The sequence below is a fragment of the Sphingopyxis sp. genome (assembly GCF_036261875.1).
Taxonomy (GTDB): Bacteria; Pseudomonadota; Alphaproteobacteria; order Sphingomonadales; family Sphingomonadaceae; genus Sphingopyxis.
Genome location: NZ_DATAJZ010000034.1, coordinates 169,676 through 226,647, shown reverse-complemented (window position 1 = coordinate 226,647; position 56,972 = coordinate 169,676). Strand labels below are relative to the sequence as shown.

Sequence of the window (56,972 nt, the reverse complement as noted above, 5' to 3'; positions counted from 1 at the left end):
CCTCCCCCACAGGGGGAGGGGGACCGCCCGCGAAGCGGGGGGTGGAGGGGCGCGTGCGGCGTCATCCATCCTCAAGACGTCGCCCGACTCCGCTTGTGCCCCTCCACCATGCTTCGCATGGTCCCCCTCCCCGTTCCCGGGAGGATCGGTGTGAAAGCCAAGGTCGCCGTTCTCATCTCCGGCACCGGCACCAATATGGCGGCCTTGCTCTATGCCGCGAAGGCTGCCGATTGCCCCTATGAACTCGTGCTCGTCGCCAGCAACAAACCCGATGCAGAAGGGCTGGCGCTCGCCAAGGCCGAGGGCATCGCGACGTGGGCACACACACACAAGGGCATGGACCGCGAAGCCTTTGACGCGCTGGTCGACGAACAGCTCCGCGCGGCGGGCGCCGACTATGTCGCGCTGGCGGGCTATATGCGCATCCTGAGCGACGATTTCGTCGCGCGCTGGGCCGGACGGATGCTCAACATCCACCCGAGCCTGCTTCCCAGATACAAGGGGCTGAACACGCATCAGCAGGCGATCAACGCGGGCGACTCCCACGGCGGATGCAGCATCCATATCGTCACCCCGGCGCTCGACGATGGCCCGGTGCTCGCGCAGACGCCGGTCGCGATCGCGCCGGGCGACACCGCCGAAAGCCTCGCGCGGCGGGTCCGCTTCGCCGAGCATCAGCTCTATCCCGCCACCCTCGCCGCCTTCGTGTCGCGCGAGCGCTCGCCCGACTGGCTGCTCGGCCGCGTCCGCGAGTTGGCGATGGCGCTGCCCGAGGCCGACGAGACGACCTCGCACGGCATGCCCTGCTTCGGCATCGTCAAGGGCAAGAAGTTCGCCTGGTTCACCCACGACCATCACCGCGACGGCAAGACCGCGCTGCTCGTCAAGATCAGCGGCGCCGACGAGCAGGCACAGCTCATCGAACTCGACGAAGCGCGCTATTATCGCCCCGCCTATTTCGGCGACGGCTGGATCGGCATCCGCCTCGACCTCGGCGATACCGACTGGGACGCGATCGGCGAATGGCTCCGCAAGAGCTGGCTTACGATTGCGCCGAGGAAGCTGGCGGGCCTGATGGCGGTGGCGGAGGATTTCTAGAGCGCGGCTGGACTTAACCACTCCGTCATTGCGAGGAGCCGAAGGCGACGCGGCAATCTAGAGCAGGCGTAAACCGCTCTGGATTGCTTCGCTCCGTTCGCAATGACGAGGATTCCCGAGCTGGGAACCCCCATGCCTGCCTCCCAAAAATTCGCGCTGGCCTTTTCCGCCGAAGCGCGGTGAATTGCAGGCAATGGAATTCGATTTCGCCCTGATCCTGTCTGCGGCCTATATCGCCGCTTTCATCGTCATCATGGGGCGGATCATCCTGCGGCCGCAGCGCGAGCCCGCGTCGCGGCTCGCCTGGCTGATCGCGACGATCGCGGTGCCGGTGGTCGGCATCCTCGCATACCTGCTGCTCGGCGAAGCGCGGATCAGCGCCAAGCGCCGTGCGCGCTATGCCGCGATCGAGGCGCATCTGCCGCACCCACACGAGCGCGCCGAGGTGCGCCGCGCGCTCGCACGCAGCGCCTGGGCTGCGCCCTTCGCGCTCGCCGAGACGGTCAATGCGCTGCCCCCGACCGCCGGGAACCGCGCGCGCCTCGCGGCGGACAGCAACGCTGCGATCCGCGAGATGGTCGACGATATCGACAAGGCCAAATCGACCGTCCACCTCTGCTTCTATATCTGGCTCGCCGACCACAACGGCTTCCGGATCAAGGACGCGCTGGTCCGCGCGGCGAAGCGCGGCGTGAAGGTGCGCGTGCTCGCCGATGCGCTCGGCTCGCGCGGCTTCATCCGCTCGGCCTATTGGATCGAAATGCAAAATGCGGGGATCGACGCGCGGATCGCGCTGCCGATCGGCGGCCTGATCTGGACGCTGATCCGCGGCCGCTTCGACCTGCGCAACCACCGCAAGCAGTTGATCGTCGACAATCGCATCGCCTGGTGTGGCAGCCAGAATCTCGCCGATCCCGAATTTCGGATAAAGTCGAAATACGCCCCGTGGGTCGACATCATGACGCGCTGGGAAGGGCCCGTCGTCCGCGATTGCCAGTTCGTCTTCGCCGCCGACTGGGAAAGCGAGCGCGGCGACGACATCGGCGACCTGCTCCGCGACGGCGCCGAGCCCGAACCGGCGCAGACACCCGGAATCGCGGCGCCCGGAATCGCGGCACAGGTGATCGGCACCGGCCCGAACCTCCGCTATGCCGCGATGACCGCCTGCTTCACCTCGCTCATCCATTCGGCGCGGCGCGAGCTCATCGTCACCACGCCCTATTTCGTGCCCGACGAGCAATTGCTCTTCGCGCTGCTCGACTGCGCCCGGCGCGGGGTCGAGACGGTGCTGGTTCTCCCCAAGCGCAACGACAGTCGCATCGTCGCGGGCGCGAGCCGCAGCTATTACGCCGATCTCGTCGCGGCGGGAGTGAAGCTTTACGAATATCGCCCCGGCCTGCTCCATGCCAAGACGATGGTCGTCGACGACGAGGTCGCGCTGATCGGATCGGCGAACCTCGACCGGCGAAGCTTCGAGCTCAATTTCGAGAATAATATCCTGCTGCGTGACAAGGCCTTCGCCGCCGAACTCCGCGTGCGGCAGACCGAGTATATCGCCGCATCCGACCGCGTGACGGCTCAGGACGTCGCGGGCTTTGGGATCGCCCGGCAGCTGTGGCAGAATCTCGTCGCGACGGTCAGTCCGCTACTCTGACGCACTTCCGCAAGCCAAGGCCGTATAATGGGCGTCCTTGCGGACGGTCTGCCCCGGCACGTTACAGAAACGCGGGACACGCATCCGCTGGCGCTCTTCGTTGCCGTTCAGGAAACCACCCTTGTCGATGGGGTCGCTCGCTTGCGGCACCGCGACCTCGAAATGCACATGGTCGAGCATCGCCACCGCTGCTTCGTCGCCCACATATTGCCCCGCCCGGACATGATCGCCGACCTTGAGCCCCGCCTTACCGCTCGTCGAGCCGGTCGCCATGTGTCCGTAGAGAGTCCATTCGCCGTTCGGGTGCGCGAGCCACAGGAGATTGTTGCGGCATTCCGACGCCGCCCGGCCACTCTGCTGCTCCGAATAGCCATCCTGAATCGCCATGACCGTACCGTCCGCCGCCGCGACGATGCGATGGAGTTTGCCTTCGCGCGGTTCGCCGACAAGATCGACGGCGCCGACCGGCCGGTGCGACGCGGCGGCGTCGAACACCGAAACCTCGGTCCCGTCGGCGAAAGGCAGACGGTACAGCCCCGACGATGCAGGAATAGCAGGCGCCTCGGTCGCGATCGCGCCGGAGGCCAGCGCCGCACCCATCAGGACAAAAACCGACTTCATCGTCATTTCCTCTCGCAAAAGGGGAAAACAAAAAGGCCGCCGGAATGTTCCGGCGGCCCCTTTTACCCTGCTGGGATCGGTCGGCTCAGCCGACGATCTCTTCGGGCTTGAAGAAATAGGCGATCTCGATCGCGGCATTTTCGTCGCTGTCCGAACCGTGGACCGTGTTCGCCTCGATGCTCTCGGCCAGTTCCTTGCGGATCGTGCCGGGCGCGGCGTCCTTGGGGTTGGTCGCGCCCATGACGTCGCGGTTGCGCTGCATCGCATTTTCGCCTTCCAGAACCTGGACGACGACCGGACCCGAGGTCATGAATTCGACGAGCTCGCCGAAGAAGGGGCGCTCCTTGTGGACCGCGTAAAAGCCTTCGGCCTGTTCCTTGGTCATGTGGATACGCTTGGAAGCGACGACGCGGAGGCCAGCGTCTTCCAGCATCTTGGTGACGGCGCCGGTGATGTTGCGACGCGTCGCGTCGGGCTTGATGATCGAAAAGGTGCGGGTGACCGCCATGGGAAAGCTCCTAGGTTGGTATTTTCTGCAATGCGCGCGCCTCTAGCCGCGCTTTTGCTGCACTGCAAGGTCGGAGCGCAGTCGGCCCCTACCCGCCCGAGCCATAGGTGATCGCGCCATTGACCATGTCGCCTTCCTGCGCCGCGGTGACCTGGATCGTCGTCTTTTCATCGCCGGGCTTTTCGGCGCCGATGATCATCGTGTCGTCGGCGGTCATCTCGGATTTGACCTTGAGTCCCGCCGCCTCGATCTGGCTGCGGTAATGGGCGACGACGTCGGCGACCTTCGCCTTGACCTCGAACCCCGCCATGCCGCCCTGCTTGCCTTCCGACGATCCCGTGAAACCCCCGGTCATCTTCGACCCCGGATAGGGGGTGAGGCCAGCGGGCAGCCTGGCATCGGTGCCGAAGCGCATCTCGCCATCCTCGGTCTTGACGGTGACATTGCCCTCTTCGCCGTCCTTGCTGCCGCTGACCTTATATTCGGTCGTCTTGCCGGTTGCGGGATCGGTATAGGTGCCGCTGGCGACCTCGCTCTCCGACTTCGAGCCGCAGCCCGCGACGAGCAATGCCATGGCGGCGGCAAGGGCGAGATTCGTGCGTATCGTCATATCCAAGCTCCTGAAAAATCACGGCCCCCGTCTGCAACGCGGCGTGCCTCTTGTCGGTGACCCATATCACAAGCGACGGGTCAGGGTCCTTCGGACCAGCGTCCGCGATCATCCTGCTTCCAGAAGCGATTGTCGACATCCTCGCGCACCGCCAGCGCACGCCATGTCGCGCGGGCGTCGTCGATGCGGCTATTGTCGAAAAGCAGGAAGGCCCGCGCGAAACCGAGCGCCTCCTCGCGCCACTCGCCATCGGCAAGCGCGACGTGCGTCGCGCCGTTGGGCGCCCCGGCGGCGATCGCGCCCGCGAGCAGGATCGGCTCGATCGCCTCGTCGGGCGAGCCGGCAGGACCGTGCGGCAGGAAGCCGGCGGGCTGCAACGTCCAGAGCGCGCCGTCGATCGCCTGCCGCTGCATCGCCGAGGCCGCGACCACCAGCAGGCGGTCGCCATTGCCGAGGATTCGCGTAGCGATAGCAGGGAGCACCCGCTCGACGGGGTCGCGGGTCAGCCGGTAGAAATCGACGCGGGGCATGCCTTATCTCACCATCGTCATTGCGACCCCGGCGAAAGCCGGGGGAAGCAATCTCCAGCCATCAGCCTCGCGCAAGGCCGATGGCTGGAGATTGCCGCGTCGCTACGCTCCTCGCAATGACGGGTATAGTGGATCACCCTTCGTGATAATCCGCGATGAAGCGGTCGAGCAGGCGCACGCCGTAACCCGTCGCGCCTTTGCCATAGACCGGGCCGTCCTTGTCGGCCCACGCCATGCCCGCAATGTCGAGATGCGCCCAGGCGACGCCCTCGTTCACATAGCGCTTGAGGAACTGCGCCGCGGTGATCGAGCCGCCTTCGCGCGGGCCGATATTCTTCATGTCGGCGATCGGGCTGTCGATCAGCTTGTCGTAAGCGGGCGACAGCGGGAAGCGCCACAGCTTGTTACCGCTCGCCTCGCCCGCCTCGAGCAGGTTCGCCGCGAGCGCTTCGTCGTTCGCGAACATCCCCGCATATTCGTGGCCGAGCGAGATCACCATCGCCCCGGTCAAGGTCGCAAGATCGACGATGACCTTGGGATCATAGGCTTTCTGCGCCCAAGCGATTGCATCGCAGAGGACAAGCCGGCCCTCGGCGTCGGTGTTGAGCACTTCGACCGTCTGCCCCGACATCGTCGTGACGATGTCGCCGGGACGCATCGCATTGCCGTCGGGCATATTCTCGACGAGGCCGACGACGCCGACGACATTCGCCTTCGCCTTGCGCCCGGCGATCGCCTTGATCGCGCCCGCGACCGCGCCCGCGCCGCCCATGTCCCATTTCATCATGTCCATGCCCGGCCCGGGCTTCAAGCTGATGCCGCCGGTGTCGAAGGTGACGCCCTTGCCGACGAACACCACCGGCGCCTCGCCCGGATTGCCGCCGTTCCAGCGCATCGCGAGCAGGCGCGGCGGGCGGGTCGAGCCCTGCGCGACGCCGAGCAGCGCGCCCATGCCGAGCGCCTTCATCTGCCGCTCGTCGAGTACTTCCAGTTCGACGCCGAGGTCGGTCAGATGCTGGCAGCGCTCCACGAACGTCTCGGGATAGAGGATGTTCGGCGGCTCGGCGACGAGCGTCTGGGTCAGCGCGACGCCGTCGGCAACCGCCGAATAGCGGCCCCAGCGCGCCGACAGGTCGCCCGCGGGCGACGCGATCACGATCGTCTTCAGGCTGGGCTTGGCCGTGTCGGCCAGCCGGGTGCGATAGGTATCGAGGCGCCAGTCGCGCAGCCGCGCGCCCATCGCAAAGGCCAGGACGTCATCCTCGTCGCTCTGCCCGGCGCTCGCGAAATCGACATGGACTGCTGCGACGCCGCTCGTCTGGAGCTTCGCGGTCAGTGCCGCGCCGCCGCGTTCGAGGTCGTGCGCGGTGCCGTCGCCGATCCCGACGAGCAGCAGCCGCTTCGCCTGCTCGCCGTCGAGCGCCGCGGTCTCCGCGACCGCGCCCGCCGCGCCCTCGAACCGCGCCTGCGCCGCCGCCGCGCCGAGCAGCGCGCCGAGCCTGGCGGCCTCGCCCTTGCGGACCGGAAAAGCGACGACGTCGGCAGACGCATCGATTTGCGCGACAAACTGGATGTCCATGCCTTAACTTTCTCATGCGATGATTGATTGGAACGTGCCGGACCGATAGGGGTTTCGCCTGCGAGTTGCAAAACAAAGCAGCCGGCCCGGCACGGGTGGACACTAGATAAGGCGTGGGACAAAGATAGCAAATGAACTGGGCTTTGTTCCATCGGTCCCCCCGCGCGCAGCCCCTCTGGCTTGCGACCGCGAGCGGCGTCGCCCTTATGGCGTGCCCCGTCGCCGCGCAGCAAACGGTCGAGCCGCCGGTCGTGCAGGCCCCGCAGGATCAGCCCGATCTGCAGGACCGTGACGTCTCGGCCGATACGGTCGACGCTCCCGCGCCCAAGTCCGACGAACAGATCGGTTTCGCCGCCGACAATCTCAACTACGACAATGAGACCGACGTCGTCGTGGCCGAGGGCAATGTCGAGATGAAGCGCGACACGGTCGAGATGCGCGCCGACAAGGTGACCTGGAACCGCAAGACTGGCGAGGTCGTCGCCGAGGGCGATGTCGCGCTGAAGAATCCCGAAGGCGACACCGCCTATGGCGACCGCATCGTCCTGACCGACACGCTGCGCGACGGGGTGGTCGAGAATATGCTCGTCGTGCTCGATAACGGCGCGCGCCTCGCGGCGGTGAAGGGCACGCGCTTCGACAACGGCAATATCGAGCTGGAGAACGCCGCCTACACCCCCTGCCCCGTCGAGGACGGGTCGGGTTGCCCCAAGAAGCCGAGCTGGCAAATCCGCGCCGTCCGCGTCATTTACGATCGCGGCAAGAACAAGGTGCGCTACAAGGGCGCGCGGGTCGAAATTTTCGGCCTGCCGCTGATCCCGCTGCCGGGGCTCAGCCATCCCGCGAACAGCGAGGCGGGCAGCGGCCTGCTCGTTCCCGAAATCCGTCTCGACCGCACCAACGGCTTCGAAATCGCGGTGCCTTATTATCTGCGCATCGCGCCCGACCGCGACATCACGATCACGCCGCACCTCTACACCGGATCGGTGCCGATGATCGAAGGCGAGTTTCGCGCGCTCACCGACATCGGCTCGTTCCGCATCAACGGCTATGCGACCCACAGCTCGGTCGTTCCGGTGTCGGGACAGGTGATCGATCCCAACCGCCAGTTCCGCGGCTATCTGGAAAGCGCGGGCAAATTCCAGTTCGATCCGCGATGGAGCCTGTCCTATTCGGGCCGCATCACGACCGACCGCACCTTCATGCGCCGTTACGACATCAGCCGCGACGACCGGCTGCGCTCGACCTTCGAGCTCGAACGGATCGGCGGGCAGAGCTATTTGTCGATCGCGGGCTGGGCGACCCAGACGCTGCGCCGCAACGACGTGCAGGGCCAGCAGCCGATCGCACTGCCGATCATCGACTATCGCCAGCGGCTCGCCGACCCGCTGCTCGGCGGACAGATCGAATTGCAGCTCAATACGCTGGCGATCGCCCGCACCGCTGGGCAGGACACGCAGCGCGCCTTTGCGGGTGCAACCTGGAATCTGCGCGGCCTGACCGGCCTCGGCCAGGAGGTCGTGCTGACCGCGATGGTGCGCGGCGACGTCTATCACAGCGATGAAAATCTGCTGACCGCGATCCCCGGCTATCGCGGCAAATCGGGCTGGGAAGGCCGCGGCATCGCGGCGGTCGCGGCCGACATGCGCTGGCCTTTCGTCGGCGAATTTCTGGGCGGCACCCAGACGCTGACTCCGCGCGTCCAGATCGTCGCGACGCCCAGCCTCAAGAATCTCGACATTCCGAACGAGGATTCGCGCGCCTTCGACCTCGAAGACAGCAATCTGTTCGCAATCAACCGCTTCAACGGCTACGACCGATTCGAGGACGGCGCGCGCATCACCTATGGCGTTGAATGGAATTTCAGCCGGCCGGGCCTCAACATCAACAGCATCATCGGGCAAAGCTATCGCCTGTCGGACAAGCCCAGCCTGTTTCCCGACGGCACCGGCCTGACCGACCGCACGTCGGACATCGTCGGCCGCACCACCATCGCCTACAAGGATTTCCTACGGCTGACCCACCGTTTCCGGCTCGACAAGGATAATCTGGCGGTGCGGCGGAACGAGATCGACGCGATGATCGGCAGCCGCTCGACCTATGCCGTGCTCGGCTATTCGCGGCTCAACCGCGACATATTGCTGCTCGGCGAGGATTTGCAGGATCGCGAGGAAGTGCGCGCCGGCGGCCGCGTCGCTTTTGCAAAGAACTGGTCGATTTTCGGATCGGCGATCGTCGATCTCACGCGCAAGAGCGACGACCCGCTGGGCGTCGCCGACGGCTTCGACCCGATTCGCCATCGCCTAGGCCTCGCCTATGATGACGACTGCCTGTCGATCGCGCTGACCTGGCGCCGCGACTATATCGACACCGGCGACGCCCGGCGCGGCAACAGCTTCTCGTTCCGCATCGCTTTCCGCAACCTCGGGTTCTGACCGGAACGCTCTGCGGCCGGCCGGCACCGCTCAGCTTCCATTCAGCGTCGCGAACCTAGATCGGAGCCCAGTTATGGACATGCTGGCGCGGATTGCGCTGGACCATCGGGCGTGTCCGCTGATACGGAGCGTGCCGGTATTTCTCGAATAGGATGGCAATGACCAAATTTTCGACCATGATCGGGCTGATCACCGTGGCCGCCGTGGGTGTGACGCCGGTGCTGGGCCAGACCGTTCCCGACACCGAAGTTCCGACGACGAGCCTCAACATCCCCGGCAACGTCAAGCTGTATGGCGACGACAAGCCGAACGTCTATCGTCCCTCGGCGACGGTGAACGGCGAGATCATTACCGCGACCGACATCGAACAGCGCATGGCGCTGATCCGCATCGCGAACAACAATGCCGATCTGCCCGAAGACGAAGTGCAGCGGCTGCGCCAGCAGGTGTTCAGCAACCTGATCGACGAAAAACTGCAGATTCAGGAAGCCAAGGCCGCGAAAATCGACATCGACGAGAATGTCATCAACGAACAATTCGCCCGCCTGGCCGCGCGCTTCAAGCAGACTCCCGAGGAATTTTCCAAATATCTCGAGTCGAAGGGATCGGCCGCTGCGGCCGTGAAGCAGCAGATTCGCGGCGAATATGCCTGGGATCGCTTGCTGTCGCGCAACATCCAGTCGACGACCAACGTATCGACCGAGGAAGTCGATTCGATCGTCAAGCAGATGAACGAGGCCAAGGGGCAGGACGAGTTCCACCTCGGCGAAATCTATTTGTCGGCGACCCCCGAAAATGCCGCCGCGGTCGTCGAGAACGCGCGCAAGATCATCCAGGCGCTTCAGGCCGGCGGCAGCTTTGCCGCCTATGCGCGCCAATTCTCCGAAGCATCGACCGCGGTCGTCGGCGGCGACCTGGGCTGGGTGCGCGGCGGCCAGTTGCCCGCCTCGATGGCCGACGCGGCGCAGCAGATGGCGCCGGGTCAACTCGTCGGCCCCCTCGAAGTGCCCGGCGGCATATCGATCCTGCTGATGATCGATCGGCGCCAGGTGCTGACCGCCGATCCGCGCGATGCGGTGCTGAGCCTGAAGCAGGTGTCGCTCGACTTCGCGCCGGGGACGAGCGAATCGCAAGCCGCCGAGCTCGCGAGCAAATTCGCTGAGGCGACGCGCGGCATCGCCGGATGCGGCGGCGCAGACAGCGTCGCGGCCTCGCTGGGCGCGCATGTCGTCGCGCGCGACAATATCGCGATGCGCGCGCTGCCGGCGCCGCTGCAATCGACTCTCGCGACGATGCAGGTGGGCCAGACGACGCAGCCGTTCGGCGCCGCGAACGAGGGCATCAGCGTGCTGGTGCTGTGCGGTCGCGAGATGCCGAACACGGCATCCGAACCCGATCGCGCCCAGATCGAAGAGAAGATCCTCGAGGACAAGGTCAACAAACGGGCCCAGCGCTATCTGCGTGACCTCCGGCGCGACGCGGTGATCGAATATAGCTGATGCCTGATATCGACGAGCGACGACCGATCGCGGTTGCCATGGGCGACCCGGCGGGCGTCGGCCCCGAAGTTGCCGCACGGGCCTGGGCCGCGCGGCGCGAACACGGCTTGCTGCCCTTCGTCGCCATCGGCGACATCGCCGCGATCGAGGCCGTGTGGGACGGCCCCGTGGCGCGTGTCGGCGACATGGAACAGGTGGCGCGGGCCTTCGACGCCGCCCTTCCCGTCTGGCATCTTGAGGACAGCGGGCCGCTGACCCCCGGGCACCCGACCGCGGCGGGCGCGACCTGCGCGCTGCACGCGCTCGAAACCGGAATCGGCCTGACCCGCAACGGCGCGAGCGACGCGCTCGTCACCGGATCGGTGTCGAAACATGCGCTGCACGGCATCGGCTACACCCACCCCGGCCAGACCGAATTCATTGCCGAGCGCTGCGGCGTCACCGCGACCAACGCGGTGATGATGCTCGCGGGACCGACGCTGCGCGTCGTGCCGCTGACCGTCCACATTCCGCTCGCCGAGGTGCCCGAGCGGCTGACCGCCGAGCTGATCGCCGCCAAGGCGCGCATCGTCGCACGCGGCCTGTCGCGCGATTTCGGCATCGCGGCCCCGCGCCTCGCGATTGCGGGGCTCAATCCGCACGCAGGCGAGAACGGCCAGCTCGGCGACGAGGAAATCCGCATCATCGCCCCCGCGGTCGCGCAGCTCGCCGACGAGGGCATCGTCATCGACGGGCCGCTCGCCGCCGACGCGCTGTTCGCGCCGGGCATCCGCGAGCAATATGACGCCATCCTCTGCGGCTACCACGACCAGGCACTGGCACCGTTCAAGGCGCTGCATTTTCACGACGGGGTCAATCTGACCCTCGGGCTGCCGATCATCCGCACCTCGCCTGACCATGGCACGGCATTCGACATCGCGGGGACCGGCCGCGCCGATCCGGGGCCGACCATCGCCGCGATCGCGATGGCGGCGCGCATGGCGACCGCTCGCGAGCGCAGCAGCGCCCCGGCAAAGTGACCGCCGCGCCCAATCGCCCGCTGCCGCCGCTGCGCGAAACAGTGCGCGCGCACGGCCTGTCGGCAAGCAAGGCGCTGGGGCAGAATTTCCTGTTCGACGAGCAATTGCTGGGTCGCATCGCGGCGCTGCCCGGCAACCTCGACGGCCAGACGGTGTTCGAGGTCGGCCCCGGCCCGGGCGGACTGACGCGCGCGCTGCTCCGCGCAGGCGCGACCGTGATCGCGGTCGAGCGCGACGACCGCTGCCTGCCCCTGCTCGGCGAACTCGGCGACGCGTTCGATGGGCGGCTGACGGTGATCCCCGACGATGCGATGGCGATCGACGCCGATGCGCTCGCGGGCGGCCCCTATCATATCGTCGCGAACCTGCCCTATAATGTCGGGACCGCGCTGTTCACGCGCTGGCTCGAACCCAAAGCCTGGCCGCCGCTCTGGCGCTCGCTGACCCTGATGTTCCAGCAGGAGGTTGCCGAACGCATCATCGCGCCGGTGGGAAGCAGCGCCTATGGCCGGCTCGCCGTGCTCGCCCAGTGGCGTTCGACCGCCCGGATCGCGATGAAGGTGCATCGTTCGGCCTTCACCCCGCCGCCAAAGGTGATGTCGGCGATCGTCCATGTGACGCCCGCCGAACAGCCCGAAGGCGTCGATCCGCGCATCCTGTCGAAGCTCACCGAAAAAGGCTTTGGTCAGCGGCGCAAGATGCTGCGGCAAAGCCTCAAGGGCATGGCGGGCACGGTCGAGGCGCTCGACGCGCTCGGCATCGCCCCGACCCGCCGCGCCGAGACGGTCAGCGTGACGGAATGGGTCGCACTGGCACGAGCGCTAACCGGCTGACCGGGTTTACCATTGAACCGCGTGACGCGGTTCTTCCTGCGAAAAGAAGAGGAGAGGGAGCAACGTCCGCTCCCTCTCCCCTTGAAGCAGTCTGACGCCGCCCCTTCAGTTGAAATCGAGCTGGATGATATCGCTCGGCGTCGCGCGGCAATACATTTCGAGCGACTTGGCACCATCCGGATAGGTCGCGGTCATCGCGGCGCGGATGCGCCAGCCGCCATTGCCCTGCTCCAATGAGACGAGTTTGTCATAGGACAGCCGCGTTCCGCCGGTCGCGCCGATCTGCCGCGCGGCATCGTTCATGCAATTCTGCACCGACGGACGCGAAGCACTCGGCAGGCCGCTCAGGTTCGCGCTGAGCGTCGCAGGACCGCTGGCGGCGGGCGGCGTCGTGCCGGCCTCCGCGCTGCCGTCGTCCTTCTTCTTTTTCTGGCTCGCTAGCAACGCGAGCAGTCCGCCCGCGACGACGATGCCGCCGATGATCAGGCCGGTGCTCGGTCCTTTGTCTTTTTCGGGTTTCGGACCGGGCAACGGCGCGAGATTGGCATAGCCATAGCCGAATTCGGCGCGGCAGCCGTTCGTCACCCAGATCAGGTTCGCGTCATACCCCCATTGGCGCCCGGCGTTGCATTTGCCGCCGAGTTTGCGGAGCAATTCGACGCGCCCGTTCGTCTGGACATTGCATTGTTCGTAGCGATTGCTGCGCGACTCGCAGCGCAGCGTCCCCGCATAATCGCGACCGGGATAGGAGCCCCCGTTTGAATAGCCGTAGCGAAACTCGGCGCGGCAGCCGCCCGAAACCCATATCTGATTGGCGTCGAAACCCCAGTCGCGCCCTTTCGAGCAGCGCCCGCCGATCACCCGGGCCAGTTCGACGCGGTTGCTTGTCTTGACCTTGCAGCGCTGTTGCCGGTTGTTCCGGGATTCGCAGCGGATCGTGCCCGCATAATCCCGGTCATATCCCGCCGATCCGCTCGGCGGTGGATAGGGGTAGGTGGTCTGGGCAAAGGCCGGGACGGCAAGCTGGCCGATGACGAACGATACGGCCGTGGCGGCCGCGACGACGGGATTTCGCATAGCAGTTACTCCCCTGTTGAATCTCTTGCCCTATAATCCTCATTTCTTTCGTCTATCCGGCCCGGATGGTTTCACATTTTCACGGTGAGCGCCATCACCAAATGCCGGTCATGAGCGCGCCGTCGCGGCATCCGCTTGCGCGCATCCGCGCATCCGCTAAGGACAGCCGATGGATCAGATCGTCATTCGCGGCGGCCAGCGACTCAAGGGCCGTATTCCCATCTCCGGCGCCAAGAATGCGGCGCTCACCCTGTTGCCCTGCGCGCTGCTCACCGACGAGCCGCTGACCTTGCGCAACCTGCCGCGGCTCGCCGACGTCGACGGCTTCGGGCATCTGCTCAATCAGCTCGGCTGCTCGACGACGATCGAGGGGTCACGGCCCGAGGATTTCGGCCGCGTGATGACCGCGCGCGCAACCACCCTCACCTCGACCGTCGCCCCCTATGACATCGTGCGCAAGATGCGCGCGTCGATCCTCGTCCTCGGCCCGCTGCTCGCACGCGCGGGCGAAGCCACCGTGTCGCTGCCGGGCGGCTGCGCGATCGGCAACCGGCCGATCGACCTTCACCTGAAGGCGCTCGAGGCGTTCGGCGCCGAAATCGAGCTCGCCTCGGGCTATGTGAAGGCGAGCGCGCCCGGCGGGCGGCTGGCGGGCGGCAAGTTCACCTTCCCGGTCGTGTCGGTCGGCGCGACCGAAAATGCGGTGATGGCCGCGGTGCTCGCCAAAGGCACCTGCGTCCTCGAAAATGCCGCGCGCGAGCCCGAGATCGTCGATCTGTGCAACTGTCTCGTCGCGATGGGGGCCGAGATCGACGGCATCGGCACCGAGACGCTGACGATCGAGGGCGTCGACCGGTTGCACGGCGCGACCTATCGCGTGATGGCCGACCGCATCGAAGCAGGCAGCTATGCCTGCGCCGCGGTGATTACCGAAGGCGACGTCGAACTGGTCGGCGCCAAGGCCGACGAGATGGAGGCGACGCTCGCCGCGCTGCGCGAAGCGGGCGCGACGGTCGAGGAAACCAAGGCGGGCATCCGCGTCGCCATGTCGGGCCGCGCGCAGCCCGTCACCCTGTCGACCGCGCCCTACCCCGGCTTCGCGACCGACATGCAGGCGCAATTCATGGCGATGGCGACGCTCGGCACCGGCGCCTCGCTGTTCACCGAGACGATCTTCGAGAACCGCTATATGCACGTCCCCGAATTGGCGCGCATGGGCTGCGACATCGATGTGCGCGGCCGCAGCGCGGTGGTGCGCGGCGTCGACAAGCTGATCGGGGCGCCGGTGATGGCGACCGATCTGCGCGCCTCGATGAGCCTGATCATCGCCGGCCTCGCCGCCGAGGGGCAGACCGAGGTCAACCGCGTCTATCATCTCGACCGCGGCTACGAACGGCTGGAAGAGAAGCTCCAGGCCGTCGGCGCCGATATCGAGCGGATCAGCGCGGGGTAAGATGTTCGGCGCGGCCATAGGCGCCGCGCACATCGCCCTTGATCCAGTCGCCGAGCAATTTCAGATAGCCGTCGGTGAGCCGCGTGACGTCGCGCGATCCGTCGGGATGCTGGACATATTCCCACATGCCGTGATCGGTTTCGGGAAAGAGATAGACATCGACCGGCCTCCCCGCCGCCGCAAGGTCCATCAGCGCGCCGCGCGTCGTTTCGATCGGCGCTTCGCGATCCTCGCCGGCGAGCACCCACAGCAAGGGCGTGTCGAGCTTTTTCAGCACCGCAACCGCGTCATAGTCCCAGATCAGTTCCAGATTGTCGAAGCGCGCACGCCCGATCCGGCGCAGTTCGGCGTCGGAGAGGCGCGCCATCGCGCCGCTATATTCGCCCTCGACCTTCGCGGCCCACGGCTTGCCCGCCATCTCGCGCCGCACCGCATCGAGTTCGGCATAGCCCTGCGCGAAGTTCGACAGCAGCACGGTCGCGGTCGCCTTCGACAGGCGGTCGACGAGCGCCTCGGCATCGGCGCCGAGTCCGGCGGCGCGGACTTCCGACACCATCTGTTCGCGGTCCTCCTCGATCGGCGAGGCGACGAGGCCGAAGCCGACCGCGACGAAATCGGCCTTGGTCAGCGTCGCGGCGCGCGGCGCGACCCAGCCGCCCTGGCTGCCGCCGAAGAAGCCCGCGCGGCCGAACCGCCCCGCCGCCATCCGCCGCGCCGTGTCGAGCGCCTTCGCCGCGTCGGTCGCGAGCAGCTCGAAATTCTGCGTATAGTCGCCCTCCGAGGCGCCGGTACCGCGCTTGTCATAGACAAAGACCGACAGCCCCTGCGCCGCCATCGCATAGCCATAGAGGCCACCGATCGGCGAGCTCCGTTCGGAACCGTGTACCATCACCACCAGCGGGCGCCTGGCGTCGGCGCCCGGCGGTTCGATCAGCATTCCGGCCAGCTTTGTCTCGACGCTGTCGAAGGTCGCGGGCGTTTCGCGAAAGGCGATCCGCGCCCACGCCTTGCCCGCGATGATCACCGCGCCCGCATTGCAGGCCAGCGGCGCGCTCGCCTCGTTCGTCGCGCCGCGGCGCCCGTCGCGGAACTGATAGCGAAGGCCCGGTTCGGGAACCGCCGGTGACGGCACCAGCACGACGAAATCGCCGTCCGCGGCGCGATAGGTTCCGGGCTGGCAGGCGCCTTGGGCCGATGCCGGGGTTGCCGCGGCGGCGACGACAAGGGCGATTGCGATGGAGAGGATTTTCATGAAACCGTCTTATCGACATAAGACAGCCGTGACAATCAGGACTCCGGTTCGACCGGCACCGACACCATATTGCCGCTGACCGACGGCCGTTCGGGCCGTTTCGCCACCGCGATCACCAGCCCGACGAGCGCGACCGCGCCGCCCGCGATCGACAGCGGCGCCCAGCGATAGCCCTCGAACGCCGTCGAAAAGCCCATCGCGATGATCGGGATCAGCACGCTCGACCATGCCGCCTGTCCCGGCCCGACCGCACGGATGACATTGAAATAGAGCGGAAAGGTCACCGCGCTCGCGACGATGCCGAGATAGAGGATGCCGCCGAGATAGACGGGCGTCGGCTCGACCACCGGCGGCCCGGTGGTGATCCAGGCATAGCTGCCGTCGGCGAGCACGCCGAACAGCATCGCCCACGCGATCATGACAACCATCGACTGCGCCCGCGCGATCGCGGTTCCCTGCATGACATTGGCGGTCGATGCGCTCATCACGCCGGCAAGCGTCAGCGCGGTGCCGAGCAGCACCTCGCCCGCGCCGAGCGCCGCGGCGCGATATTCGTGGAGGATCATCAGCCCGACGCCTACGATCGCGATCCCCGCACCGGCAAGGAAGCGCTTCTCCAGCGGCGATTTCAGGAACAGGCGCCCGAGCAGCGTGTTCGGCACGATCAGCAGCGCAAAGAGCACCGCGACCAGCCCCGAGGTGATATGCTGTTCGGCGCGATAGACGAAATTGAAGTTGAAGGTGAACTGCGCAATCCCGAGCAGCACCGCGAAGGCCATGGCCCTGGGCTCCAGCAGCAAGCGTTCGCGCCGGATCGCCGCAAAGGCGAACATCGCGATCGCCGCCACCGAAAAGCGATAGGTGACCGACCAGCTCGGCGGCACGATGCCGAGTTGCCCCTTGATGACGATCCACGTCGATCCCCAGATCAGCGTGACGAGCGCGAAGGGGATGAGGATGCGCGGGCTGAGCAGCGTCGCCGGCTGCTCGCTCATAGCGCCGCGATGGCGGCCGCGAGCGGCGCGACCGCCGCGGCATCCTGATCCCAGCTCGTGACGAGGCGCGCCGCGCCTTCGCCCCAGTCGTAGAAATCGAAGCCCCGGCCGCGCAGCGTCGCCGCTTCGGCCGCGCTCAACCGGACGAACAGCTCGTTCGCCTCGACCGGATACATCAGCCGGCTGCCGCAGGCCGCCGCCAGCACCGCCGCGCCGGCATTGGCCCCGCGCGCATTGGCGAGCCACAGATCGTCTTTCAGCATCGCGCGGATCTGCGCCGCAACGAAGCGCCCCTTGCTGAGCAGGTGGCCGCCGCGCTTCTTGAGTTCGCGCACCCCGGCGCCGCCGCTGCCGCCGAAGAAGACCAGCGCTTCGGCCATCATCGCGCCATTTTTGGTGAAGCCGAAGGACAGGGCATCGACTCCGGCCCGCCACGTCACATCGGCGGGCGAACAGCCGAGGAAAGCGACCGCATTGGCGAAGCGCGCGCCGTCCATGTGGAGCTTCATGCCGTTGGTCCTCGCGATCTCACTGATCGCGCCGACTTCATCGGGCCGCCACGCCAGGCCATATTCGGTCGCGTTGGTGATGCTGATCGCGGCGGGCTGCACCTGATGGACGTCCTTGCGGATGCCGGCAATCCGCGCCTTCAGGGCCTCGGCGTCGATCTTCGCGCCGGTGCCGGGCAGAGTCATCAGCTTGGCGCCGCCCGAATAAAAGGTCGGCGCGCCGCATTCGTCGACCTCGATATGCGCTTCCTCATAGCAGAGGATGCCCTGCCACGGCCGCACGAAGTGGGCGAGGATGATGCTGTTCGCGGCGGTGCCGGTCGAAATCCAGACGACTTCGCATGTCGTCTCGAACAGCTCCGAAAAGGCGGCGTCGAGCGACTGGCTGAGCGCGTCGCCGTCATAGGCGGTATCGACATGGTTGGCGGCGGCGAGTGCCTCCATCACCGCGGGATGCACGGCGGCGGCATTGTCGGAGAAAAAGCGCGAGGCGGTCATCGAGGCGCCCTTAGCGCAGGAAAGCGCGCCGCGCTAACGCATTAATTTTTTGAGAGTCCCGCCGGATCGTCGGCGTCATCACCGCCCGCCGCGCCATGCGCCAGGCTGGCACCGCCAACGACGCCGAGCCCGCCCGCCATGCCCATTCCGCCGCCCATGCCACCGCCGCCACCGCCGCCGCCGCGCCCTCCTCCCCCGCCGCCTTCGCCGCCCCCTCCGCCGCTGCGCCCCGAACCGCCGCCTTTTCCGCCGCTCGACGGCCGGGTCGGGCCTTGCAGCGGGATCGCCGAGTCGGACGGCACCGGGTCGAGGTCGAGCGCGGCGCGGATGAAATCGCGCAGCGCGACGACCAGATCGTGGACATGTACCGGACGCCCCTCGACCAGTTCGCGCGCCGCGCGGCTGGCAAGACGGACCTGGTCGGCGGTGCCGAGCAGGATGATGTCCGACAGCGCCGCCTCGACCGCGTCGCGAATCCGGCGCGGCCGGTCCGAGTCGGCGCCCGCGGGATCGACGGCAGGTTCTCCGGCCTCCGTTCCGGCGCGGCGGAGGTCGCGCAAGTGACGCGGATCGACCGCCAGATTGCCGGTGAACGAACCGCCGAGCGTCTTATAGGCCGCGATCAGCGTGCGCAGCCGTTCGTTGATCTGGCGATTGATCCGCTCGCGGCGCTGCTGGATCGTCATCATGACCACCAGGCGGATGCCGACGCCGATCAGCGTGAAGAGCGCCAGCCCGAGCAGCGTGGCCCCGATGCTCTGCCACGAGGAAAAATCGAAATTGCGCACCGGTGATGTCCCCTGCGGCGAAAGGCCATCCCTTCTGCCGCCTGCCCGGCGACCGCGCCAGCCCCAATATCAGTCGTCCTGATCGTGGTCATGCTCGTGGCGGTGGCGATAGATCCAATAGCCATGGGTCCGCGACCGCCGCGCGAAATAATCCCCCGGCAGGATCAGCCGCGTATAGGTTCCGTCGCGCGTCATCAGTTTCGCGATGCGGGGAAAGAGCAGCGAACAAGGCCGCCATTCATAGGGCGAAGATTCTTCGGACGGGCCGTCGGACATCGGCCACCAACCTTTCTGTCGGCAGCACCCCCGCGAATCCTATAGCATTCCGCCGCCCGATCGCCAATCCGCTGGCGAAGGGACGCGCCCGCCGTCCCGCAGGATCAGCGATCGCGCCGCGCGAGCAGTTTCAGACGCAGCGCGTTCAATTTGATGAAGCCCGCCGCATCCTTCTGGTCATAGGCGCCCGCGTCGTCCTCGAAGGTCACATGGCGTTCGCTGTAGAGGCTGTGCGGCGACTTGCGGCCGACGACGCTGGCGTTGCCCTTGTAGAGCTTGAGCCGGACGGTGCCGCTGACCTTTTCCTGGCTGTGATCGATCGCCGCCTGCAGCATCTCGCGCTCGGGCGCGAACCAGAAGCCGTTGTAGATGAGCTCGGCATATTTCGGCATCAGCTCGTCTTTGAGATGCGCCGCGCCGCGGTCGAGGGTGATGCTTTCGATGCCGCGATGCGCGCGGGCATAGATTTCGCCGCCCGGCGTCTCGTACATGCCGCGCGACTTCATGCCGACGAAGCGGTTCTCGACGAGGTCGAGGCGGCCGATACCATGCTTGCGGCCAAGGTCGTTGAGCGCCGCAAGCAGGGTCGCGGGCGACATCGCCTGTCCGTTCAGCGCGACGCCGTCGCCGCGCTCGAAATCGATGGTGATATATTCGGGCGCGTCGGGCGCATCCTCGGGATTCACCGTGCGCGAATAGACATAGTCGGGGGTCTCTTCCCACGGATCCTCGAGCACCTTGCCCTCCGACGAGGTGTGAAGAAGATTCGCATCGGTGCTGAACGGGCTTTCGCCGCGCTTGTCCTTCGGCACCGGAATCTGATTCTTTTCGGCAAAGTCGATCAGCGCGGTGCGGCTGGTCAAATCCCATTCGCGCCACGGCGCGATCACCTTGATGTCGGGATTGAGCGCATAGCAGGACAGTTCGAAACGCACCTGATCATTGCCCTTGCCCGTCGCGCCGTGCGCGACCGCGTCGGCGCCGGTTTCCTTCGCGATCTCGACCAGCCGCTTCGAGATCAGCGGCCGCGCGATCGAGGTGCCGAGCAGATAATCGCCCTCGTAACGCGCATTGGCGCGCATCATCGGAAAGACGAAATCGCGCACGAACTCCTCGCGGACATCGTCGATATAGATATGCTCGGGCTTGATCCCCATCAGCTCGGCCTTGGCGCGCGCCGGCGCCAGTTCCTCGCCCTGTCCCAGATCGGCGGTGAAGGTCACCACCTCGCAACCATAGGTCACCTGCAGCCATTTCAGGATGACGCTGGTGTCGAGCCCCCCCGAATAGGCAAGAACGACGCGCTTGATGGACTCGGACATGGGGACACCTTCTGGCGGGACACAGTGCGGGCGCGGCTAGCAGGCCCGCCCGCGCGGCGCAACGGGCTGATCGGGCGAACGGGCGGAAAACTGCCTAACTTCACTCGCGATTCCGTTTTTCGACCCTCCCTTCGCAGTGCAGCGGATGGGTCCAAAGTTCATAAAAGTTCACCCTTGCGCACATTCTTTTCGGCCCCGACAGCCCGCCCGCGAAAGCTGTGCCGCGGGCGCGTGACAGGCACGCGGAGGCGGCAGAGGAGAAGAGACGGCACGGCATGCGAGAAAGCTAAGGCGCGCCGGTTTTGTAGGACAGCGGTTTTTTTGCGGGCGGGCTATTTAGGGGGTTTCGCACCTGTCACCGTAATTCCATATTACCTACCTACCCCATTGCCTTAGCGGCATACCAGATACGCGGAATCCTTCTGATCCGGTAAAAGAACAGCCAGTATGTCATTACTGTCATTCGAAATATCATAGACGATCGCATCGTCGATCTGCGCAACTTGCGTCAAGCGTCCGAATATTGCTTCATCAATACGCGGTGAATCATACGAGATGGTAGAACGCCGAGTTAGCTTGTACGAATCCAGAATCTCGTCGGGCTGAATTAGCATTCTTGGCTGAAGCCCCGAGGATGAAAGGATGAAGGTCGAACCCAATCTTGCCGATGCAGGGCCCGAGAGGGTGGTCGCGCCGGTCTCCACAAAAGCCACGCCATAATATATCGGGCTCATCAGTTCGCTATATGGACGTATCTCAGCCAGCGCATGATTGCGCGTGTCTGCGCTGACATGCGCGGATAGCTCTTCCGCCCTGATCTGATCCACAGGTGAGATGTCATCCTTATATGAATCTTGATTCAAGCCATGCTTCGAGAAGTCGATCGTATCCGAAAGCGAAAGAGGGAAACGTCTTGATCGCGGCTGGTTGGCTCCATCGGCCTTTCGCTGCGTTGCAAATGCGACAGGATCGGCAACAACTTCAAAATCACGCAAAAGATAGAAGTTTTTGCCACGCCAGCTTAGTGGAACATACTGCCCTCTTATCTCCCTCAGATATTTCCACATTTTCGGTAACTTAAGATCAAACGGGCGATACTTCAGCGCGACGCGCCCAAAGTTTCCACACAGATCGTGCTCTTTCACAAGTGCGCGGGCCTTCTCAAAACCTTCCGGCGTGGGCCGCTCATAATTCCAGAGGATCGGCGATTCTAGCGGCGAAGAAGGATTGGGCGGGGGAGACGGTAGCCACTGCGGTACAGCGTTTGGCAACTCTTGATCAGAGTCATTCGGATGACCATCCGCCGCGGCGCCATTGCAAGCAGAAAGCATGAGGAAAAGCCAACCAATATGCGATGATATTCTACGCCTATTCACCGTCTAGCCTTTCACGGAAATTACGGTGACAGGTGCGTAAACCCCTAAATTCCAATTGGAGATTTCCGCGCCCGTCACCGCAATCCAATTCCACCATATTCCCTCACCGCTTCGACTTGCCCGGATGGGGCCAGCATTTTTCGCAGCGGCGCCAGCATGTGACGCCGGGCATGGCGTCGCGCGATCGGGTCGGGTGCGGCGGGCGCACGCCCGCGGTGATCGCGGGGTCGAGGCCTTCGGGAACCGCCGTCTTGTGGCACATCATGCAGTTGCGGCGATAGAATTGCGGCGTCAACTCCGGCTCCGGCGGCTTCGCAAAGGCCGGATCGGCGCCGATCAGGCCGAGCAGCAGCAAGGGCAGGAACAGGCTGGATGGAAGCGGCCGCATGATCCCTCGCCTTTCCTCCCGACTCCGGATTATCGTGACAGCGGGCTTAGCACAAAATCCAGCGCGCGCGTCTAATCGAGCCTGTCCGGCATATTGCTGGCAAACCACGCCTCCAGCCGCGCGCAGGCTTCGCCCGCCATATCGGTCGTCACGGCATAGCTGAAGCGGATGAAGCTGCCGCCGCGCTCGGGGTCGAAATCGAGTCCCGGCGCGGTGGCGACGCCCGTGTCCTCGAGTAGCCTTTTGCACAGGGCCAGGCTGTCGTCGGTCAGATGGGCGATCGAGGCATAGACATAGAAAGCGCCGTCCGACGGGGCGATGTCGGTGATGCCGATCCGGGCCAGGCAGTCGATCAGCAACTGGCGATTGCGGCGATACATGGCGACGCGCGCGTCGAGCTCTTCCTCGCAGTCGAAGGCCGCGAGCGCCGCCTGCTGGCTGAGCGCGGGCGGCGACAGGAACAGATTGCCGAGCCGGGCGCGCGCGCCCGCGACCAGATCGGGCGGGCAGACGATCCAGCCGAGGCGCCAGCCGGGCATGCCGTAATATTTGGAGAAGCTGTTGATGACGAAGGCGCCGGGGTCATATTGCAACATGCTGTGCGTTTCGGCGCCATAGCTCAGCCGGTGATAGATTTCGTCGGAGATGATGCGGACGCCGCGCTCGCGGCAGGCGTCGGCAAGGTCGGCGAGCTCGGCAGGCGGAATGATCGTCCCGGTGGGATTGGCGGGGCTCGCGACGATCAGGCCGTCGGGCGCGGGATCGGCTTCGCGGATATGGCGCGCATGAATCTGGAAGCGGTCGGCCGCGCCGCATTCGACCTCGACCGGGATCATCTGCAAGGCGCGCAGCGAATTGCGATAGGCGACATAGCCGGGCCGCGCGGTCATCACGCGGCTGCCCGCCGCAAAGCCGGTCAGCAGCGCCAGCACGAGCGCGGGCGAGGCGCCGCAGGTCAGCAAAATCCGCTGCGGATCGACATCGACGCCATAATGCTCGCCATAATGGCGCGCGATGCGCTGGCGCAGCGGCACGCTTTCCCAATAGCCCATGTCGGGTTCATCCAGCGCGGCGCGCGCCGCCGCGACGGCGCCCGCGGGGGCGCCGTCGGCGGGCTGGCCGAACTCCATATGGATCACCGACCGGCCCTCCGCGCGCAATTTGCGCGCGAGGGCGCTGATCTCGATGGCCCGGAACGGCTCGATGCCCTGCGACGGGGGCAAATTGGTCATGGTGCGATCCCGCAAGAATATAGAGAGGGGATGGCCCCCGGTCGGCTCATAGCTCTTTGACAGTGGAGATTCCAACGGTGCGTTTAGGGCGTTTCGTCATTGCGAGCCCTTCGACTGCCTTGCAGACGCTCAGGATAAACTGCGCGAAGCAATCCAGAGCGGTTTACGCACGCTCTGGATTGCCGCGTCGCCTTCGACGAAGTCGAAGTTTATCCTGAGCGGCCGGCCTGCCGGCCAGCCGAAGGGGCTCCTCGCAATGACGGTCCAAACGAAGGTCACCGTTATGCCAAACCTATTTCGCGATAGGCCGCTTCGGCCTCGGCCATGTAATCGCGCGTCAGCGGCAGCGCGTGGCGGCTGCGCGCGAACTGGATCTGGTAATTGCCCATCCCGCCGCTCTCGAACGCCGCGGTCGCCCCGGCAAGGTAGAAGGTCCACATGCGGAAAAAGCGCTCGCCCATCATCTGGGCGATCTCGGCCTCGTGCGCCAGCGTGCGCGCATACCATTGGCGCAGCGTCAGCGCATAATGCAGCCGCAGCGTCTCGACATCGGTGACGATCAGGCGGCTCTTCTCGCTTGCCGCCAGCGTCTCGCTGAGTGCGGGAATATAGCCGCCGGGGAAGATATATTTGCGCGTGAAGGCGTCGGTCGCGCCCGGCTTGCCGAAGCGCCCGATCGTGTGGAGCAGCATCACGCCCTCGGCGGTCATCAGGTTCGCGCAGGCGCGGAAAAAGACGTCATAGTTCGGCGCACCGACATGCTCGAACATGCCGACCGAGACGATGCGGTCGAACCGCCCCGCCTCGCGCGCGGCAAGGTCGCGATAGTCGATCAGCTCGAAGCGGACGCAGTCGGCGACCCCCGCCGCCTCGGCACGCTGCCGGGCGAGCGCGAGCTGTTCGTCCGACAGGGTGATCCCCAGCACCTCGACCTGCTCGAGCTTCGCAAGGGTGATCGCCATCCCGCCCCAGCCGCAACCGATGTCGAGCACGCGCTGCCCCGGTTTCAGCGCGAGTTTCGCCGCGATATGCGCCTTTTTCGCCGCCTGCGCTTCGTCGAGCGTCATGTCCGCGCGCGGCCAGTAAGCGCAGCTGTACTGCATGTCGGCGTCGAGGAAGAGGCGGTAGAGGTCGTTGCCGATGTCGTAATGATGCTGGACATTGGCGCGCGAGCGGCGGCGGCGGTTGACCGAGCCGAGCCGCGTCTTCACCCCCTCGACCCGCCGGCCGAGCCACGTCTTGTCCTTGAGCTTCGCCCCGCGATCCCACGGCGTGTTCATGCGCAGGAGGCCGATCAGCGCCATGATATCGCCGTCGGTCAGTTCCACCTCGCCGTCCATGAACGCCTCGGCCGCGCCGAGACGCGGGTCGAGGATCACGCGGCGCATCGCGCGGCGGGTGGCGAAGCGCACCGCGACGTCCGGAAAGCCCGGCGCGGGCTCGCCGAAATGCTCGGCCCCGCCGTCGGGATCGACGACGGTCAGCCGGCCGTGACGAATGACGCGCGACAGGAAGGGGCGGAGAATGGACATGGGCGCGACCTCATGATCTTTTTGAGCCCCTGCCGGTTCAGGATAACGGGATCGCGTTCATAATCAATGCGGTCGTCGGTAGGGGGCCTTTGAACAGGGATTTTGGACAGATCCCATCCAGTCTCGCGCGTCACCCCAGACCTGATCCGGGGTCCCGCTTTTCGAGCGTCGCCGAGCGGGATCCCGGATCAAGTCCAGGATGACGAAATATGTCGGAAGCCGGCGGGTCTTGCCCTTCCGTTCCGCAAGCAAATCAGGCGACGACCTCCGCCGCATATTCCTCGCGATATTTGGTGCGCAGGGTCACCTTGTCGATCTTCTCGCTGCCGAGCTTGGGCAGTGCGTCGTTCGACATCCAGATCCTGAGCGGCACCTTGTAGGGCGCGAGGCGCTGGCCGAGGAAGGCGGCCATGTCCTCGGCGGTGACGGCGCTGCCGGGTTTCATCCAGATCACCGCGCCAACCACCTCGCCCAGCCGCTCGTCGGGCAGGCCGAAGACCGCGCATTCATTGGCCTCGGGATGCTCGTAGATCGCGGCCTCGACTTCCTGGCAGCTGATATTCTCGCCGCCCCGGATGATGATGTCCTTCTTGCGGTCGACGATGAACAGATAGCCGTCCGCGTCGACATAGCCGAGGTCGCCCGAGCGGAAATAGCCATTGTCGAAGAAGGCCGCCTTCGTCGCTTCGGGATTGTTCCAATAGCCCTCGAAATTGGCGACCGAACGGATGCACACCTCGCCGACGCCGCCCTGCGGCAGTTCGTCGCCATTGTCGTCGAGGATCGCGAGATCGACGAGCGGCTTCGACGCGGGACCGGTCGACAGCGGCTTTTCGAGGTAATTTTCGTTGATGATGCCGCAGCCGACGGCGTTGGTCTCGGTCAGGCCATAGCCGAGCAAGGGCTTGCCGTCGCCCATCTCGGTCGCGAGGCGGCGGACATGTTCGGGCGGGCGCGGCGCGCCGCCGCCGGCGTAGCTCTTGCACGTCGACAGATCGTAATTCTTGCGGTTCGGGCTGACGAGAATTTCATAGCTCATCAGGGGCACGCCGACGAAATAATTGACCTGTTCGTCCTGGATCAGCCGCATCGCCTCGTCGGCGCTCCATTTCGGCATCAGCACGAGCTTGCGGCCGAGTGCGAAGCTTTGCAGAAACACCGGGATTTCGGCGGTGACATGAAACAGCGGAGTGCAGATCAGCGTCGCGGGCTGAATGTCCGACATCTGCCCGTCCTCGGTCAGCAGATGGACGATGCTCGCGGTCTGCGTCACATAGTTGAAGATCGCCTGCACGACGGCCTCGTGCCGGGAAAAAGCGCCCTTCGACTGGCCGGTCGAGCCCGAGGTGAAGAGGATCGTTGCGAGATCCTGACCGGTCAGCGCCGGCAGCGCGGTATCGGCGCTGCCGCCCGCGTCGGTGATCGGCGCGAGCGCGGCATCGAGCGGTTGCGCGATGTCGAGAGTGATCAGCTTCGCGCCATGCGAGACGCCGGGCTCCCGAAGCCGCGCGGCACGCTGAACGTCGGCGATGACCAGCATCGCTTCGGCATCGTCGATCCCCGCCGCCAGTTCGGCGCCCTGCCACCAGCCGTTGAGCAACGTCGCGCAGCCGCCCGCGAGCAGGATGCCGAGATAGGTGACGCACCACGCGTTGGCGTTGCGCATCGCGATGGCGACGCGGTCGCCGCGCTGCACGCCGTGCCCGTCGATCAGCGCCGCCGCGACCCGGCGCGCCGCGGCATGGACCTGGGCAAAGCTCAGCCGTTCGTCGCCTTCGACCAGAAAGGTCGCGTCGCCGTGCAGCGCGCTGAAATAGGCGACATAGTCGGCCAGATTCGTCGGCGCGTTGGTGATGAAGGGCAGCTCGCGGCCGGAACGTTCGACGGAGCCGACCGCGATCGGACCGCCCGGACCGGTGATCAGGTCGTAAGCGGTATCCAGGCGCAAATCGAGCGCGGAAGGCATGGGGCATCTCTCCTCTTGGTCTCGCTCGCCTTACCCCCTATGGGGAAGGCCTCTCCTGGGGAAGGACAGCGCGACTATATGTTTCTTTTTGCAACCTTAGCCGAAGCGACGCAATATCTTAACTTCCGGGAATTCATGGGAGAGCATAGCGAGATCGCGTTCAGCGTCTTCGGCCTGCCGATCCGCTGGTATGCGCTCGCCTATCTCGCGGGAATCTTTCTCGGCTATTGGTATCTGCTCAAGCTGATCGCACAGCCCGGCGCCCCGATGGCGCGCCGCCATGCCGACGACATGATCTTCTATGCCATGCTCGGCATCATCCTCGGCGGCCGGCTCGGTTACGTCCTCTTCTATAATTTCGAGGTCTATTCGCAAAAGCCGCTCGATATCTTTCGCCTGTGGGACGGCGGCATGTCGCTGCACGGCGGGGTGATCGGGGTGCTGATCGCCATCTGGTATGTGACGCGCAAGGAGAAGCTCAGCTTCCTGCGCTTTTGCGACTATATCGCCTGTGTCGTGCCGATCGGGCTGTTCCTCGGCCGCCTCGCCAATTTCGTCAACGGCGAGCTGTGGGGCCGGGTCGCCTACGTCCCTTGGGCGATCGTCTTTCCGAACGGCGGCCCCGAACCGCGCCACCCGAGCCAGCTTTACGAAGCCGGGCTCGAAGGAATCGTGATGATGGCGGTGCTCGCCTTCTTCTTCTGGCGCACCGATGCGCGCTACAAGCCGGGTTTCCTGTTCGGGCTCGCGGCGATCGTCTATGGCCTCAGCCGCTTCACCGTCGAGTTCGTGCGCGAGCCCGACGTCCAGCGCCAATGGGTGGTCGACATGACCGGCCTGTCGATGGGCCAGTGGCTGACGGTGCCGATGATCCTGATCGGCCTCTGGCTCGCCCTCACCGCGAAGGGACGCCGCCAGCGCGTCGAGCCGATCGCGGGGACGGACAGCGTTGCGTGACGGTCCGCCGACCCCCGAACGGCTGATTCAGGACATCGCCGCCGCCCGGCCGACGACGGTCGCCGACTATATGGCGGCCGCGAACGCGCATTATTACGCGACGCGCGATCCGCTCGGCGCAGCGGGCGATTTCACCACCGCGCCCGAGATCAGCCAGATGTTCGGCGAGCTGATCGGCCTGTGGATCGCCGACCTGTGGACCCGCGCGGGGAGCCCGCCCTTCCGCTATGTCGAGCTCGGCCCCGGTCGCGGCACGCTCGCCGCCGATGCGCTGCGCGCGGCGGCGCGCTTCGGCTGCGCGCCGCTCGGCATCCATCTGGTCGAGACGAGCCCGACCTTGCGCGCCGCCCAATCGGCGCGGCTGCCGGAGGCCGAGCATCAGGACGAGGTCGACGCGTTGCCGGATGATGCGCCGCTGGTCATCGTCGCCAACGAATTTTTCGACGCGCTACCGGTCCACCAATATGTTCGCACCGCCGGGGGCTGGCGCGAGCGCATGGTCGAACGGCGCGACGAGGCGCTGATGCCTGTCGCGGGCGCGATTCCAGCCGACGACGCCATTCCCCCTGCCCTCCGCGACCAACCCGACGGCACGATCGTCGAGACCGCCCCGGTCGCAGCCGCGATCATCCAGCGCTGCGCCTTCCGTCTCGCGCGGCAGGGCGGCGCGATGCTGGCGATCGACTATGGCCATGCCGGTCCCGCCGCCGGCGACACGTTGCAGGCGGTACGGGCGCATCGCTTCGCCGACCCCTTCGCCGATCCCGGCGAGGCCGACCTGACCGCGCATGTCGATTTCACCGCGCTCGCCGAGGCGGCGCGGCCCGCCGGGGTGGCGGTCAGCGGCCTTGCAACGCAAGGCGACTGGCTGCGCCGGCTCGGCATCGACGCGCGGCTGAAAACATTGACGACCGCGACGCCTGGGCGCGCCGACGAGCTCAAGGGCCAGCGCGACCGGCTCGTCGAAACCGATGCGATGGGCGATTTGTTCAAGCTGATCGCCTTCACCGCCCCCGGCTGGCCGCAGCCGGCAGGATTTACCGGAGACCCCGCATGACCGCCATCCAGCTTGCGAGCGCCGAAGAGGCCGCGGAACTGTCGCGCTTCGCCGAGGCGTCCTTCGTCCACACCTTCGGCCATATCTATGACCCCGCAGACCTTGCCGCCTTCCTCGCCGACTGGAACCCGCCCGCGCGCATCGCGGCGCAGATTGCCGACCCCGAATGGACCATCGCGCTGATCCGCGGCGAAGAAGGCGCCATCCAGGGCTTTGCCAAGCTCGGCCCGATCGATTTCCCGATTCCCGCAGGGCATCCCACCGATGACGCGACCGAACTTCACCAGCTTTACGTCGCGCCCGAAGGCAAGGGCACCGGGGTCGCGGCGGCGCTGATGGACTGGGGAATCAGCTGGGCGCGGGAGCGCGCATCGATCCTCTATCTGTCGGTCTTCACCGAAAATCCGCGCGCGCAGGCCTTTTACCGGCGCTATGGTTTCGTCGATATCGGCCGGAATGCGTTCCGCGTCGGCAACCATATCGACGAGGACCGCATCTGGAGGCTCGACCTGTGACCCCGCCTTTCACCACCGCCGCGCCGCTCGCGGACGTGCCGCACGGCTTCTTCGGGCGTAGGGGCGGCGTGTCGAGCGGCGACCTCGCCTCGCTCAATTGCGGGCTCGGATCGGGCGACGATCCGGCGCTGATCGCCGAGAACCGCCGCCGCGCCGCCGATGCGATCTTGCCCGGAGCGGCACTGACGGGCCTCTATCAGGTGCATGGAAACCGCTGCGTTATCGTCGATGCGGCGAGCGATCTGGCCGCGCGGCCCGAGGCCGACGCGCTCGCGACGCGCACCCCCGGCGTGCTGCTCGGCATCCTGACCGCCGACTGCGTCCCGGTGCTGTTCGCCGATACCGCCGCAGGAGTCGTCGGTGCGGCCCATGCGGGATGGAAGGGCGCGATCGCCGGGGTCACCGACGCGACGCTGGGCGCGATGGAAAGCCTGGGCGCGACCCGCGCGCATATCGTCGCCGCGATCGGCCCGTGCATCGGCCGCGCCTCCTATGAAGTCGACGAGGGGTTCGTGCAGCGCTTCGTCACCGACGACCCCGCGAACGAGCGTTTCTTCGCGGCGGGCAAGCCGGGGCACGCGATGTTCGACATCGCCGCCTATGTCGCCGCGCGCCTCGCCGCGGCGGGGGTCGGCACCGTCGCGATCGGCGGGCAGGACACTTACGCCGAGGAAGTGGAATATTTCAGCTATCGCCGCGCGTGCCACAGGCAAGAAAATGGCTATGGGCGGCAGATTTCGGTGATCGGGCTTGCATGACGCCGCAAAAACCGAAACCACGCCCGCCATCCCGGCGAAGGCCGGGATCTCACCGGCGCGTCAGAACGATAGGGTGAGATCCCGGCCTTCGCCGGGATGACGGGTAAAGGCCGAAGGAATTGGGGGACGGAATGAAAGCCCTGGCGATACCGCGCAAGCGCCTGTTGTCGATCATCGGCGGCTCGGCGGGCAATCTGGTCGAATGGTACGACTGGTTCGCCTATGCCGCCTTCGCCATCTATTTCGCCCCGGTCTTCTTTCCCAAGGAGGACCCGACCGCGCAGCTTTTGAGCACCGCGACGATCTTTGCCGTCGGCTTCATCATGCGGCCGATCGGCGCGTGGGTGATGGGACGCTTCGCCGACGCGCGCGGGCGCAAGGCGGGGCTGACGCTGTCGGTGGCGCTGATGTTCGGCGGCTCGCTGCTGCTCGCCGCCGCGCCGACCTATGCGCAGGCGGGGCTGTTCGGCCCCGCGGTGCTGATCGCCGCGCGCATCCTGCAGGGGCTGTCGCTCGGCGGCGAATATGGCGCGAGCGCAACCTATCTTTCCGAAATGGCGCCGCGCGCGCATCGCGGTTTCTGGGCCAGCTTCCAATATCTGACGCTGATCGGCGGCCAGCTTTGCGCGATCTTCGTCGCGATCATATTGCAGGCCTTTCTGACCGAGGCCGAACTGACCGCCTGGGGCTGGCGCATCCCCTTCGTCATCGGCGCGCTGCTCGCGCTCGGCGTCTATGTGCTGCGCCGCAGCCTCGCCGAAACGCCGTCGTTCGAGAATCAGGCGGTCGACCGGCCAGTCTCGACCGCGAAGCTGCTCTGGAAGGAGCATCGGCGCGAAAGCATCCTCGTCGGGATGCTGTCGGCGGGCGGCGGGCTCGGCGCCTATACCTACATCACCTATATGCAGAAATTCCTGTTCAACAGCGTCGGCTTCGACAAGGAGACCGCGACCTGGATCATCGCCGCAGCGCTGCTGTGGTTCGCGGCGATGCAGCCGGTGTTCGGCGCGCTCGCCGATCGCTTCGGGCGCAAACCGATGCTGCTGCTGTTCGGGATCGGCGGCGCGATCGTCGCAGCGCCGACCTTCTTCGCGCTCGAAACGGTCACCTCGCCGGTGACCGCGACGCTGCTGATCCTCGTGCCGCTGACCCTGCAGAGCGGCTACACGGCGAACAATGCGCTGGTGAAGGCCGAGCTGTTTCCCGCGCATATCCGCGGGCTCGGCGTCGCACTCCCTTATGCGATCGGCAATGCGATCTTCGGCGGCACGGTCGAGATGGTCGCGCTGTGGCTCAAGGGCCAAGGAGTCGAATGGCTCTTCTATTTCTATGTCGCCGCGGTGATCGCGATGGCGGGGGTTGCGACGCTGCTGCTTCCCGAAACGAAGGAACGCAGCCTGATCGTCGAGGATTGATCGGGGGATTAGGCCCCTTCGTCATTGCGACCCCGGCGCAAGCCGGGGGAAGCAATCTCCAGCTATCGTCCTGAAAGGAGGCGGGCTGGAGATTGCTTCGTCGCTTCGCTCCTCGCAATGACGCCCCCCTCCGCGCAAACGAGGAAATGGCCCGCGCAATTTAGTTACAATCGAAACCGGTGCTGTTATAGCGGGACCGATCATTCACAGGAGCATTCCCATGGCCATGCGCGGCACCCCCAAGACGAACGGCAAGAAAATCGGCGACCGCGACCTCAGCCCCGCGACGCTGATGATGGGGCTCGGCTATGATCCCGTGCTGTCCGAAGGATCGCTGAAGCCGCCGATTTTCCTCACCTCGACCTTCGCCTTCGAAAGCGCAGCCGCGGGCAAGCGTTTCTTCGAGCATATCACCGGCAAGCGTCAGGGGCCCGCCGACGGCCTCGTCTATTCGCGCTTCAACGGGCCGAACCAGGAAATCCTCGAGGACCGGCTCGCGGTCTGGGACGGCGCCGACGACAGCCTCGTCTTTTCGAGCGGCATGTCGGCGATCGCCACCCTGCTTCTCGCGCTCGTCGGCCAGAACGACGTGATCGTCCATTCGGGGCCGCTCTATGCCGCGACCGAGACGCTGATCGCGCGCATCCTGTCGCGCTTCGGGGTCAGCTTCGTCGACTTCCCCGCCGGCGCGACGCGCGAGGAACTCGACGCGATCCTCGCGCGCGCCAAGGCGCTCGCCGCCGAAAAGGGCGGCAAGGTGTCGCTCGTCTATCTCGAAAGTCCGGCGAACCCGACCAACGCGCTCGTCGACGTCGAGGCGGTCCGCGCGGCGCGCGACGCGGCCTTTCCCGGCGAGCAGAAGCCCGCAATCGCGATCGACAATACCTTCCTCGGCCCGCTCTGGCAGCAGCCGCTGAAGCAGGGCGCCGAACTCGTCGTCTACAGCCTCACCAAATATGCGGGGGGCCATTCGGACCTCGTCGCGGGCGGCGTGTCGGGCGACCAGAAACTGATCGACGTCATCCGCCCGATGCGCAACACGATCGGCACGATCTGCGACCCCAACACCGCGTGGATGCTGCTGCGCAGCCTCGAAACGCTCGAACTGCGCATGAGCCGCGCGGGCGAGAATGCGCTGAAGGTCTGCACCTTCCTGCGCGATCATCCGAAGGTCGAGGGGCTCGGCTATTTGGGCTTCATCGCCGATCCGCGGCAGAAGGATATTTTCGACCGCCATTGCTCGGGCGCGGGATCGACCTTCTCGCTGTTCATCAAGGGCGGCGAGGCCGAGAGCTTCCGCTTCCTCGACGCGCTGAAGATCGCCAAGCTGGCGGTCAGCCTCGGCGGCACCGAGACGCTCGCGAGCCACCCCGCCGCGATGACCCACCTGTCGGTCCCCGACGAGCGCAAGAAGGCGCTGGGCATCACCGACAATCTGGTGCGCGTATCGATCGGGATCGAGAATGCCGACGACCTGATCGCCGATTTCGCACAGGCGCTGGACGCGGTCTGAACATGGCGCGGCCAAAGCGATGGGCCGGTTGCAAACGCGGACATCATCGCCCGGTCGAAGATGCCAATCTGCAGCCAACCATGCCAGTCGCTCTTTCCGCAAGGCGGCGCGCCGAACCTTGCCGGCTTCATCGCGTAAATCGGCCTCGGTAATCTCGTAGCTTGCGGACACTCTCCTTTCGTGACGCCGGTTTGCAAGCAGGCGTCATCCGGCCGAGAAAGGGATCACGCCAAACAGCAGCGCCGCACCGATAAGCACGAAGGAAAGGCAAAGCGCATATTTCCATGCAAAGCGCTGAAGATCGCCGAGTTCGATGCCCAGCAAGGCGCATTTCAGATAAACCGCTGCGACGAGCGGGCTCAGCGAGTGCATCGGTTGACCCAGGAGGGACGCCCGGCCGATCTCTTCGGCCGAAATGCCATAATGACTTGCCGTTTCGGCCAGCACCGGCACGACGCCGAAATAAAAGGCATCGCTCGACAGGAAGAAATTCATCGGGATCGAAAGCAGTGCCGTGATGCCCCCCAGATAGGGGCCGACCGCGGGCGGCAGTATGGCGAGGATCGATTTCGCCATCGCGTCGATCATCCCGGTGCCCGCCATGACGCCAGTAAAGGCGCCGGCGGCGAGAACCATCACGCCAACGCTGAGCGCATTGCCGGCATGGGCAGTGAGGCGCGCGCGCTGGTCGGCGAGCTTCGGATAATTGACAACGAGCGCGGCGGAGAGCCCGCCCATGAACAGGACCGGCAGCGGGGCGAAACGGATGACGACCATTGTCATCAGGCCCAGCGTCAGTGCGAGATTGAACCAGATCAGGCGCGGTCGCAGCGCATCGGGGTCGGCCTGAAATATCTCCGCGATGCGCCGGTCGTCCAAATTCTGATCCTTTGTCGCCTCACCTGCGTTCCCTTTGCCGAGGCGCGCGCGTTCGCGGCGGCCGAACCACAGGGCGAGCAGGAAAACGAAAAGGAGGCCCGTCGCTGCGACCGGCAGCATTGGAATGAACAGCGCCGACGGATCGACGTGCAGCGAAGCCGCGACGCGCGCGGCGGGACCGCCCCATGGACTCATGTTCATGATGATGAAGGACATGCCCCCGATCACCGCGAAGATCATCACATCGATGCCGAGGCGCCGGTAGACGGGCAGCATCGACGACACGCCGACGAGCGCAGTCGTGGTGCCGTCGCCGTCCAGACCCACCGCGCTCGCCAGCGTCGCGTGCCCGACCGTCGCCCGCGCCGGATCATTCCCGACCCAGGCGATGATGCGGTTGACGAGCGGCTGGAACAGTCCGGCATCGATCATGATACCGAAATAGAGAATCGCGAAGATCAGCATGACCGCGGTCGTCGCGACCTGCGTCACGCCTTCCATCATCATCGTTCCGGTCTGCAGGCCGGTACCGGCCAGGCAAGAAAAGACGAGCGGCACGAAGACGAGGGCAGGCACCGCAGTCATCCGCCGCGACATAACGAGCAGCATGAACACGCCGACCATGGCGAAACCGAGAATTGCTGGTGACATGCGGCCGGTTCCTAGTCGAGATCGACGGACAGCAGGGGAACGAAATATTGCCCCGCGTGCGAATCCGCATCGCCGGGCGAGCCCTGAACATGCGGGCGCGGAAAGCTGATCTTGAAGACGTGGATCGAAGGCAGCCGATACTGCCGGATCATATTCTCCGACACCCCGAACAGCCGCGCGACCGCGCGCGGCGCGAGAGCCGGCGACCCGGCGATCCGGTCGAAGCTCGCGGCATCCTCGCAGAAGATGTCGATCGTCACCCAGAAAGGGCCCGCGCTTTTCGACCGGATATATTTTGCGACATCGCCGAGCTTAGTCACGAGCACCCTCCCCGATCGTTTCGAAGACGGTTCGGGCAAACGCATCGGGGCGGTCGACCGTGACGGCATGGTTGAGCTTGAATTCATACTGGCGCCCGAGTTCGACCTCGGCCGGGGAGAAGGGAAAGGCGAAGCTCGGCAGAGGGTCGTCGGGGTTGAGCGGGAAATGGAGCAGCATGGGATTGCAATATTTGGCGATCTCGGTCGCCAGCTCCTGCGTCGGCGCCCAGACGAGCGTCATCAATCCGACCTCGTGCGGCGGCACGGCGGGCGGCACCGGATTGAGCGCGTTCATGCCATAGGCCCGGAAATCGAGGCCATAATCCGCTTCGCCCAAACCGAACACGCGCGCGATGCCGGCGCGGAGCCAGGCATCGAGATTGCCGAGCCATTCGTCGAAGCGCGCGAGCAGCTTGGGATCGGCGATCGCGCTGAACACCATCGTGCGGTAACCATGACCGCCCGCGCCTTCGAGCTTGATCGTATAGGGCACCACCTCGGCGCGCGACCCGGTGACGCGCACGCGCCGTGCGTCGAGCGCTTCATAGCGGGCATCGGCAGCGTCGAGGATGATCCCCGGTTCCTTCAGGCGAAACGGATCGGCGTTTTCATAGAGCAGATGGGCGGAGACGGTATAGGGCGTGCAACTGTTCGCGCCGTCGAGCGGCTCGATCTCGAAACCGTCAGCATCGATCGTGAAGAACACCCCGCCCCGCCGCGTCTCGATCGTGCAGAGCCCGCCGCATTCCGCAGTTTTCGCGGCGTGCCACGAGGCCCCTGCGGGAAACCCGCGCATCAGCGGCACGGCCGACAGGACCGCCGTATCGGTCGTCCGCCCCGAAAGCACGATGTCGGCCCCGTCCGCGATCGCTTCCGCCAAAGGCTCGTAGCCGAGCAGGCCGACAATATGCTCGCACTCCTCCACCCGTTCCGCCGTCAGCGGCAGCGCGGGATCGAGCGGCGCGGTGCGCCCCGTTTGGATATAGGGAAGCAGCGCGCCGGGCCCGATTTCGGAATAGACGAGCGCGAGCCGCGCCTGGAACCCCTCCTCGCGCGCGATCTCACGGGCGATGTCCGCCATCCAGTCGACCCCGGCGTCGGTTCCCGATGTTCCGCACGATCCGACGAGCAGCGGGACGCCGAGCCGGTCGCGCGCGAGCATGAGCTGGCGCAAGTCGTGTTTGGTGGCCTGCCGCGTCATCTTCGACGTGCCGGTGCCGAGATAATAGGGCCCGCTGTCGGTCGAGCCGCCATCGACCGCGATACAGTCGGGCGCGAGCGAAACGCCGCGCGCCAGCGCCTCGTCGGGGCAGCCCGAGCCGAGCACCCCCGAGGGCACGAGCACGCGGCAGGAAGCGGGCGCCTCCTTCACTGGAACTTGGCCCGCAGGGTCACGCCGAACTGCCGCGGTGCGCCATATTGGACATATTGATAGACGCCGCCATTGGTCTGCCAGATCCGGTAGACCTTGTCGGTCAGATTATGCCCCCACAGCTGCACCGAATAACGGTCGTCGAAATTATAGGTGAGGCTCGCGTCCCACAAAGTGCGCGGTTTGCGATATTCCTTATAGTCGTTGATGTTGTTTTCGAACGCATCGCTCTGATAGTCCATCGACACTTCGGCGCGCAGCCATCCCCAGGCCGCGTCGCGCGCACTCTGCAGCCCCAGCGTCGCATTGACGGCATGTTTCGGCGTCCGGCTCATCCGGTTGCCCGCACCGTCGACGAAGGTCGGCGTGCCGTCCGCCAGATAGGCCGAAGTCTGGATGAAGCGCGTGAAATAGGGATGGAGATAGGTATAGCGGACGTTGGCGTCGATCCAGGTCGCGGGCTGGAAGACGAACTCGGTTTCCACCCCCTTGATCGTGGCATCGGCGGAATCGATCGCGACGCGCGTTCCTACCGGCGCCTGCGCGGCGTCGGGGACATATTTGATCGTCTGGAAATCGCGATAATCCATCCAGAAGGCCGAGACATTGGCGCGAAGCGTGCGACCGAACCAGTCGGTCTTGAGGCCGATTTCGTAGTTGGTCAGCCGTTCGGGATCGGTCGGAATCCGGGCCAGTTCCGCACTACCCGGCTGTTCCTGAAACGCGCCCGACTTGAACCCCGTCGACACGGTCGCAAAGGCGAAGACATTGTCGCTGAAACGATAATCGGCACCGACGCGATAGGTGAACACGCCCTTGTCGAACACGCCCGGCGTCGTCTCGGTATCATAGCTCGTGACCGGAGCCGCCAGCGGCCCCTGCAGGCGCCGCGCCCGATAGACCTTCTTTTCCTGGGTGAAACGTCCGCCGGCGAACAGGCGCAAGCCGAAGTCGAACTTGTACTGCGCTTCGCCGAACACGGCATAGCTGTTGTTGACCGAATGGCCGAAGAAGCGATTGATCGTCGTCGGCGTCACCGACTGCTGCGTTTCGCGCTCGCGATAGACGTCGTCGCGGTTGTAGAAGACCCCCGCAACCCAGCTGAAGGGGCCATTGCCGAGCGACGAAAGGCGGCTTTCGACCGAATAGGAATCGGCCTGCTCGCGCGCCAGCACCTGCAACCCGCTTACTGGCAGCCCCGTCGCCGCATTGGTCGCCGCGTCGGTGCCGTCGAGATCGTTCGAGAAATCATAGTCGAGCGTCCGCCACGCCACGACCGTCGTCCAGTTCGCGAAACCGAGCGCATCGGTCGAGAGTTCACCGCGCAACCCGCCCGTCTTCGATTTGGTGAACCCCAACCGGTCGGGATTGGCGCGGCGCGGATTGTCGAAATCGGCATAGCCGACGCCCGGCGTGAACGGGTTGAGCAGCACGTTGAACCGCGAACTGTCCGAAAGATCCTGCTTGGCAATGTCGCCAGTCAGCAGCAGCCAGGTATCCGGCGACAGGTCGGCGCGCACATGCAGACGGGCGCTGAGCTTGTTTTCGTCGTCGAGCGCGCGGCCATCGAAGGTCTTGCGAAAGCCGTCGTTGGTCACCGCGCCCAGCGTCAGGCGCGCTGCCAATCCGTCGGTGATCGGCGCGTTGAGCATCAGATTACCGTTCATCTGGCCATATTCGCCGAAGGTCAGCTGGGCATTGGCTTCGGCATGGTCAACCGGCTTGGCGGTCACGAAATTGACCGAGCCCGCAACGACATTCTTGCCCCACAGGGTGCCCTGCGGTCCCTTGAGCACCTCGACGCGCTGCATGTCATAGAAGTCGATGCCCAACATGGCCGCGCGGCCAAGATAGACGCCGTCGAGAAAGGCGACCGACGACGGATCGCCGCCCGCGCCCTGATTGCTGCTGCCGACGCCGCGGAAGAAAGGACGCGGCGCAGCCTTGGGGAAAGCGTCGAAATTGATCCCCGGCGTCGCCTGCGCCAGACGGCTGAAATCGGTGATGCCCTTTTCTTCGAGCTGGACGCCCGAAAAGGCCGTGACGGTGATTGGCGCGTTCTGCAGCGATTCCTCGCGGCGGCGGGCGGTCACGATGATCTCGCCGATGCCGCCTTCGCTGGCCTGGGTCTCCGTGCCGGCGTCGCTCGCGGGCGGAGCCTCTTGCGCCAGCGCCGGAGTTGCGACGGTCAGGGCAAGCGCGCCCGAAGCCCGAAGCAGATTGCGTGTCGTAGATGTAATATCGCCTCTCCTGTTCCGTGAGCCGGATTGGGCCGGTCCCGTGATTCGGGGGCTGTGTGCACCGAAGCGACGCACGAGGCATGACACCTATGTTACACAGGGCTGCGGCACGATGATGCTACAACCGCAAGAAGGAGAGAAGGCGGAACCGGCCCATGCAGAGGATCATTACCCACGAGAACTGGATCGGCGACTTGCCCGCGCCGGTCCGCGACGCAGTACTCGCCCGGACGGTCGAGGTGATCGTCGAACCCGGCGAAGTCATCGCCGAAGCCGGCCGCGACGCGAACCGGATATTCCAGGTCGTCGAAGGCTATGTTCGCCTCGTCGGTCTGCACGAGGACGGCAGCGAGGCGCTGATCACCATCTATGTCGCGGGCAACTGCTATGCCGAAACGGCGATGGTGTCGCGGCGCCCCTATAATCACACGTCGGTGGCGATGGTACGGAGCCGCATCCGCATTCTCCATGAACGCGATTTCTGGGATCTTTATTACAGCCACGCGGCGATCCCCGAGGCGCTGTGCCGGAAATTCGCCGACGCGATCAGCCGCCAGCTCGCGGCGCGCGAAATGCGCGCGACCACACGTCTCCGCCAGCAGATCGCCAATATGTTCGCCGATTTCGCCGAGCGATGCGCCGGCAGTCCGGCCGGTGGCCCGATCGAACTCGATTTTCCGTTCACGCAGAGCGACATCGCGAGCATCTTCGACGTAACGCGCCAAAGCGTGCAGCGCGAAATCACCTTCTTCAAGGATCATGGGCTCGTCGAGAAGCGCGGCGGATTCTGGGTGGTGATCAACCTCCAACAACTACGCCGGACGGGTTGAAATTAGCCCGGCGGCGATGACACGACGAAGCGAGTCTCGCCGATCTTGCCGTCGAACCCGAAGGGCGCATCGATGCCGTCGAGAACGGTTGTGCCCGGATCGGCCCCGATGTCGAACGTCTCGTTTCCCGAAAAGATGAAGACGGAGAGCGCACCCTGGAAAGATGACGTGGCGACATCCTTGCCGTCGACACTGATCGTCGCGCGCGCCTCCTCGGGTCCGATCCGGTCGAAGCGGAGGCCGATTTGGGACTTTCCGGTCAGCCTGCCGGGTGCCGCGAGGCGCGACAGCTTGCCGTCCATCGTCCGCAGCGCCAGGACAGGAACGCCGTCGCGCAGATAGAGACCGAGGCCGCCGAACCGCCCCCCCATCGCCATCAACGTCCCGTTGCCGCGCTGCCCCGGATCGACGGCCATCGTCATCGTGAAGCTGTGGGTATGAATCGGCGGAGCGAGCGCTTCCGGAATCCGGCTCACCCGTCCCTGATAGCGGAACAGCCCGCCGGTTTCGGCCAGCCGGCGCTCGGCCTTCGCGGCCATCAGCCGCTGCGCCGCCCCCGTGTTGGTCAGCGGGTAGACGTTATATTTTCTCGCTTCGCGGTCGAACAGGCGCTGGAGTTCGGCCAGCTTTCGCGGATTTTGCGCGGCGAGGTCATGCAGTTCGTTGAAATCGCGCCGCTGGTCGAAAAGCTGCCATCCCTGATCGGTGATCGGAGGCTGCTTCTTGAAATCCCAGGTCTGCAGCCGGTGCGGCATGACCGCCTTCCAACCGTCCGCCCAGATGGAGCGATTGCCGTACATTTCATAATATTGGACTTTTTTGGCGTCCGGCGCGCCCGCATCGGCGAAGCTATAGGTCAGCGACGTGCCGCTGATCGGTTGCTGGCGGACGCCGTTGACGATCGCCGCGGGCTTTACGCCGGCGGCTTCGAGAAGCGTCGGCATCACATCGCTGATATGGGCATATTGGCTGCGGATCTCGCCATGCGCCGCAATCCCCCTTTGCCAGGCGACGATCAACGGAACGTGGATCCCGCCCTCGAACGCCGTCTGTTTGTAATAGCGGAAGGGCGTGTCGCCGGCGACGGCCCAGCCGACGGGATAAAGCGGATAGGTGCCACGCCGCCCCCATTCGTCGATATGCGCGAGATTTTCCGCGACGGTGGCGAAACGCCCGTTCGCCATCAATTGCTCGCTATAGGTGCCCGACACCGCGCCTTCGCCGCTCGCGCCATTGTCGGAAGTGACGACGATGATCGTGTTGTCGAGTTCGCCCTGTGCCTCGAGCGCATCCAATATCCGCCCGAATTCATGGTCCGCATGGGCGAGCTGAGCGGCAAAGGCCTCCATGGCGCGCGCATAGAGGCGGCGTTCGTCCGCCGAAAGTTCGGCCCAGGGCTTCATGCCCTCGGGTCGCGGCGGGAGTTCCGCGTCCGCGGGCACCAGTCCGAGCGCTTTCTGCCGCGCGAGTATCCTTTCCCGCGCAACGTCCCATCCTTCGTCGAATTTGCCGCGATAGCGCGCGAGCCATTCGTCGGGGGCATGGTGCGGCGAATGCCCGGCGCCGGTGGCCCAATAGAGGAAGAAGGGAGCCCGCGCGCCCCCTGCCGCCTGCCGCGCGCCGATCATCGCGATCGCGCGGTCGGCCATGTCGCTGCTCAGATGATAGGCGGGATCGGCCGGAAGCGGCGCAGGGCTGTGGTCGCTCCACAGCAGCGGCGCGAAATTGTCGGCGTCATAGGAAAGGAAACCGTAGAAGCGATCAAACCCCTGGCCGCTCGGCCAATAGGTGAAGGGCCCCGCGGCCGACGCGTCGCGCGGCGGCAAATGGTCCCACTTGCCGACAGCGAAGGTTTCATAGCCCGCCTGGCGGAGATTTTCGGCGATGGTCCCCGCGCTGCGCGGGACAAGCGCATCCTGCCCCGGAAAGCCGATCGCCATCGCCGAATGCCCGCCGACATGAACTTCGTGCGAATTGCGCCCGGTCAAAAGGGAAGCGCGGCTCGCCGAGCAGATCGGGGTCGAATGATAATTGGAATAGCGCAGCCCCATCGCCGCCACGCGGTCGATATTGGGGGTATCGACGAGGCCGCCATAGGCCGACAATTGCCCGAAACCGGTATCGTCGATCACCCAGACGAGAATATTCGGAGCGCCCTGTCGCGCCGCGGGCCGCACCACGGGCCCCTCCACCGACGTGTCGATCGTCCGGCCGATCACCGCCTGCCCGGCTGCGGTCGGCGCCGCAGCGACGACGGCCGCGGTCAGTGCGAGCCAGGATAGCCGCGCGTGCAAACGGTGGGCCTTCATAAAGCCCGACAGGTCGCGGCGACGGGAATGCCCCCGACCGCGGCTCTGGCAAAGCCGATGGCGTCGGCGGCCGCGGCGTTCACGACGCCCGAATGGTCCTTGTCCTTGTAGATGCGAGCCTCGACCGTGTTACCGCGGCTGCACAGGTCGTTGACCAGCGTCAGCGTCGTCATCGGCAGCGCGGCGGTGTCGGTCGAGCCGATCCCGAAGAACAGCGGCATGTCGAAAGCGAGCAACGGAAAGGACCGCAGGTCGACATCGGTATCCCAGAGCGTCTTCAACATACCGGGCCGAAAGGTCCGTGCCGGATCGAGCCCCTTGGCGGCGGCTTCCTGCATCAGTTCGGGCAGGCAGGCGCTGCCGACATGGGCCTCGAGCTCGCGGCCCTGCGGCGTGAATATCTCGTCGGCCGACAAATCCGGATGGATACGGCTCAGTTCATAGCCGATCATCGCATAGGCGCCGGTGACCATGACGTCGGTCGCGCTCGAGGCAAGGCCGCTTTCGATCGCGGCTTTCGACAGATTGGGCGCCCCCGTCGCCACGACGCCGCGGATCGCGAGATCGGGCGCATAGGCGGGTGCATAGCCCGCCGCGGCGACGACCGCCCCCGCGCCCTGCGACTGGCCGGCGAGGATGACCTGGTTCGCCGCATGATAGCGCGGCGTGGCGAGCAGCGCCCGGGCGCTGTCGAGCAGGCTGTAGGAATGGGCGCGATAGTTGGAATAGGGATGGATCCCCGGCGTCCCCAATCCCTGATAGTCGCTGGCCACCACGATGAAGCCGCCGCTCAGCCAGCTCGACAGATATTGGCTGTCGCGCGCCCCGCGCGGCCTGGCCGACGGCGCGCAGATGTCGGCGATGCCCGTGGTGCCGTGCGCCCACGCCATGATCGGCCATCCGCCGGCCGGCGGCTCGCCCTTCGGCACGAATACCGCGGCGGATACCGCAACGACGCCATGGTCGGTAATGCCGTCGCGCGCCGTGTAGAGGATGCGGACCGCTTTCGCCGCGCCGGGCACCGAATAGTCCGCGGGCAGCGGCTCTTCGGCGACGATGGCGCCCGGATCGGCGGGGAGCGCGCCGCGCCAGTCATAGAAAGCGGGAAGGCCGCCGTCGCCGACATCGCCCCCGCCGGGAGCGGCGCGAAGCGCGGGCGACAGGACCATCGCCGCCGCCAGCACCACGGTGAGGCGCAGCGACGTCCTCCTCCGCCGCATCAGAATTTCACCGACGCTTCGAGATAGATTTCGCGCGGATTGTCGACGAAGGCCGACATGTCAGCCCGGACGCCGGCGGCCGGGGGCGTGGCCGTCGACCCGGTCCCCGTCCCGCCCGCAAAGGGGATGTCGGAACCGCCCGTCACCACATATTTATTGCCGAGGTTGCGGCCGATCAGGGCAAGGCTCCAGCGCTTGTCGGGGCCGTTGAGCCGCAGCGACGCATCGAATTTGGTGAAGCCCGACTGCACGGCATCGGGGCGCAGCGTGTCGGAGAAATTATATTTGGAGCTATAGCTCATGTCGCCGTTCAATTCGAGCGACCAACCCGAATCCGACAGCGGGACTTCATAGCCGGCACCAAGCCGACCCGCCCAGCGCGGCGCCTTGGGCGGCGTGCGGCCGTCATAATCCTGGCTCGTATAGTCACCGGTCGCGCCGGCAAGCAGGTTGCAACCCTCCGCGACCGTCTGCCCCGCATAGCATTGGCCGACGTAGTCCTTGTACTGCGCATGATTATAGGCGAGCGCGCCGCGCAGCGAAAAGCCGCCCGAACGCCAGTTGAAATCGCCCTCGATCCCCTGAACGCGCAGCGTGCCGGCGTTGGCGACGACCTGGCCGATGGTCACCGGGTCGAAACTCTGCACCTGCAGGTCGAGATAGTCGTAGAGATAGGCCGTGGCGTTGAGCGACAGCGCGCCGCCCAGCAGAATGGCCCGTGCCCCGGCCTCGCCGCCGCGAGCGCGCTCGGCACCGAACTGCCCGGCCGCGACGCTGGCCCCGGGCGTCAGCGACTGCGAGATGTTGAAACCGCCTGATTTGAAGCCCTCCTTGTAGGCGGCATAGAAAGTCAGGTCGCGCGACGGCTTGTAGCGCAGCGTGACCTGCGGCGAGACATCGCCTTCGCGATAGCGATCGTCAAGCCGAATACCCGCCGGGAAGGCGGCCGCGAAAGCGGCGTGCGCGGGCAGCGATTCCTGATAGGAATCGCGCGATTCATAGCTCCAGCGCGCGCCCGCCGCGAGTTCGATCGCTTCGGACAGATTGGCCGTCACCTCGCCGAACGCCGACATCGAACTGCCGCTGAAGCCATTGTCGCGCTTGAAGGTGACATAGGTGCCGGTGGACGGATCGATCGGCACCGGGAAGATATAGGCGTCGGTGTTGAAGATGAACTTGTTGCTCGACGCGAACAGCCCGAACAGCACGTTGACCGGCCCGTCCCATTTCGACTGGAAGCGCAGCTCCTCGGCGGTCTGGCGATAGTCGGCGAGCTGCGAGAAGCTCGCCGGATAGGCTTCGCCCGACACATTGTTGAGATCGGTCTGCTTGAAGCGGTAATAGGAAGTGATCGACGTCACGTCGAACACGTCGCTGGTCAGCGTCGCGGTCAATATGCCGTAGCCGGACTTCAGGCGCGAATACATGCGGCCGTCCCCGGCATAGCGATAATTGGCCTCGGCCACCGCGACCGGCAGGGTCGAGCTGTCCGAGCGGCCGTCGATCGCGCAATCGGCATTGGGGCTCGGCGGAATGCCGTTCGCGGAGGAAGGAACGGTGCGACCGCCGCCGCAGATACGTTCGATCAGGTCGGTCGGCCCGCCGTCCTTCTGGTCGGTATAGCCGGTCTTGAGCTGGAAGGTCAGGTTGGGCGCCGCGTCCCATTCGATCGTCGCGCGGCCGCTGTAGGTGCGGCCGCCGCCGCGATATTTGCTGTTGCGGTGCCGTTCCATGCCGAGCGGGTCGAGATAGGTTTCGGCAGCGGTGTTGGTGAAGGCGCCCTCGCTGTCCGAAAGGCGGAACGCCAGGCGCGCGCGAAGCGTGTCGGAGAGCGGGCCGGAGATATAGCCTTCGCCATATTTCTCTTTCGCCTCGAAGCCATAGCCGGCCTTGAAACCCGCCTCGAAGAAATCCTTCGGGCTGTTGGTCGTCACCGAGATCAGACCCGCGGTCGCATTTTTGCCAAAGAACAGCGCCTGCGGCCCCTTGAGCACCTCGACCCGCTGGACGTCATATTGGCTGAGGCTGATCTCGCGGCCCCGGCTCATCGGCATACCATCGACGACGAAAGACACCGACTGATCGAAACCGGCGCTGAGCGCGGTCGAACCCACGCCGCGCAGAAAGATGCTGGCCGAAGAGCCGGAGGCCGCCTTGCCCGCAACCATCGTCGGAACGAGCGAAGCCATGTCGGTAAATTCGGTGACCGCATAATTGTCGAGCGCCGCACCGCCGAGTGCTGTGATCGCGACCGGCGCGTCGATCAGCCGTTCGTCGCGGCGGCGCGCGGTGACGATGATCTCGCCCTCGGTCGGGGCGCTTGCCGTCTCGTCCGCAGGTGCCGTTTCAGTTGCGGCGGTTTGGGCATGGGCGGGAAATGCCATCCCGGCGGCGGCGATGATCGATGCCAGACAGGCGTGGCGGATAGCGCGAAGCGAAGCACTGCGGTCCATGACGGGTCCTCTCCAAAACGGGCCGTCATCTGCGGCCTTGCGCAATAACCTATCTTCATTAGATTTAATGTCAATCGAGAAAATTAACGCCGTAAGGTTTTTGTGATGCAGATATAAATATTTGATATATATTATTTTTATTTCGCCGCCTGCGCATCGGCTGACAGGATGCGCCGCGCGAAACCGATCACGCCGTCGTTGAAAGCATCGTTGCGATCGCCGGCAACCATATGCCCCGCTCCCGCCACGTCGAGCAGTTCGAGCCGCGGCAGCATATCCCGAAAGGCGGCGATACCGGCGTCGCTCACCACGTCGCTGGCAAGGCCGCGCACCAGAAGCACCGGCAGATTCGGCAGGCCGGCGAGCGAGCGCGCCGCGTGCTGGACGACGGCATGATGATGTTCGGGAGCGGCGGCGATGATTCGCGGGTCCCAATGCCAGCGGAACCGCCCGTCCGGCCGCATGCGCAGATTCTTCATCAGGCCGCTGTGGTCCGCCGACGCCCGGTGCCGGGGATTATAGGCCGCGACCGCCGCGGCGGCGTCATCGACGGTGGCGAAACCGTCGAGATGGTCGCGCATGAAGGAGACGATGCGGCCGATGCCGCGCGGATCGGGCTCCGGCACGATATCGACGAGCACGAGGCCGGATGGACGGAGCCCACGATCGATTGCGACGATCGACGTCGCCCCGCCCAGCGACGCGCCGACGAGCAGGAAGGGCACATCGAGATTCGCCGCGATCGTCGCCAGATCGTCGGCGCGGTCGGTCAGTTGATAGGCGCCTTCGGGCGACCAGTCGCTCTCGCCATGCCCGCGCGCATCATAGTTGACGACCTGAAACCCTTCGGCGAGCAGCCGCTCGACCGCGCGGCTCCAGCTATGCCGCGTCTGCCCGCCGCCGTGGAGCAGGATGACCGCAGGGGCATCGGCGCTTCCCCCCCGGTCGCCGACCAGCCTGACGCCATCGCGCGCCACGAAGACGGTTCGCCTCAACTTGCCGGTCATTGCCTGTCCCTCCTGCTTGCCAAAAGCCTGCGCTTCGCATTATCTAACGTCAATAGATTTATGATTTTGGGAGATGCAGGATGATCCGGTTCGATTTTCAGGGCAAGCGCGCGCTGGTGACGGGCGGCACGCAGGGGATCGGGCTGGGCATCGCGGAAGCGTTCGCCGATAGCGGAGCCGACGTGATCGTCACCGGGACGCGGCCGAGCGCGGGCGAATATCCGGACGATCTGTCGCGCTTCGCCTATGCACAGGCTCGCCTCGACCGGCCCGCCGACCGCGCCGCACTCGTCGAGGCCGCGGGTGCGATCGACATTCTCGTCAACAATGCCGGCCAGGCGCACCCCGACGAATATTCGATGGAAGGCTATGGCCGCGTGATCGAGGTCAACCTCAACGCCGCCGCCGAACTCTGCTATCTTTTCCACCCGGTCCTGCGCGACCGCGGCGGTGCGATCGTCAACGTCGGCTCGTGCGCCAGCTTCATCGCGATCGGTTATGCGCCGGCCTATACCGCGAGCAAGACGGGCCTGTTGGGCTTCACCCGCGCGGTTGCCGACCAGTGGGCGCGCGACGGCGTGCGCGTCAACCTGGTCGCCCCCGGCTTCATCGAAACGCGTATGACGGCAGCGGTCCGCGCCGACGAACGCAAGGCGGGCAACACATTGCGCGCGATCCCGGTGCGCCGCTTCGGCACCCCGGCCGAGGTCGCGGCGGCGGCGCTGTTCCTTGCCTCCCCGCAAGCCTCCTACATCACCGGCCAGAGCATCGTCGTCGATGGCGGCCTGATGCTGCGGTGATGGAATATGAACCCTAAACCGACTCCTTTTAGGCTGGCACTTGCGCGCCGCTGCTGCCATGAGCGGCCGAAACAGGGGAAATCCTTTTGGCACGACCATCCAAACCGCTGATCTCGCGCAGCAATGCCGCCGAAGCCGCGCTCGAGGTGATCGACGAACATGGGCTGGAGGCCCTGAGCCTCGGTCTCGTCGCCAAGAAGCTCGGCGTCCGCCCGCCCTCGCTCTATCATCATTTCAAGGACAAGTCGGAGCTTCTTCAGGAAGTCGCGCGCATCATGCTCGTGCGCATCACGCTGATGGACAGCGGCGATGAATCCTATGAGGAGCGCATCATCGACATCTGCGTCTCGACGCGCCGCGCGATGCTCAAGCATCCCAACGCCGCGCCGCTGATCCTGCGCTATTTCCCCAAGCATATGCTGCTGGCCGCTTATGACCGGGCGGCGCGCGACGAACCCTTTCCGACATCGATCCAGCTTGTCGTGATCGAAGCGATCGAACGGCTGACCTATGGCACCGCACTGTTCGAGGCGGCGGCTCGCGCCCGCGGCGTCGCGCCGATGCCCTTTGTCGATCCGGGCAAATATCCCAATCTCGCCAAGGCGATCGCCGACAGCCCGTTCGACGACGAGGCGTTGTTCGTCGAATCGCTCCGCATCTTCCTGACCGGAGTGCGCGCACGCCTCGATCAAGGCACGGTCGGCAAGTCGCTCAAACCCGCGACGGCCTGACGGGATTCACGGCACCTCGTTTCCGAAGATCGCCGAGCTGACCGTCGGCGCGCCGGGGCCGCCCGCGAGCAGGCAGGTCCGGGCGCCGGGCACCGGATTGGCGGACTCGCCGCGCAGTTGCTTCACCGCCTCATAGGCGGTGCCGATGCCGTGGATGAAGCCTTGCGCGAAATTGCCGCCTCCGGTGTTCACCGGCAGCTTGCCGGTCGGCGCGATCAGATTGTCGAAGCGGACGACCTCGGCAACATTCTCATAGGTGCAGAAGCCGTGATCGATCAGCGAGGCGACGCCCTGCGCGCTGAAATTCTCGTAAAGCTGGACGACGTCGATGTCGGTTGGCAAAAGCCCGGTCTCGGCATAGAGCCGCCGCGCGATCGGGCGAAAGCCCGCGGTCGGATAGAGCGCTTCGTCGTCATTCTCGAGCAGATCCCCCCACCCCTTCTCGGCGCCGTTCGCGCAGCCGAGCAGATAGACGGGCGGCTTCTTCAGGTCGCGCGCGCGCTCGGCCGACACGATCAGGAACGCGGCGGCGCCGTCATTCTCGCGGCTGCAGTCGAACAGGCGGAACGGCTCGGCGATCCAGCGCGAACTCCGCATCTCTTCCAGATCGAGCTCGGTCCGATAGGCCACCGCCTCGGGGTTACGCGATCCGTGATAATAGGAGGCGCGCACCAGTTCCTCGGCGACCGATCGCGGCACGCCATGATGTTCGTACATCCGGTTGGCGCGGATCGCGCAGACCTGCGCCGGCGCGACGATCCCCGCCGCGAGCATATGATCGTTGAGATGGTGCGCCATCACCGCCGCCGACAGGCGCCCGCTCGATCCCTCGACCAGCGCGCGGAAGACGACGACCGCGCTCGCCTGCCCCGACAGAATCGCCGCCGCGGCGAGCCCGAAGGCGCCCGCGACGCCGCCGCCGCCGCCGCCCCAGACGACGCTCGACCATTTGAGCTCGCGCGTGCCGAGCGCCGGCATCACCCGCACCGGCTCGTTCTTGTCGTCGCCGTAGGAGACGAAGCCGTCGACCTCGGCCGGATCGAAGCCCGCATCGGCGCAGGCGGCGCGGATCGCCTCTGCCAGCACGCCCTGCTCGGGCAGCGGCGAGGCGCCGCGCCGATACTGGCGCATCCCGATGCCCGCGACCGCGGTGGTTCCATAAAGCGGATGCATCAGCCGCGGCTCCAGATAATCGTGGGAATGTCGCGGCCTTCGACGCGCGTCGCGCCGACCCGGCCCGTGATCGCTTCGCCGATCAGCGGGTCGATCTGGTCGGGATCGTCGAGGCGTCCGAGCAAGCGGATGCCGCAATCGTCGACCGTCGCGACGATCGAGACGAACGGCAGGTCGAGGCTTTCGGTGAAGCCGAAGCGGTGCCACGTCCGGGTCCACGAAAAGATCGCGCCCGCCATCGCCCGCTCGACCCATTGGATCTCTTCGCTGCCGCACGTCCCGCAGCGGCTCAATGCGGGCCACAGCCATTCGCCGCAGCCGCCGCAGCGCGGGAGCAGCAGCCGCCCTTCGGCCAATCCGTTCCAGTAGGGCGCGTCGGCGCCGTCGTTGATATTCATCTCAAACCGCCGCCGTCCATTCGAGGGGCAGCGTTTCGAGCGCCATCACCGTACCGATGCGAAAGGCATGGCGTTCGCCCGGCGTCGCGCGGAAGGTGGGGATGCGCTTCACCCACTCCTCGGTCAGGATGCGCAGCTCTGCACGGCCGAGGACGTGCCCGACGCACAGATGCGGCCCCGACGAGAAGGTCAGGTGCGCGCTGTTCTTGCGGTCGAGATCGAAGAGGTCGGGGGCGTCATATTTCGCCGGATCGCGGCTGCCGAGACAGAGGATGTTGAGCACCATCTCGCCCTCGCGGAATTGCGCTTCGCCGATCTGCTGATCCTTCACCACGAGCCGGGGCGTGTTGACGACGCCATAGAGGCGCAGCGCTTCGTTCACGAAAGCGGAAATCAGCGACGGGTCGGCGGCCAGCCGCGCCTGCACGTCGGGCATCCGCGCGAGCTGCTGAAAGGCGAAGCCGGTGACGTTGGTCACCGTGTCCATGCCGCCGAGAAAGAGGACGAAGCTCATCGCCAGGATTTCGTCGTCGCTCATCGTGCGCCCGCCGACATCGACGGCGATGAAATGCGACATCAGCTTGTCGTCGGGCGCCGCCTTCTTCGCCTCGATCAGCGCCTTCATCTCGCCGAGGATTGCGGCGCTGAGCCGTCCCATCTCGGCCTCGTCGTTCTGGGCCGAGAAAAAGGCTTCGGCCAGCGCGCGGAAATCGCCGAGGCGCGACAGGTCCATGCCCATCAGTTCCATGAAGACGCTGACGGGGAACAGTTTCGCCACATCGGCCTGGAAATCGCAGGCGCCTTTCACGGCGATGCCCTCGACCAGTTCGACCGCCCATTCGCGGATGCGCGGTTCGAGCGCCTTGATCGCGGTCGGCCCGAACATCGGCATCATCGCCTTGCGATAGGGCAGATTCTCGGGCGGATCGAGGCTGAGCGGGATGAAGAAGGGCGGATTCTCGACCCGCGGAATCTGCATCTCGCGCACCGAGAAATGCTCGGGATCGAGGACGATCCTGCTGATCGCATCGAAGCTCTTGACGATCCAGTGTCCGCCGTTGCGCCGCGTCCAGAAGATGTCGGGCGCATCGGCGAGCGCGGCCGCGTAAGTCCCCTGCACATCCTCGCCGATGCGCGGATCGGCATAGATGTCGAAATCGAAGACGAGATGCGCCGGGATATGCGGCGGCACCGAGGGGGCGGCGTGGTCCAGGGCGGTCATGTCGGGCTCCTCATCGCACGCGCTCCATCGTCTCGTGGGCGCGGGCATAAAGCTCGCGCACCGCGGGTTTGGACAATTTGCCGGTGGCCAGCCGCGGCAGCGGGTCGGCCGAAAAAGCGACGTAGCGCGGCACCTTGTAATTCGAGAGATTGGTGTTGCAGTGATCGATCAGCGCCGCGACGTCGACCTCGGCCGCGCCATGATAGACGACGAACGGCGTCTCCCCGAACTTGGGATCGGGCGCGGCGATCGCCAGCGCCTCGACGATGCCGGGAAATTCGCACACCACCCGCTCGACCTCGGCGGCCGAGATATTGAGCCCGCCCGAGATGATCAGGTCCTTCATCCGGTCGACGAAGGTCAGCAGGCCGCGCTCGTCGAGCATCCCGATGTCGCCCGACCAGAGCCAGCCGTCGCGGATCGCCTTCGCCGTCTCTTGCGGGTTGCGCCAATAGCCCTGCATCATGCCCGGCGAGCGCATGACGATCTCGCCCGGCTCGCCGGGGTCGCAGGGGCTGCCGTCGGGGCGCAGCACGCGCACCTCCATGAAGATGCCGCCCCAGCCGCATTTCTCGGGCTCGTCCATCGCCAGATGCTCGGGCATCATCGTGACGTTGCCGCCGACCTCGGTCTGGCCATAGATCTGGCGGATCGTGATCCCCTTCGCCTTCCAGCTATCAAGAAGCTGCCGGCTGACCCGCGCGCCGCCGGCGGTGGCTAGGCGGATCGACGACAGGTCGGCGTCGGCGAAACCGGGGCAGCGCGCGATCGCCTCGAAGAAGGTCGGTACCGCACCGAAGCAATTGATCTTCTCATCCTCGATCAATCGCAGGATCGCGTCGGGAACGAAGGCGGGTTCCATGAAGATGGTGCAGCCCTGCGTCGTATAATGGACGAGCTGGACGAAGCCCGCCGACGTGTTGAGCGGCGCGAGGCTGATGATCCGCGCGCCCGCCGAAGAGGACGGCTCCTCGAGCGACCAACAGGCGGCATAGGCAGTCATCGAACGGTTGGTGAAGACGACGCCCTTCGGCTTCGCCGTCGACCCGCTCGTCGCGATGATGACGACGGGAGCATCGGGCGCCGGATCATGCGCGGGCGAAGCGGGGGCGCCGTGACGCAGGGCCTCGACCTCGGCCATCGGCCGGGGCGTCAGACCCGCCGCCGCGACATTGGCCGCAAAGTCGGGCGCGGCGAAGGCGAAGCGCGGCTCGGTCGTCTCGCAAAGTTCGCGAATTTCGCGCGGGGTGAAGCGGAAATTGACCGGATTGACGATCCCGCCCGCGCGGATGATCCCCATGATCAACGCGCAATAGGCGAGGCTGTTCGTCGAGCAGATCGCGACGCGATCGCCGGGCTTCAGCCCGTCGGCCTCCAGCATCGCGGCAACACGATCCGACCACGCCTTGTAATCGCCATAGCTCAGCCGGTCGCCGCCGAGCACCACGGCCGGCTGTTCGGGCCGCATCCGTGCCCACCAGGCCAGCGCGCTGGACAATGTCTGCGCCATCAATCCCTCTCCATCCGGTCTGTCGCCGGTTCAACGATCACAGAAGCGCTTCGATCGCTTCATAATAGCGCACGATATTGGTCTCGAGCCCGCAATAGACGGTTTCCTCCGGCACACCTGCATTGAGGCCCTGCTGGCTGATCTCGGCCGCCCGGAAATCCTCTCCGCCGAAGACCCCGAGGATCAGCTCATAGGAGCGCGCGAACACCTCCTCGGCCTTGGGGGTCGTGGCGACCTCAGGCGTCAGCATGAAATATTCGACCGTCGTGCGATCGGGGCCGCGCGGCATCAGCAGCATGACGCTGGTATAATATTGGCTCGTCACCAGAACGCAGTTCGGGAAAGCCGTATAGGCGTGGGTGACGAGCTTGTGGACGTTCGCCGCCGGATCCTCGTCGAGCATTTCGGGGACATAGCCGATGCGCCCCGACACCTGCCGGATATTCGGCCCGAACATGTCGACGATATTGGGGGCGTCCTGAAACTTGTCGCCGATCGACGCCGCGTGCAGTCGCTGGACATGATAGCCTTCGAGAAAGGGTTCGAGCACCATTTTCCAGTTGGCCTTGAGATCGAAGGTCTTGCGGCCATAGACATGCGCCGACGGAATCCCGAGCGCGGCAAAATCCTCGGCGACCTGTTCCGACAGGTTGGACCAGTCGGCCGGAATATCGCGGTTGAGCTGGACATAGACGATGCCGCCCCACTCGCGTGCTTCGAGCTCGACGAGTCCGCGCTTGCTCTTGTCGAGATCCTGAAAGGCCTCGCTACGCGACACGCCGATCAGCTTGCCGTCGATGCCATAGGTCCAGGCGTGATAGGGACAGGTCATCCGGCTCTGCTTGTGAACCGCACAATCCTCGATGATCTTCGACCCCTTGTGCTGACAGGCATTGATGAAGGCTTTGATCGTGCCGTCGCGGGTGCGCGAGACGAGCATCGGAAAGCCGTAGCTGTCGTTCGCGACGACGCTGCCGGGTTCGAGCAGCGCCGACACGGTGACCGGAACCGGATAGCGGCGAAAGATTTTTTCCTGTTCGAGATCGAATCGCTCGCGCCCGGTGAAGATCGCATTGGGCCGGGTCGCACCGAAGGGGACGACGACCGCGTCCTTCTCGGCCGGGATCTTGCGGATCGCCGCGATCTGGCTGGGCGTCAGGTTGGCCAAAGTCGTCAGCTTGCGGGCGGGCCGCGCAATGTCTGCAACATCGCTCATTTGCAGATTCCTCTCCTTATTGTCGGGCATAGCCTATTCCACCCTTTACCTAATGACAATAGTTTTTTATGAGGACTGCGAGAGCGCTGCAAAAGCGGCCGAAATCGAGGGATAATGAGGATGGATTTCGACTATGTCATCTGCGGGGCCGGCGCGGCGGGGTGCGTTCTCGCCTATCGATTGTCGGAGAATCCCGCGATCAGAGTCGCGCTGATCGAAGCGGGTCCGCGCGACCGCCATCCCTTCATCGCGATGCCCAAGGGGCTTGCCAAGGTGATGCAGGATCCGAAGCACCTCTGGGTTCATATGAGCGAGCCCGAGGCGTCGACCGCGGGCCAGTCCGAAGCCTGGGTGCGCGGGCGCGTGCTCGGCGGCTCGTCGTCGGTCAACGGCATGATGTATGTGCGCGGCCAGCCCGCCGATTTCGACGCGATCGCGGAGAAATCGAGCGATGATTGGAGCTGGACGCATATCGGCGCGGCCTATCGCGCGCTGGAGAATCACGAACTCGGCGGCGCGGCGACGCGCGGTGATGCGGGTCCGATGAAAATTTCGATGCCGACGCAGCGGCTGCCGATTTCGGATGCGCAGGTCGCGGCGGGCGAAGCGATGGGGTGGACCAACAAGCCCGACGTCAACGCACCCGACGACCAGGTCGCGATCGGCTATGCCCCGCGCACGATCTGGAAGGGCAAGCGCCAGAGCGCCGCGCAGGCCTTTCTGCGTCCAGCCGAGAAGCGGCCCAATCTGACCGTGCTGACCGACCGCACCGTCGACCGCGTGATCTTCGACGGTACACGCGCGGTCGGGGTGGAACTGCTCCACAATGGCATGCGCGAGACGATCGACGCGGCGCACGAGATCATCGTCTGCGGCGGCGCGATGGCCAGCCCGGCGATCCTCGAACGTTCGGGCATTGGCGACCAGGACCGCCTCGCCGCGCTCGACATCCCGCTCGTCCATCACAACCCCCAGGTCGGCGAAGGGCTGATCGAGCATCGCGGCATCATCATGCAATGGAAGCTGACGAAGGAGGCGCTGTCGCAGAACCGCGTCTTCGGCGGCTGGCGCCTGCTGCTCGCGACGCTGCAATATTACCTCACCGGCGACGGGCCGATGTCGGCCGCCGCCTATGAAATCGGCGGCTGGTTCAAGACGCGGCCAGGACTGAACCGTCCCGACGCCCAGATGCTGATCGCGCCCTTCAGTTTCGACATGGCGACGCAGCGCACGCAGCTCGAGAAGCATCCGGGCATGAACGCGGTCATCTATCCGCTGCGCCCCACCTCGCACGGCAGCATCCATATCGCGACGCGCGACCCTGATGTCGCGGCGAGCTTCAAACCCAATTATCGTGCAACCGAAGAGGACCGCGCCGCGATGATCGGCGCGGTGCGGATGATGCGCGCGTATGCGAAGCAGGCACCGCTCGCCGCCATGATCGCGGAGGAGACGATGCCGGGGCCTGCGTTCGGCACCGACGCCGAAATCCTCGATGCCTATGATCGCTTCGGCACCTGCGGCTATCATGCGGTCGGCAGCTGCAGGATGGGCAAGGATAAGGATTCGGTCGTCGATCCGGCGCTCCGCGTGCGCGGCGTCGAGCGGCTGCGCGTGATCGACACCTCGGTAATGCCCGCGATTCCGTCGGGCAATACCAATGGACCAACGATGGCGATGGCCTGGCGCGCCGCCGACATCATCCTGCGCGATGCGCCGCAAGCGAAAGCAGGTTGAGATGGACTATAAGGACGCTCTCGATGCCCGGTTCGACCGGCTGAAATCCGGCGAGGTCGGCTGGGCGGCGCTTGCCGATGCCGGCGTGCTGGGCCTGCCCTTCGCCGAGGCGCATGGCGGGCTTGGCCTGCCGTCACGTGACGGCTTTGCCGTGCTCGAAACCCTCGGTCCGCGCGGCATTGCCCTGCCCTATCTCGAATGCGTGCTGCTCGCCGGCGCCCTGCTCGACCGGTCGGGCGGCGATCATGCAGCGCATTGGCTGCCGCGCGTCGCATCGGGCGAAGCGAAGCTTGCCTTCGCATGGATCGACGACCGCGAGCCCGCACGCGCCGAAACGGGCGCCGCGGGCTGGCGCCTGTCGGGCGGCAAGCTGCTCGCCATCGGCGCGGCCGAAGCCGATGCGGTGATCGTCACCGCCGCGACGGACGATGGCGCCGCAGCCTTCGTAATCGCGCGCGAGGCGCTGGCGATGAAGGCCTATCCGACGATCGACGGACGCCGCGCCGCGGACCTGCTGCTCGACGATGTCACCGTGCCCCCCGGCGCCAGGCTGCTGCTCGACCCCGACGACATCACCCAAATCCGCGACATCGGCGCGGCCGGCATTGCGGCCGAAGCCGCGGCGATCATGGCGCGCCTCGTCGCCGACACGCGCGACTATAGCGTCCAGCGCGAACAGTTCGGGCAAAGCATCGCGCGCTTTCAGGTCGTCCAGCACCGGCTGGTCGATATGCATATCGAGGCGCGCCGCGCCTCGGCCGCCGCGGCCCTTGCCGCCGATGCGCTCGACCTCGACGCGGCCGAACGCGCGAGGGCGGTCAGCGCGGCCAAGGTCACCATCGCCGACGCCGGGCGCTTCGTCGGACAGAATGCGGTGCAGTTGCACGGCGGCATGGGAATGACCGAGGAATTGCCGGTGTCGGCGCTGTTCAAGCGGCTAACGGTAATCGAGAGCGAGTTCGGCACGCGCGACGAGCATCTCGCGCGCTATATGGCGCTGAGCTAAAGTCCCAGTTCCGCCTTCGCCAATATGTTGCGCTGAATCTCGTTGGTCCCGGCATAGATGCTGCTCGCGCGCTCGTTGAGATAATGGAGCGGCGCGATCGCCTGCCACACCTCGCCGCTGCAATAATCATCGAGGCCGTGGCCGGGGATCGGCCCGCCGGGCATCGCGACGCCGGGCTGAAAGGCGCGGGCGAGCGGCCCCGCGGCTTCGAGCGCGAGTTCGGTGACGCGCTGCTGCAATTCGGTGCCGAGGATCTTCATCATCGACGCATCGGCACCGGTCGGCGCGCCCGCCGACAGCCGTGAGAGAATGTCGCTTTCGAGCCGCGCCAGAATGTCGCAGCGGATACGCGCCTCGGCGATGCGGACTTCGAGCAAGGCGCGCGCATGGCCCGCAGGCTGCGCGGCGACCTGCCCGGCCAGTTCATCGAGTGCAACCTCGATCTCAGGCGCATAGGCGCTGCCGCCGCGTTCGAATTCGAGCAGATATTTGGCGACGGTCCAGCCCTTGTCGATCTCGCCGAGCACGTTCGTCACCGGCACCCGGACATTGTCGAAGAAGATCTGGTTCTGGATATGCTCGCCCGACGCCATGACGATCGGACGCACCTCGATCCCCGGCGACGTCATGTCG

Annotated in this window: 49 protein-coding genes (1 of these 49 cut by a window edge); 18 read left to right on the top strand and 31 right to left on the bottom strand. The window is 65.7% G+C overall.

Annotation, left to right across the window (positions count from 1 at the left end):
* Positions 1-117: 117 nt before the first annotated feature.
* The gene (gene purN / locus VHO04_RS15710) at positions 118-1,098 is read left to right on the top strand and encodes a phosphoribosylglycinamide formyltransferase (protein ID WP_329629182.1); all 981 of its coding nucleotides are present in this window, start codon (positions 118-120) and stop codon (positions 1,096-1,098) included.
* A 193-nt stretch (positions 1,099-1,291) separates the two neighbouring features.
* Entirely contained in the window at positions 1,292-2,752 is a 1,461-nt protein-coding gene (cls, locus tag VHO04_RS15705) for a cardiolipin synthase (RefSeq protein WP_329629178.1), read from the top strand.
* Here cls and VHO04_RS15700 read toward each other — a convergent pair.
* The 5 genes from VHO04_RS15700 to VHO04_RS15680 form a co-directional block, all read right to left on the bottom strand.
* A complete protein-coding gene (locus VHO04_RS15700; RefSeq protein ID WP_329629177.1) occupies positions 2,744-3,373 on the bottom strand; it encodes a M23 family metallopeptidase in 630 nt (209 codons plus the stop codon). The two genes, cls and VHO04_RS15700, sit on opposite strands and share 9 nt — an antisense overlap.
* An 85-nt stretch (positions 3,374-3,458) precedes the next feature.
* Positions 3,459-3,881, bottom strand: a complete 423-nt coding sequence (ndk, locus tag VHO04_RS15695) for a nucleoside-diphosphate kinase (protein ID WP_003047863.1) — start codon at positions 3,879-3,881, stop codon at positions 3,459-3,461.
* An 88-nt stretch (positions 3,882-3,969) separates the two neighbouring features.
* A complete protein-coding gene (locus VHO04_RS15690; protein ID WP_329629176.1) occupies positions 3,970-4,491 on the bottom strand; it encodes a hypothetical protein in 522 nt (173 codons plus the stop codon).
* Between the two features lie 80 nt (positions 4,492-4,571).
* Entirely contained in the window at positions 4,572-5,021 is a 450-nt protein-coding gene (locus VHO04_RS15685; RefSeq protein WP_329629175.1) for a DNA polymerase III subunit chi, read from the bottom strand.
* Positions 5,022-5,154: 133 nt separating this feature from the next.
* Positions 5,155-6,600 carry a leucyl aminopeptidase gene (locus VHO04_RS15680; protein WP_329629174.1) on the bottom strand — a complete coding sequence of 482 codons (1,446 nt, stop codon included), beginning with the start codon at positions 6,598-6,600 and terminating at the stop codon, positions 5,155-5,157.
* Between the two features lie 206 nt (positions 6,601-6,806).
* Here VHO04_RS15680 and VHO04_RS15675 point away from each other — a divergent pair, with 206 nt between their 5' ends.
* The 4 genes from VHO04_RS15675 (at position 6,807) to rsmA (ending at position 12,386) form a co-directional block, all read left to right on the top strand.
* Positions 6,807-9,035, top strand: a complete 2,229-nt coding sequence (locus tag VHO04_RS15675) for an LPS-assembly protein LptD (RefSeq protein ID WP_414713126.1) — start codon at positions 6,807-6,809, stop codon at positions 9,033-9,035.
* A gap of 158 nt (positions 9,036-9,193) precedes the next feature.
* On the top strand, positions 9,194-10,534 hold the full coding sequence (locus VHO04_RS15670; RefSeq protein WP_329629172.1) for a peptidylprolyl isomerase: 1,341 nt from the start codon (positions 9,194-9,196) through the stop codon (positions 10,532-10,534).
* Positions 10,534-11,553: a 4-hydroxythreonine-4-phosphate dehydrogenase PdxA gene (pdxA, locus tag VHO04_RS15665; RefSeq protein ID WP_329629171.1), complete on the top strand. Its 1,020-nt coding sequence runs from the start codon at positions 10,534-10,536 to the stop codon at positions 11,551-11,553. Before VHO04_RS15670 ends, pdxA begins: the two co-directional genes overlap by 1 nt.
* On the top strand, positions 11,550-12,386 hold the full coding sequence (rsmA, locus tag VHO04_RS15660; RefSeq protein WP_329629170.1) for a 16S rRNA (adenine(1518)-N(6)/adenine(1519)-N(6))-dimethyltransferase RsmA: 837 nt from the start codon (positions 11,550-11,552) through the stop codon (positions 12,384-12,386). Before pdxA ends, rsmA begins: the two co-directional genes overlap by 4 nt.
* Before the next feature lie 105 nt (positions 12,387-12,491).
* Here the strand turns inward: rsmA and VHO04_RS15655 are convergent, their stop codons facing one another.
* On the bottom strand, positions 12,492-13,463 hold the full coding sequence (locus VHO04_RS15655; RefSeq protein ID WP_329629169.1) for a DUF3011 domain-containing protein: 972 nt from the start codon (positions 13,461-13,463) through the stop codon (positions 12,492-12,494).
* Positions 13,464-13,632: 169 nt separating this feature from the next.
* Here VHO04_RS15655 and murA point away from each other — a divergent pair, with 169 nt between their 5' ends.
* The gene (gene murA, locus VHO04_RS15650; protein WP_329629168.1) at positions 13,633-14,916 is read left to right on the top strand and encodes a UDP-N-acetylglucosamine 1-carboxyvinyltransferase; all 1,284 of its coding nucleotides are present in this window, start codon (positions 13,633-13,635) and stop codon (positions 14,914-14,916) included.
* On the opposite strand, the gene VHO04_RS15645 is transcribed toward murA, so the two are convergent.
* The 11 genes from VHO04_RS15645 to VHO04_RS15595 all read right to left on the bottom strand — a co-directional run bounded on the left by VHO04_RS15645 (position 14,903) and on the right by VHO04_RS15595 (position 27,050).
* The gene (locus VHO04_RS15645; protein ID WP_329629167.1) at positions 14,903-16,168 is read right to left on the bottom strand and encodes an alpha/beta hydrolase; all 1,266 of its coding nucleotides are present in this window, start codon (positions 16,166-16,168) and stop codon (positions 14,903-14,905) included. The two genes, murA and VHO04_RS15645, sit on opposite strands and share 14 nt — an antisense overlap.
* Positions 16,169-16,203: 35 nt before the next feature.
* Positions 16,204-17,163, bottom strand: coding sequence for a DMT family transporter (locus VHO04_RS15640; RefSeq protein ID WP_329629166.1), 960 nt, complete (start codon positions 17,161-17,163; stop codon positions 16,204-16,206).
* Positions 17,160-18,170, bottom strand: coding sequence for a threonine aldolase family protein (locus VHO04_RS15635; protein WP_329629165.1), 1,011 nt, complete (start codon positions 18,168-18,170; stop codon positions 17,160-17,162). Before VHO04_RS15635 ends, VHO04_RS15640 begins: the two co-directional genes overlap by 4 nt.
* A gap of 41 nt (positions 18,171-18,211) precedes the next feature.
* Positions 18,212-18,958, bottom strand: coding sequence for a hypothetical protein (locus tag VHO04_RS15630; protein WP_329629164.1), 747 nt, complete (start codon positions 18,956-18,958; stop codon positions 18,212-18,214).
* Between the two features lie 69 nt (positions 18,959-19,027).
* The gene (locus tag VHO04_RS15625) at positions 19,028-19,234 is read right to left on the bottom strand and encodes a hypothetical protein (protein ID WP_329629163.1); all 207 of its coding nucleotides are present in this window, start codon (positions 19,232-19,234) and stop codon (positions 19,028-19,030) included.
* Positions 19,235-19,338: 104 nt separating this feature from the next.
* Positions 19,339-20,556 (bottom strand): argininosuccinate synthase, encoded by a 1,218-nt coding sequence (locus VHO04_RS15620; protein WP_329629162.1) that lies wholly within the window; start codon positions 20,554-20,556, stop codon positions 19,339-19,341.
* Between the two features lie 392 nt (positions 20,557-20,948).
* Positions 20,949-21,887, bottom strand: a complete 939-nt coding sequence (locus tag VHO04_RS15615; RefSeq protein WP_329629161.1) for a hypothetical protein — start codon at positions 21,885-21,887, stop codon at positions 20,949-20,951.
* Positions 21,888-22,035: 148 nt separating this feature from the next.
* A complete protein-coding gene (locus tag VHO04_RS15610; RefSeq protein ID WP_329629160.1) occupies positions 22,036-22,320 on the bottom strand; it encodes a hypothetical protein in 285 nt (94 codons plus the stop codon).
* A gap of 71 nt (positions 22,321-22,391) precedes the next feature.
* Positions 22,392-23,552 (bottom strand): pyridoxal phosphate-dependent aminotransferase, encoded by a 1,161-nt coding sequence (locus VHO04_RS15605; RefSeq protein WP_329629159.1) that lies wholly within the window; start codon positions 23,550-23,552, stop codon positions 22,392-22,394.
* A gap of 281 nt (positions 23,553-23,833) precedes the next feature.
* Positions 23,834-25,084: a cyclopropane-fatty-acyl-phospholipid synthase family protein gene (locus VHO04_RS15600; RefSeq protein WP_329629158.1), complete on the bottom strand. Its 1,251-nt coding sequence runs from the start codon at positions 25,082-25,084 to the stop codon at positions 23,834-23,836.
* 253 nt (positions 25,085-25,337) lie between these two features.
* On the bottom strand, positions 25,338-27,050 hold the full coding sequence (locus VHO04_RS15595) for a class I adenylate-forming enzyme family protein (protein ID WP_329629157.1): 1,713 nt from the start codon (positions 27,048-27,050) through the stop codon (positions 25,338-25,340).
* Between the two features lie 135 nt (positions 27,051-27,185).
* On the opposite strand from VHO04_RS15595, the gene lgt reads away from it, so the two are divergent.
* From lgt to VHO04_RS15565, 6 genes are all read left to right on the top strand, one after another.
* On the top strand, positions 27,186-28,007 hold the full coding sequence (gene lgt / locus VHO04_RS15590; RefSeq protein ID WP_329629156.1) for a prolipoprotein diacylglyceryl transferase: 822 nt from the start codon (positions 27,186-27,188) through the stop codon (positions 28,005-28,007).
* Entirely contained in the window at positions 28,000-29,064 is a 1,065-nt protein-coding gene (locus VHO04_RS15585) for a class I SAM-dependent methyltransferase (RefSeq protein ID WP_414713125.1), read from the top strand. Before lgt ends, VHO04_RS15585 begins: the two co-directional genes overlap by 8 nt.
* Positions 29,061-29,579, top strand: coding sequence for a GNAT family N-acetyltransferase (locus VHO04_RS15580; RefSeq protein ID WP_329629155.1), 519 nt, complete (start codon positions 29,061-29,063; stop codon positions 29,577-29,579). The genes VHO04_RS15585 and VHO04_RS15580 overlap by 4 nt, the downstream gene beginning before the upstream one ends.
* Positions 29,576-30,337 (top strand): peptidoglycan editing factor PgeF, encoded by a 762-nt coding sequence (gene pgeF / locus VHO04_RS15575; protein ID WP_329629154.1) that lies wholly within the window; start codon positions 29,576-29,578, stop codon positions 30,335-30,337. Before VHO04_RS15580 ends, pgeF begins: the two co-directional genes overlap by 4 nt.
* A gap of 131 nt (positions 30,338-30,468) precedes the next feature.
* Positions 30,469-31,752, top strand: a complete 1,284-nt coding sequence (locus VHO04_RS15570; RefSeq protein WP_329629153.1) for an MFS transporter — start codon at positions 30,469-30,471, stop codon at positions 31,750-31,752.
* Between the two features lie 220 nt (positions 31,753-31,972).
* Entirely contained in the window at positions 31,973-33,265 is a 1,293-nt protein-coding gene (locus VHO04_RS15565) for a cystathionine gamma-synthase family protein (protein ID WP_329629152.1), read from the top strand.
* Positions 33,266-33,469: 204 nt separating this feature from the next.
* On the opposite strand, the gene VHO04_RS15560 is transcribed toward VHO04_RS15565, so the two are convergent.
* The 4 genes from VHO04_RS15560 to VHO04_RS15545 are packed head-to-tail and all read right to left on the bottom strand — an operon-like array spanning position 33,470 to position 38,580.
* Entirely contained in the window at positions 33,470-34,795 is a 1,326-nt protein-coding gene (locus VHO04_RS15560; protein ID WP_329629151.1) for a citrate:proton symporter, read from the bottom strand.
* A gap of 11 nt (positions 34,796-34,806) precedes the next feature.
* A complete protein-coding gene (locus VHO04_RS15555) occupies positions 34,807-35,115 on the bottom strand; it encodes a DUF4387 domain-containing protein (RefSeq protein WP_329629150.1) in 309 nt (102 codons plus the stop codon).
* The gene (locus VHO04_RS15550) at positions 35,108-36,460 is read right to left on the bottom strand and encodes an acyclic terpene utilization AtuA family protein (RefSeq protein WP_329629149.1); all 1,353 of its coding nucleotides are present in this window, start codon (positions 36,458-36,460) and stop codon (positions 35,108-35,110) included. Before VHO04_RS15550 ends, VHO04_RS15555 begins: the two co-directional genes overlap by 8 nt.
* A gap of 23 nt (positions 36,461-36,483) precedes the next feature.
* On the bottom strand, positions 36,484-38,580 hold the full coding sequence (locus VHO04_RS15545; RefSeq protein ID WP_329629148.1) for a TonB-dependent receptor: 2,097 nt from the start codon (positions 38,578-38,580) through the stop codon (positions 36,484-36,486).
* A gap of 302 nt (positions 38,581-38,882) precedes the next feature.
* Between VHO04_RS15545 and VHO04_RS15540 the strand changes: the two genes are divergently transcribed.
* Entirely contained in the window at positions 38,883-39,557 is a 675-nt protein-coding gene (locus tag VHO04_RS15540) for a Crp/Fnr family transcriptional regulator (protein WP_329629147.1), read from the top strand.
* 2 nt (positions 39,558-39,559) lie between these two features.
* Here the strand turns inward: VHO04_RS15540 and VHO04_RS15535 are convergent, their stop codons facing one another.
* From VHO04_RS15535 to VHO04_RS15520, 4 genes are all read right to left on the bottom strand, one after another.
* Positions 39,560-41,866 carry an arylsulfatase gene (locus VHO04_RS15535; protein WP_329629146.1) on the bottom strand — a complete coding sequence of 769 codons (2,307 nt, stop codon included), beginning with the start codon at positions 41,864-41,866 and terminating at the stop codon, positions 39,560-39,562.
* On the bottom strand, positions 41,863-43,086 hold the full coding sequence (locus VHO04_RS15530; protein ID WP_329629145.1) for a lipase family protein: 1,224 nt from the start codon (positions 43,084-43,086) through the stop codon (positions 41,863-41,865). The genes VHO04_RS15535 and VHO04_RS15530 overlap by 4 nt, the downstream gene beginning before the upstream one ends.
* Positions 43,086-45,539 carry a TonB-dependent receptor gene (locus VHO04_RS15525; protein ID WP_329629144.1) on the bottom strand — a complete coding sequence of 818 codons (2,454 nt, stop codon included), beginning with the start codon at positions 45,537-45,539 and terminating at the stop codon, positions 43,086-43,088. Before VHO04_RS15525 ends, VHO04_RS15530 begins: the two co-directional genes overlap by 1 nt.
* 137 nt (positions 45,540-45,676) lie before the next feature.
* Entirely contained in the window at positions 45,677-46,546 is an 870-nt protein-coding gene (locus VHO04_RS15520; RefSeq protein ID WP_329629143.1) for an alpha/beta hydrolase, read from the bottom strand.
* Positions 46,547-46,626: 80 nt separating this feature from the next.
* Between VHO04_RS15520 and VHO04_RS15515 the strand changes: the two genes are divergently transcribed.
* Positions 46,627-47,346 (top strand): SDR family NAD(P)-dependent oxidoreductase, encoded by a 720-nt coding sequence (locus VHO04_RS15515; RefSeq protein WP_329629142.1) that lies wholly within the window; start codon positions 46,627-46,629, stop codon positions 47,344-47,346.
* Positions 47,347-47,432: 86 nt separating this feature from the next.
* Positions 47,433-48,077 carry a TetR/AcrR family transcriptional regulator gene (locus tag VHO04_RS15510; RefSeq protein WP_329629141.1) on the top strand — a complete coding sequence of 215 codons (645 nt, stop codon included), beginning with the start codon at positions 47,433-47,435 and terminating at the stop codon, positions 48,075-48,077.
* Between the two features lie 6 nt (positions 48,078-48,083).
* Here VHO04_RS15510 and VHO04_RS15505 read toward each other — a convergent pair whose 3' ends face one another.
* From VHO04_RS15505 to VHO04_RS15485, 5 genes are read right to left on the bottom strand one after another with little or no spacing between them, the layout of a single operon-like run.
* A complete protein-coding gene (locus tag VHO04_RS15505; protein WP_329629140.1) occupies positions 48,084-49,250 on the bottom strand; it encodes a thiolase C-terminal domain-containing protein in 1,167 nt (388 codons plus the stop codon).
* Positions 49,250-49,648: a Zn-ribbon domain-containing OB-fold protein gene (locus VHO04_RS15500; protein ID WP_329629139.1), complete on the bottom strand. Its 399-nt coding sequence runs from the start codon at positions 49,646-49,648 to the stop codon at positions 49,250-49,252. Before VHO04_RS15500 ends, VHO04_RS15505 begins: the two co-directional genes overlap by 1 nt.
* Position 49,649: 1 nt before the next feature.
* The gene (locus VHO04_RS15495) at positions 49,650-50,870 is read right to left on the bottom strand and encodes a cytochrome P450 (RefSeq protein WP_329629138.1); all 1,221 of its coding nucleotides are present in this window, start codon (positions 50,868-50,870) and stop codon (positions 49,650-49,652) included.
* A 10-nt stretch (positions 50,871-50,880) separates the two neighbouring features.
* Positions 50,881-52,380 (bottom strand): class I adenylate-forming enzyme family protein, encoded by a 1,500-nt coding sequence (locus VHO04_RS15490; RefSeq protein ID WP_329629137.1) that lies wholly within the window; start codon positions 52,378-52,380, stop codon positions 50,881-50,883.
* Between the two features lie 37 nt (positions 52,381-52,417).
* Positions 52,418-53,596, bottom strand: coding sequence for an aromatic ring-hydroxylating dioxygenase subunit alpha (locus VHO04_RS15485; RefSeq protein WP_329629136.1), 1,179 nt, complete (start codon positions 53,594-53,596; stop codon positions 52,418-52,420).
* 120 nt (positions 53,597-53,716) lie between these two features.
* Here VHO04_RS15485 and VHO04_RS15480 point away from each other — a divergent pair, with 120 nt between their 5' ends.
* Positions 53,717-55,333 (top strand): GMC family oxidoreductase, encoded by a 1,617-nt coding sequence (locus tag VHO04_RS15480; protein ID WP_329629135.1) that lies wholly within the window; start codon positions 53,717-53,719, stop codon positions 55,331-55,333.
* Position 55,334: 1 nt separating this feature from the next.
* Positions 55,335-56,339 carry an acyl-CoA dehydrogenase family protein gene (locus tag VHO04_RS15475; protein ID WP_329629134.1) on the top strand — a complete coding sequence of 335 codons (1,005 nt, stop codon included), beginning with the start codon at positions 55,335-55,337 and terminating at the stop codon, positions 56,337-56,339.
* On the opposite strand, the gene VHO04_RS15470 is transcribed toward VHO04_RS15475, so the two are convergent.
* Positions 56,336-56,972: the 3' portion of an acyl-CoA dehydrogenase family protein gene (locus VHO04_RS15470; RefSeq protein WP_329629133.1), read on the bottom strand. The gene runs 569 nt beyond the window's last position; the window shows 637 of its 1,206 coding nt (coding positions 570-1,206); its start codon lies off the right edge, out of view; the stop codon is at positions 56,336-56,338. The genes VHO04_RS15475 and VHO04_RS15470 overlap by 4 nt on opposite strands.

What these genes read in the sequence shown, in the direction of transcription:
- VHO04_RS15670 (WP_329629172.1), top strand. Translation starts at nt 9,194, where the DNA reads ATGACCAAATTTTCGACCATGATCGGGCTGATCACCGTGGCCGCCGTG.
- VHO04_RS15655 (WP_329629169.1), bottom strand. Translation starts at nt 13,463, where the DNA reads ATGCGAAATCCCGTCGTCGCGGCCGCCACGGCCGTATCGTTCGTCATC.
- VHO04_RS15505 (WP_329629140.1), bottom strand. Translation starts at nt 49,250, where the DNA reads ATGCATCCGCTTTATGGAACCACCGCGGTCGCGGGCATCGGGATGCGC.
- VHO04_RS15595 (WP_329629157.1), bottom strand. Translation starts at nt 27,050, where the DNA reads ATGCCTTCCGCGCTCGATTTGCGCCTGGATACCGCTTACGACCTGATC.
- pdxA (WP_329629171.1), top strand. Translation starts at nt 10,534, where the DNA reads ATGCCTGATATCGACGAGCGACGACCGATCGCGGTTGCCATGGGCGAC.
- VHO04_RS15600 (WP_329629158.1), bottom strand. Translation starts at nt 25,084, where the DNA reads ATGTCCATTCTCCGCCCCTTCCTGTCGCGCGTCATTCGTCACGGCCGG.
- VHO04_RS15605 (WP_329629159.1), bottom strand. Translation starts at nt 23,552, where the DNA reads ATGACCAATTTGCCCCCGTCGCAGGGCATCGAGCCGTTCCGGGCCATC.
- VHO04_RS15500 (WP_329629139.1), bottom strand. Translation starts at nt 49,648, where the DNA reads ATGAATATCAACGACGGCGCCGACGCGCCCTACTGGAACGGATTGGCC.
- VHO04_RS15495 (WP_329629138.1), bottom strand. Translation starts at nt 50,870, where the DNA reads ATGACCGCCCTGGACCACGCCGCCCCCTCGGTGCCGCCGCATATCCCG.
- VHO04_RS15685 (WP_329629175.1), bottom strand. Translation starts at nt 5,021, where the DNA reads ATGCCCCGCGTCGATTTCTACCGGCTGACCCGCGACCCCGTCGAGCGG.
- VHO04_RS15635 (WP_329629165.1), bottom strand. Translation starts at nt 18,170, where the DNA reads ATGACCGCCTCGCGCTTTTTCTCCGACAATGCCGCCGCCGTGCATCCC.
- murA (WP_329629168.1), top strand. Translation starts at nt 13,633, where the DNA reads ATGGATCAGATCGTCATTCGCGGCGGCCAGCGACTCAAGGGCCGTATT.
- VHO04_RS15530 (WP_329629145.1), bottom strand. Translation starts at nt 43,086, where the DNA reads ATGCGGCGGAGGAGGACGTCGCTGCGCCTCACCGTGGTGCTGGCGGCG.
- VHO04_RS15565 (WP_329629152.1), top strand. Translation starts at nt 31,973, where the DNA reads ATGGCCATGCGCGGCACCCCCAAGACGAACGGCAAGAAAATCGGCGAC.
- VHO04_RS15490 (WP_329629137.1), bottom strand. Translation starts at nt 52,380, where the DNA reads ATGGCGCAGACATTGTCCAGCGCGCTGGCCTGGTGGGCACGGATGCGG.
- VHO04_RS15625 (WP_329629163.1), bottom strand. Translation starts at nt 19,234, where the DNA reads ATGTCCGACGGCCCGTCCGAAGAATCTTCGCCCTATGAATGGCGGCCT.
- VHO04_RS15680 (WP_329629174.1), bottom strand. Translation starts at nt 6,600, where the DNA reads ATGGACATCCAGTTTGTCGCGCAAATCGATGCGTCTGCCGACGTCGTC.
- VHO04_RS15645 (WP_329629167.1), bottom strand. Translation starts at nt 16,168, where the DNA reads ATGAAAATCCTCTCCATCGCAATCGCCCTTGTCGTCGCCGCCGCGGCA.
- ndk (WP_003047863.1), bottom strand. Translation starts at nt 3,881, where the DNA reads ATGGCGGTCACCCGCACCTTTTCGATCATCAAGCCCGACGCGACGCGT.
- VHO04_RS15615 (WP_329629161.1), bottom strand. Translation starts at nt 21,887, where the DNA reads ATGCTTTCTGCTTGCAATGGCGCCGCGGCGGATGGTCATCCGAATGAC.
- VHO04_RS15580 (WP_329629155.1), top strand. Translation starts at nt 29,061, where the DNA reads ATGACCGCCATCCAGCTTGCGAGCGCCGAAGAGGCCGCGGAACTGTCG.
- VHO04_RS15690 (WP_329629176.1), bottom strand. Translation starts at nt 4,491, where the DNA reads ATGACGATACGCACGAATCTCGCCCTTGCCGCCGCCATGGCATTGCTC.
- purN (WP_329629182.1), top strand. Translation starts at nt 118, where the DNA reads ATGGTCCCCCTCCCCGTTCCCGGGAGGATCGGTGTGAAAGCCAAGGTC.
- VHO04_RS15525 (WP_329629144.1), bottom strand. Translation starts at nt 45,539, where the DNA reads ATGGACCGCAGTGCTTCGCTTCGCGCTATCCGCCACGCCTGTCTGGCA.
- VHO04_RS15675 (WP_414713126.1), top strand. Translation starts at nt 6,807, where the DNA reads ATGGCGTGCCCCGTCGCCGCGCAGCAAACGGTCGAGCCGCCGGTCGTG.
- lgt (WP_329629156.1), top strand. Translation starts at nt 27,186, where the DNA reads ATGGGAGAGCATAGCGAGATCGCGTTCAGCGTCTTCGGCCTGCCGATC.
- VHO04_RS15570 (WP_329629153.1), top strand. Translation starts at nt 30,469, where the DNA reads ATGAAAGCCCTGGCGATACCGCGCAAGCGCCTGTTGTCGATCATCGGC.
- VHO04_RS15485 (WP_329629136.1), bottom strand. Translation starts at nt 53,596, where the DNA reads ATGAGCGATGTTGCAGACATTGCGCGGCCCGCCCGCAAGCTGACGACT.
- cls (WP_329629178.1), top strand. Translation starts at nt 1,292, where the DNA reads ATGGAATTCGATTTCGCCCTGATCCTGTCTGCGGCCTATATCGCCGCT.
- VHO04_RS15620 (WP_329629162.1), bottom strand. Translation starts at nt 20,556, where the DNA reads ATGTCCGAGTCCATCAAGCGCGTCGTTCTTGCCTATTCGGGGGGGCTC.
- VHO04_RS15640 (WP_329629166.1), bottom strand. Translation starts at nt 17,163, where the DNA reads ATGAGCGAGCAGCCGGCGACGCTGCTCAGCCCGCGCATCCTCATCCCC.
- VHO04_RS15535 (WP_329629146.1), bottom strand. Translation starts at nt 41,866, where the DNA reads ATGAAGGCCCACCGTTTGCACGCGCGGCTATCCTGGCTCGCACTGACC.
- VHO04_RS15560 (WP_329629151.1), bottom strand. Translation starts at nt 34,795, where the DNA reads ATGTCACCAGCAATTCTCGGTTTCGCCATGGTCGGCGTGTTCATGCTG.
- VHO04_RS15610 (WP_329629160.1), bottom strand. Translation starts at nt 22,320, where the DNA reads ATGCGGCCGCTTCCATCCAGCCTGTTCCTGCCCTTGCTGCTGCTCGGC.
- VHO04_RS15540 (WP_329629147.1), top strand. Translation starts at nt 38,883, where the DNA reads ATGCAGAGGATCATTACCCACGAGAACTGGATCGGCGACTTGCCCGCG.
- VHO04_RS15480 (WP_329629135.1), top strand. Translation starts at nt 53,717, where the DNA reads ATGGATTTCGACTATGTCATCTGCGGGGCCGGCGCGGCGGGGTGCGTT.
- VHO04_RS15520 (WP_329629143.1), bottom strand. Translation starts at nt 46,546, where the DNA reads ATGACCGGCAAGTTGAGGCGAACCGTCTTCGTGGCGCGCGATGGCGTC.
- VHO04_RS15700 (WP_329629177.1), bottom strand. Translation starts at nt 3,373, where the DNA reads ATGAAGTCGGTTTTTGTCCTGATGGGTGCGGCGCTGGCCTCCGGCGCG.
- VHO04_RS15475 (WP_329629134.1), top strand. Translation starts at nt 55,335, where the DNA reads ATGGACTATAAGGACGCTCTCGATGCCCGGTTCGACCGGCTGAAATCC.
- VHO04_RS15515 (WP_329629142.1), top strand. Translation starts at nt 46,627, where the DNA reads ATGATCCGGTTCGATTTTCAGGGCAAGCGCGCGCTGGTGACGGGCGGC.